This window comes from Variovorax sp. 01N429 (assembly GCF_056399425.1).
In genome coordinates this window covers 113313-168732 of sequence record NZ_JBFTRG010000008.1, presented here as the reverse complement: position 1 = coordinate 168732, position 55420 = coordinate 113313, and the positions used below count along the sequence as shown (strand labels likewise).

Sequence of the window (55420 nt, the reverse complement as noted above, 5' to 3'; positions counted from 1 at the left end):
CAGCCAGTGAGAACACGGTGCCGATGCCATAGAACAGCCACTTGCTGAACAGCGACTTCGTCTGCTCGAACAGCAAGCACACGATGAACAGCGGCCCGAAGCCCACGAACAGCGCGATCGCGATCTTGTTGAGCAGCAGGATCGAGCCGCCAACGAGGGCAGGTCCGGCAATGCCGATTCCGGAGAACCACTTCGCGCGGTCCTTGGCGCTGTCCACGGAGGGGTCGCCGCCGCTGGCGAGTGCGTCGATCGTGGAAAGCATCCCCTGCATGTAAGCGAGGTTCTTGTCGATGCTCTGGTAAGGACTCTTTGAGTCGTTCGAGACCAGCAAGGTGATGGCGCTGGAAGTGCCGTCGGTGAGCGTCCAGTACAGCGAAGACGAGAGACTCGCCGCGCTTGTGGCAATGCCGATCACGAGCGTGGCCTTGAGCGCATCCCCCACCAACGCCATCATCGGCTGCCGCGTTCGCCCCGTGACGATGCGAAAGCCCTGGAGCATGATCCACACCGTGAGCAGCACCAACCCCATCCCGCCCACGAGCCGCGCCGTGCTCGTCAGCAGATTCCACTGAAAGGTATTGATCTCGTCACGGAGGTAGTCGTTGATCAGTTGGAAGAAGACGAAATTGCTGATATCTGGAGTGGGCATGGGGTTTCGTGCTGTGCCTGGGAATTGCGTGCTTGCGTGCTACCGCTCGATGCTCAGAGTTCGCTGCCCAGGCTCGCTGGCATGCCGGGAGAGATTCAAGGCCGCCTTGAGCGCGGCGCCGCCGGCAATCCCGCTGACGATCGAGCCGATCATTCCGTCGAGGCCGCTGTTGACGGATTTACCGCTCGTGGCGGCATGTGCCTCGTTGGTGATCTGTCGATTGAGGTAATCGATGCGCGACCGATAGGCGTGATTCACGGACTCCATCTGCTGCTGGTCCAGCGCAATGAGTGTCTGCAGAGCAATCATCTGGTTGGTGTTGTCCTGCAGCCTGCCGAAGTCGGTGGCTTGAAAGGAAAGGCGTGCGTCGACCAGATCCTTCAAGCGCTGATTTCGAGTCGCGCTGTTGTCGAACATGACCTTCATGTACATGTAATGGGCGTTCCTCGTCCTGACCAGCTCGGTGCAGAAGGCCTGCTGGGAAGCCGCGATCTGGTCGCATTGCTCCGCGCCCAGATCCAGTGACAACATCACCCAGGGTTGCTTCGGATCCTCTACGCGCAGGCCCGGCGAAGCCGCTGCATTGGGTGCGCCGAGTTCAAGACGCTTGTTGAGACTGTCGAGGTTCTTGTTGATGCTCGCGCCGCCGCCTTCGGCCCGGCTGCCCAGTTGCTCGTTGGTGCTCTCGAGGTTGCGGTCGATGTCGTCAAGCTTCTTCTTTGCTTCTCCGAGCGTGCCGTTGGCCTCCCTGTCGACGACGGACCACTGCGCATTAGCACTGGGTACGAACCAGGCGAAGGAGAGGATCAGCAGCGCATGAAAGCCAGGGCATCGCGCCAGCACGCGGTTAAAGATTCGAGAGAACATGTCAGCGTTCCTTGATGGTCAGCGACCATCCTCCCGATGCAAGTCGGGCTGGGCCACGCCGCTGCCCTTGCGCCTGCGGTTGAATGTCTGCAGCCACTGCTCCGGCCTCAAGTCGTTCACGGCCACGCCTTCGGCAGCGGCACGCTCGCGCAGCACGCTGTGCATGATTTCGATGTTGTCCGTAGACGCCGAGATGACTGCCAGCGCATCGTCCATCCCGCGCAGATCGAGTTGGCACACGGAAGACGTGTGCCCCTGCTTGACCAGGAACCGGCGCGAGCGCTCGTCAAGGCTCACGACGACCTGGTATTCGGCCTCAGTGAGCTTCAACCCATCGATGTAGTCTTTGCGGCTTGCATTGGGGTTCGGGAGCAGGATCATGGTGGCCGTCTGCTCGATCAGCGAAGCCGCGATGTCGCTCGCCAGCGCGTCTTCAGGGCTTTGCGTCGCAAAGATGCCGAGACCGTTCTGCTTGCGGATGGTCTTCTGCTTGTTCTTCGCGAACTCCTTCAGACCGCCCTCGCCAGCGAGGATCTTCCAGAACTCGTCCATCACATAAATCAGCCGACGACCGTCGATCAGCGCTTCGAGCCGATGCAGCAGATAGTTGATGACGGGAACCCGGACTTCAGGGTTGTCGATGACATCGGTGTAGTCAAAGCCGATGATGTTGGCCCGATCCAGGTCGACGCTGTCCACCGGGTTGTCGAAAACCCAGCCCAGCGAATTGCCTGCGGTCCACTTGCGCAGGCGCATGAAGATGCCGTCGTCGCCCATGTTGGGAAGGCTCTTCTGGAAGTTGCTCATGTTGCGCAGGTGCAGGGGCGTGTCGAGCATGTTCTCGACCGCACGAAAGATGTCTTCTTCTTCGCGTGAGCTGTAGACCGATTTGCCAGCCAGCACCTTGATGAGGTCCGACAGGAAATGAAGGTTGGCCTCGGTGGGTTCGCAATGGAAGGGGTTGAAGCCAGTCGGCATTCCGTTTTCGAGCGCGAGGTAGTTGCCCCCGCATGCGCGAACGAAGATCTCCGCGCCCCGGTCCTTGTCGAAGAAGAAGATGGTCGGCGACGGTTTGAGCTTCTGCACCTGGCTCAGCAGGAAGTTGATCAGCGCCGTCTTGCCGGTACCTGATTTGCCGATCACCATCGTGTTGGCGATGGCCTTCTCGCCCAGCGAGTTCTCGCCGGGGTGCGTGGCATGAAAGTTGAAGTAGTAGGGCTGTCCGTTCGTCGTCTGCAATGTGGTGACGCAGTCGTCCCACGGGTTTCGGCTCTTTTTGCCGGACGAGAAGTTGTGCAGCGGCGAGAGCCCGAGAAAGTTCAACGAGCTGACGTTCGCAAGGCGGGTACGGAACTTCCAGTTGCCCGGAAACTGCGCATAGAACGCGGCCGTGACGGCGAGGTCTTCCTTCACCGAAACGAAGCCCGCATTGGAGAGTTCAGCCCGCGCGGTGGCGATGTGCTGGGTCAGCGCGGATTGGTCCCGCGCGAAGATCGCAATGGTGAAGTGGTACTCGCCAAGCACGAAGTTGCCGGATGAGAGTTGGTCCATCGCCTGGTCCATCTCCACAATCTGGCTGACAGCTTTGTCACCGGAGGAAATCATCATTCCCTTGGTTCGCTCGAGCGACTTGAGCGCGTCGTGCCGCCCCATGGGACTGAAAGAGTGCGTGATGACGTACTCGAAATCGAGATACTTCAGCCCGTTGAGGATGCCCGGGTAGGTGCCGTTCGGGTACTCCTTGATGTTGAGAATGGCCCCGAAGTGATTGGCGCTGTCCGGTGTGGTGAGAACGAAATCGCCGGTCTTGGCGGAGAAACGTTGTCGGCTGACGGCCAGATAGCGATAGACCGGCGCCTGAAGCACGGGCACAGATTCATCGATGTGGTTGAGCAAGTACCCGAAGAACTCCAGCGTTTCGGAGAACACCCCGCCGTTCGTGGCTTCGTACATGCCAAGGCGCATGGGTGCGTAGTCCTTGAGGACCGCTTCGACATTGCCGGCCAGCTCGTGCACCTTGCCGATGGCCTGCTGCTGTTCGGACTCCAGCCGCGGCAGGTCGCTCGACTTCTCCGCGAGGCGCTTTCCACCCACTATCGGGCGGTAGATCATCGTGAGGTAGAGCTCGTTCTGCATGAGCTTCTGCGCCGAGAGCGCGCCGTAGTACGCATCGGACAGCGACTGGTTGAACGTGTGCTCGAAGCGGCTCGCATCCGTGATGGCCCGGCGTCGGCGCAAGTCGTGAACCCAGAAAGCGACGTTGACGAAGTCGGGCGCGCGCAGCGTCTGCAGCATTCGGTTGAATGTGTTGTGACGGTGTTCGAGTTCCCACTCTTCGCGCCCGACGAATGGCAGCCCTTCAAGGCGCCAGGTCAGGAGGAAATCGCCGCCGGTGGTCTTGACGACTGTTGGCGAGACATGGGTGGACAGCGAAATGAACTCGCCGATGGCAGTGTCTGGGCTGAAGGGGGGCTTCGACATGGTCAGCTGTCGTCCCTTGACTGGCCGCGATAGCTGTTGGGCGTGAAGACCCACATGCCGCCGTGATGCTGGATGTTCCGCGCCCGGAGCCGAAACTGCAGCCGGAGTCCCAGCAGCCGGAAGATCATTTCGTCGCGCCTCGCCATCTGGCGCATGACGAGGATCACCGGCGGGATCAACAGCAGATAGAAGAGATTGAAGTACATGGCCAGCAACATGCACCCACCTGCGCCCAAGAAGAAGGGCACGTAGGGCACACCCAGGAACATGGGCGGCCTCGTGCAGCCGCGAAACATCGGGTTCTCAAGCATGCCGGGCCAGCAATTGCACGGCTGAGGCCAAGTGGTCCAACGCAGGCGTCCAGATGCTGGATGTGCCGGTGGAACAGGCGTTGCTCCCAGAGCTGGTCGAAAGGAACATCTTCGCGATCTGGCTCGCCGCGCCGATCAGGATCGCGCCGATCATCACCGGGGCGACATCCGAAATGCGCTTGTGCGCGAAGGCGATCTGGTAGCCCGAGAAGATGACCGCAATCGTGACGACGACGACTGACGCTGCGTTCAGCAAACTCAGAATGCTCCCGAGGAAGCCGCAGGTCGTGCTGAGTGCGTCGGTGCCGCCGACCTGTGCTGCCGCGAGCCCAGGGACAAGCAACGCTGCGACCAGCGTCGTATCGATGAGCGTACGCAGCTTGGCCCTGTAGGATGAAAGGGCAGTGCGGCCGGTGATGTGTTGAACTTGCATTTCAGGTTTCCTCTCTGGTTGAATCAAAAGGCGGTCTGCGCCGCTTGCGGGTTGTGGCTGCTGTCGGCGAGCCGATCAAAAGACAAATGCGCCATCCTTGGCGCCGGTGCCTGGGTCGGATCGTTCGTGGCGAGGCGCCGAATTCGCGGGCCCATCGCCCAGTCCGCGCACGTTCGGCACGAAGATGTCCGAGGCGCTCGCAGGGCTGTCAGGGGCTAGGCTGCGGATCGCGATTCGGTCGGACGCGACTGAAGCGCGAAGCGCCATGTCTGTTTTGCCGCTGGAAGAAGAGGGCGCTGCGGGACGAGCGGTCGGTCGCACCGGAATCGCTGCCGGCGACGTTTCGTTGTCGCGGACCGTACTGCCGCGACTGATCGAGTCATAGACCTTGCGCACGTAGCCGTGCTCGAATCCCGTCACGAAATTGCCGGAGTAGTAGCAACTGAATGCCTTGCCCCAATCGCCACCAGCGCTTGCGTGGCAGTCGGCGAGGATGCGAGCGCCGGCCGCAAGGTTGGAGCACGGATCGAGGCCTTCTCGTGCGTATCGAGTCCTTGCTTGTCGAGGTTCGCGCGATTGACTTGCGCGATGCCGACGGAGAAGTTGTACCCCTTGGCCTCCAGCATGCGCGCCGTGGCCACCGCTTCGTCAAGGTTCTTCGGTTGCCGTGCGAGCCGTCCGCCGACGACGCCGATCGCGAAAGGGTTGGCGCCCGATTCGACCTCGACGACGTGGCGCATCACGCTTGCCGGAACCGCAAGGTCCTGGCAACTCATCATTTCAATTCCGGTCAGCACAGCGCGTTCTCCCTTTTTTTGTTCGTTGCAACGCGGTGGCTAAGCTGTGTGGGGTGGTGACATTCGATCCGGGCTGAAATCGATCCCGGTGATGTACCGCCGCCCGGCGTGTGCCTTGATGTGCACGACGATGTCGATGGTCATCATGAGAAGGCGCTTGATGGTGGCGAACTCCAGGCCGGAGCCTTCGGCCGAGGCCTTGACCATCAGGGCGAGCTGGTCCCAAGTCTGGTCGGTACTGCCCGCATGGCAACTGGTGATGGAGCCGGGGTGCCCGGAAGCGCAATTGCGGATGAAGTAGAAGGATTCGTCGCCGCGCAGTTCCGCCAGGATGATGCGGTCGGGCTTCATGCGCAGGCAGGCCTCCATGCAACTCTTGGCCGTCACATTGCTGGTGCTCTGCCCGCCCTTGGCGTAGAGCAGGTGCACGGCGTTGGGCTGGTCGATGAAAAGCTCGCGGGCGTCTTCGATGGTCACCAGTCGTTCTTCTGCCGGGATATGGTGGACCAGCGATTTCATGAACGTGGTCTTGCCGCTCCCGGTCGCACCGGAGACCACGATGTTCTTCTTGCCGAGAACAGCCTGGCGGAAGAAGTCGGCGTAGCGGCGCGCCGTTCGCAGTTCGAGCAGGTCGCGGTCCTGGTCCGGGATGCCGTCCGGGTCTTCGAGGATTTGATCGAAAAATCCGTCTTCCTCGTACTGGGCCAAGGTCTTCATTTGCCTGGAAGGCAGCCGGATGGTGATCGAAATGGTGCCCGCTTCGCATGCCGGCGGGATGACGAATTGCGCACGCTGGCCGGTCGGAAATGTCAGCGACACCACCGGATTGGCGTCGGTGATTCGCTGGCCGGTATTGCTCTCGTTGACGACAGCAGTGCAGAACTGCAATGCGCGGGCCAGGGTCAGGCCGGGCACCTCCTTGCGATGCCAGCCTCCGCGGCTTTCGAGATAGAGCTCGCCTGGACGGTTGATGCAGATTTCAGTGACGTCCGACGAGACCATGTAGTCCTGAATGCCAAGGACCTCGTACTGATAGCTCAGGAATTCGTTCGAAACGGCGGCTACGCGTTCGTCGCTCATGGCTTGTGATCCGGTCATGGCGGCGTCTCAGTAGCGAGCGACCACGCCGCTGAAGTCCACGTTCTTGGCGACATAGACATTGACGACAGTGCCCTGGTGAATGGTCACTGTTGCGGGGCGATTGGCCGCACGCCGGACGGCTTGCGTCGCAATGCTTTGCAGTGTCTGCGCGGTGTTGCTTTCGAAGGGCGACTGCACTGCGACGCCGCCGCTCGCCACTGTCGTGGTCGTGGGACCGTATTGGGCGGCGGCGTACTTGAATGCGTCGCTGAAGAGGCTGATCAGCATTGCGGAGCCGATGCGCGCTCCCCAATGCTCATCCAGGTGGCCTGAATGGCCGGCGCCGCCGAGGCTGTCGACACCCGGGCTCGCCATGTTCACGTCAATGCCGGTGGGGGTCACGATGCGGTCCCAGATGACGGCTACGCGAGGACCGTTCGGCTCGGTGTCGTACTTGCCGAGCACCTTGGAGCCCTTCGGCAGCAACATCCGTTTGCCGCTGAAGGAATAGACGGGTTCGGTAACGACACATGAAGTGAAGCCAGGAATGTCGGTCACGACATGAGTCTCGAGCACGCAACGGATGTAGGTTCCGCGCAGCATCAGCGTGTCGGGACGGACGAGCGGCTCGGCGGTGGATGCCTGTGCCAATGCCTTCGCCGGGTAGGCGCTGTTGGTCGGCGCGCCTTGATCGGAGCCTGTTCCACCGAACTGGCCGGCGATCGCCTGGGCCGCAGGCGACGAACGCGGCCGCGCATGATCGCCGCCGATGTCCACCGCGCTCGAGGTCTCGGCCGACTTGATGCGCCGCTCCATCAGCGTGAGTTGATGCGGATGCATTCCTTGCGCCGGCGTGGTCATCGGTGATGGCGGAGGCAGCGCCGGAAGTGGCGGTGCCAGTGCTATGGCTTCCGCCTGGCGTCTCGCCACGGAAACCGGTGGCAGTGCTGGTTGCGGAGCCGCAGGGACGGTGACGGTTTCTTCGCGCGGTTTTTGCGGGCTGTCCTTGCGCTGGAGCACGCTGTTGAACATCCACAGCGCCACGGTCGCAAGAAGCACGACGATGCCGGCCAAAAACCCCAGCGCACGCCGGTTCATGCGACGCAGCTCGCTGCTCTTCAGTTCAGGCGCGGCAGCATCGAGGTCGGGATGGACGGGCTGCTCAAAGCGGTGGAAATAGGGATTGGCGGGGGCGGCGTTGTCGCTCGTCGGAGTCTCGTCGTGGTTCACTTGGCGGTGTTCCTTCTGAGGCCGACGACGTTCTGCTCGTGGCGAACGATCAGGAACGGATAGGTGCCGTGGACGACGATGGTGTTGCCTTCGACCGTGGTGTTCACGACGGAGTCGTCTCCGTGCTCGACCTCCCGCATGTAGATCGCAGGGAAGTTCCCGGTGGGGAACTCGGTCATGTCGCTCATCTTCACGTAGGTGAATCGACCATCGTCATGGACGCTGGCGGGGATTAGCCAGGGCGCGGCGCTGTTGCGGGTCGCGTAGTCGTAGTCGAAGTTGTAGGTGCGGTTCTTCACCAGCGAGGTATTGAGCTCCGGCGCCTTTTCGGCTTTGACGACCTCGTTCGAAAAGCTCGCATCCGACGGATAGCCGAACTTGATCTTGTACTGGACACCCGCGGCKCGCGCGGATTCCAGAGTCGTCCAATCGGTGGCGACGACCTTCAACTCGAAGATGTAGGAGTGGGTCTCCGTACGGATCATCATGTTGGTGTCGACATCGACGTTCTTGGGCTTCAGATAGAAGACGTTGTCGCGCCTCATCAATTCCCAGCCGCTGCTGAATCCAGTGCTGTAGTCGAGGACCTTCTCGCTGGGACTGAGCTCGATCTGAGTGGTGATGCCCAGACCCGCACGCACCGGATAGATGCGGTCGGCCTCGTATTGGTAAAGCTGCACGGGCTGCGCGCAGGCGTGGTGCGTGGCAAAGGCGACGATGACGCAGGCAAGAACCGGCAAGGCGGGTGACTTCGAGCGTTTCATTGGCGCTGCACTCCGTCATCAGGCGTGCCGTAGCCAGCGGGTGGGGGCGGAACCACCAGTTCCGATGGAGGACTGATTTCATCGGCACCGAATGTCACGGGCGACGAAACTCGCGCTTCTATTGGCGGTGCAGACGCGTAGTCGTTGTCGACCCGGTAGCTGGTGACCTGGAACCCAAGCGGGTTCTCGATGCGGTGCTGGTCGTCCATCTTCAAGTTGGGCTTGTAGATGAACTCCATCGTCGCGACCTTGCTGTCGAAGGGGCGGCTGGCGCCGGTCTGCTTGTCGAAAAGGCTGCGCTGGAAGCGCACTGTGGCGCCCTTGGGCACGGCATCGGCGCCCGCCTTGAGCAGCACGATGCTCAAGATCTTCACGCGTATCGCACGATCCTTGCCGTGGGTCTTGTACGGGCTGTCCGGATTGAGGGACGAATGCAAGCTGGTATACGCGGCAGCGACGCCAGGCGACGACATCGTCAGGACCGTGGTCCAGTCGCGCAGGTTCGTCAGCGCCAGATCGTAGGACTCCCGCCCCAGAACGAAGTGCGCAACATTGCTGCGATTGATGGCTTCGCTCGCCGTGATGCGCTGGTTGACGATGTCGTCGGTCAGCCGGGCGACGGTGCTGGTGCCGGTGTACGCGTCGGCCATGACGAGGAACGGCACCTTTTCCTTGAGCGGCAACATGTAGAAGTAGCCGCCGGCGAGAAGCAGGGCCATCACCATCGCGCCGATTGCGACGCCCCATGCACGCCGCTCGCTGCGCCGGGCGATATCGGCAATGGTGAGTTCGAAATCCACGGCCTTTGAAAGAGCCTTCTCGATCTTCGGCGAAACGATTTTCCTGTTGGGCATCAGCAGGCTCCTCCCTGGCACGCAGCGCCTCGGTCGTTGGTTGGATGAACCGCCGGGCGCGCCGAAGTGCTTGCCTCCGGCTGCGGATCGCTTCGGGTATCGCTAGCAGACTGGACGACGATCTGCTTGCTGTCGGCCGTGACGGAGACGCCTTGCGATGCGTAGACCGCGCTCAGTTCGGCTGCTGCCGTCTGGATCTCGGTCGTTCGGATCCCAGCGACAGGCGTGAAGAGCGTGAAATCCGAGCCGAGCCGGTAGGACAGCTTGAGCCCGGTGTCGCTTGCCCACCGCTCGAGCATGGCTTTGAGGGTGGCGTCGATCGGCGTTGCGTAGTACGTGTAGGTTGGAGACAGTGGAATCTCGGCTGGCGTCTCGCGGAACCGATTTACCGGTCTCCAATCGCCACCGAAGTCCGTTGCCGGAGGTGTCGCACAAGCAGCAATGGCAAAGACGGCGGACAGGGCTGCGCCGCCTCGCAGGGCACGCTTCATCGCAGCCGCGCTCACGGCTGGAGTGGTGAAAAGCGGAGAGAACGAGGCCGCTGTGGGCCGCGAAGTACGAAGTTCGCCGGCGACGTCCCGTCAATAGACAGGCGCGCCAAAGGCCGCTGGCCGATAGCGTTGCTATGAATCACTGAAACTCCCTGAACCGATTTTTATGCGCGCATTCTAGCCACGGGTGTATCGCGGGGTAACAGCACAGGGAAGTCGTATAGGGTCTTTGACCTCCGCTTCGCGGGTCTGCCTCTTCAAAGGATGTGGCATTGGTAGGGCTCTCTGCCCGCTCGGCTTCGTTTTCGAGAATAATTCTCATTTTGTGAATTCGGAACTAGCGGGTGACCACAATGACCGGCGCGGCTTCGGCCGCAATCAGCCTCCATCAGCTTCCCAGCCGCCAATGGGCCACGGTGCTCGACGTGCTTCGTCCTGACTCGCCTGAAGACCGCGAACTGGTTTTGCGGCTCACCGAGATCGGGTTCGTTCCCGGCGAGGCGGTGTGCATCGTTGCCAACGGCGTGCCTGGGCGCGAACCGCTGGCGGTGCGACTCGGGCACACCACCTTCGCCTTGCGCCGCCATGAGGCTTCGCTTATCCGTGTGACACCTGGAGCCATCGGCCATGGTTGAGGCGACTCTGACATTCCAGCCCGGTGCTGCCGTTTCGACCAGCCCGCCGGAGCGCATCGCGCTTCTGGGCAATCCGAACTGCGGCAAGACGGCGTTGTTCAACCTGCTCACGGGAAGCCGCCAGAAAGTTGCCAATTACGCCGGCGTGACCGTCGAGCGCAAGGAAGGAACTCTGCGGACGGCGGCGGGCCGACGCGTTTTCGTGCTTGATTTGCCGGGGGCCTACAGCCTGAACGCGCTGTCAGCGGACGAAGCGGTCACTCGGGACGTCGTCACCGGCAAAAGCAAAGAGGCGCCTCCCGAGTTGCTGGTGTGCGTGACGGACGCAACGAACCTGCGCCTCAACCTGCGCCTCGTGCTCGAGGCCAAACGGCTGGGGCTGCCGATGGTCGTGGCGCTCAACATGACCGACATGGCCAGGAAGCAGGGCATCGTGATCGACAGCGCCGCTCTCGCTCGCGAACTCGGTGTGCCGGTGGTCGAGACGGTGGGCGTGCATAGCAAAGGCGCGCAGTACCTCATTGAAGCGCTCGACCGGCCGGTGGCCTTTGCGGCGCCGCGGCCCTGGCAGGCTCCGGGACTGGACGACGTGCTCGCGACGCAGCGCGAAGTGAGGCGCATCCTCTCCGTCGCCGTGCGCGAACCCGTCGGCAGCTTGGCGACCAGCGACCGCATCGATCGCATCGTGATGCATCCCCTGTGGGGCATGCTGGTGCTGGCCGTCACGATGTTCCTGATGTTCCAGGCCGTGTTCAGCTGGGCAGAGGTGCCGATGGACGCCATCAAGGATGGCACCACCGCATTGGGCGAATTCATCAAGCACTACGTGCCTGAAGGGATGCTCCAGAGTTTGCTGGTCGACGGCATCATCGCCGGCGTTGGCGGCGTGATCGTGTTCCTGCCGCAGATCCTGATCCTGTTCCTCTTCATCCTCGCGCTGGAAGATTCCGGCTATTTGCCGCGTGCTGCGTTCCTGCTCGACCGGGTGATGGGCACCGTCGGCTTGTCCGGTCGCTCTTTCATCCCGCTGCTGTCGAGCTTTGCCTGCGCCATCCCCGGTGTGATGGCCACGCGCACCATCACCAACTGGCGCGATCGAATCACCACGATCATGATCGCGCCGCTGATGACCTGTTCAGCGCGTTTGCCGGTCTATGCGTTGCTGATTGCTGCTTTCATTCCGGCGCGCACGGTCGGAGGCGTATTCAACCTCCAGGGCGTCGTGCTGTTTGCGCTGTACCTCTTCGGCATCGTTTCGGCGATGGCCGTGGCCTGGGTCATGAAGCGTTTTCGGGAGAACAAGCAGCATTCGCCGCTCATGATGGAGCTTCCGGCCTACCGCTGGCCCAATCTGCGGAATCTGGCGCTTGGGCTTTACGAACGCGCTTGGATCTTCGTCCAGCGCGTCGGGACGATTATCCTGACGCTCACGATCCTGCTGTGGTTCCTGTCGACCTTTCCGTCACCGCCAGATGGCGCAACGGGCCCGGCCATTCAGTACAGCCTGGCAGGGATGATCGGCCGCGCGCTCGAGCACATCTTCGCGCCGATCGGCTTCAACTGGCAGATCTCGATTGCGCTCGTGCCGGGCATGGCAGCGCGCGAAGTGGCCGTGGGTGCGCTGGGCACGGTCTATGCGCTTTCAGCGACCGGCGACGATGTGGCGGGCCAACTGGCTCCGCTGATCGCGGGGACTTGGTCGCTTGCGACGGCACTGTCGCTGCTGGTCTGGTATGTCTTTGCGCCCCAATGCATTTCGACGCTGGCGGCGGTCAAGCGGGAGACGGGTTCCTGGCGGTACGTATGGATCATGGCCGGCTACCTTTTCGGGCTCGCCTACATCGCGTGCTGGATCACCTATCGGGTCGCTTTGGCGCTCACAGGAGGATGAGATGACACAGCAAATCATCGTCGCGCTGATCGTCGCGCTCGCCGCGGTCTACGCCGTATGGCGCTGGATGCCCGCCAACTGGCGTCGGGCAGCCGCCGCCAAAGTGGCTGCCGGTTCACACCGGGCGGGGCTCGTCGATGCCGATCGTGCGCAGCAATTGGCGGCTTCGCTTGGCAAGACTTCCGGCTGCGGCTCCTGCGAGACCTGCGGCAGTTGTTCGGCAGCGGGCGCCAAGCCGCCCGAAGGAAGCGAATCGCACCTGGCCCGCTCCCGCTGAGAGCGCATGTCCGCTCACATCCTCATCGCGGGAGGAGGCATCGCGGGACTCGCGAGCGCGCTTGCGCTCGGGAGGCGGCGCCATCGGATCGATTTGCTCGAGCAAGCCGTGGCGTTCGGCGAAATCGGTGCCGGGATCCAACTCAGTCCCAACGTGACGCGCCGCCTTCAGGCGCTCGGCGTGTCCGAGGGTCTGATGCGTATCGCAGCGCGGCCCGACGCTCTCGTCGTCCGGAGCGCCGTCGCGGGCAAGGAGATCGCCCGACTGCCACTCGGCAATGCCATGCTGCACAACTATGCGGCGCCCTATCTCTGTGCCCACCGGGCCGATCTCCACGCGGTGCTGCTGGCCGCGGTGCGTGGAAGTGGCGCCGTTACGCTGACGACCGGCGCACGGGTCACGGAAGTGATCGCGCGCGGCGATACCGTTTGTATGGTGAGCGCTGACGCTCGGGTTTGGGAAGGCGATGGGGTGATCGGCGCCGATGGCCTCTGGAGCACCGTGCGCCCTTGTCTCTTCGAGGACGCCATGCCACCGCGTGCGACCGGTCACACCGCTTGGCGCGCAATGGTCACGCAGTCGGCATTGCCCGCGGCGCTGCGCAGCACGCACGTCAGTGTGTGGCTCGGACCTCGTCTGCACGCGGTGGCTTACCCGGTCAGACGGGGCGAGGCGCTCAACGTGGTCGTGCTCGCCGAAGCGGCCCCGGTCGGTGATGCACGCGATTGGGATCAAGCCACGAGCCTTTCTGCCCTGCAACATGCGACCGGACGGACCTGCAGTGAGCTGCAGGCCTTGCTCGAAGCTGTACCTTCATGGCGGGCATGGACGCTCAACGATCGGCCTCCGCTCACCAGTCCTCAGCAGATGGCCGCTGAGCGTATCGCCTTGGCCGGAGATGCCGCGCACCCGATGCTGCCCTATCTGGCGCAGGGCGCTGGCATGGCGATCGAAGATGCGGTCGCGCTCGCTGATGCCCTCGACGGCGGCACCGCTGCTGAAGTGCCCGCGGCCTTCGCACGCTACGCCAGCGCGCGTTGGGAACGCAACGCCAACGTCCAGGCACGGGCTCGGCGCAATGGAGAGATCTTTCATGCGACGGGCCTCATGCGCGTCGGACGGGATGCGGCATTGCGTCTGCTCGGCGCAAAGCTGCTCGATGTGCCCTGGCTCTACGACGCTTGATTCAGAGGCTGAAGCTCTGCAGATGGTCGACTCGTTTGGCGAGACCGATCGGACCAAGATAGTGAGTCAATCTGCCTGCTTGTACCTCGACCAGAGAGGATTCGAGTTCGGCCAGCATGCCGTCCCGGACCGTGGCGTACGCGGCAGGAAGATCGTCATGCTGGCGTCCGTACGCCTCGGCGATCAGACGCGCGGCCGCAGGTGCTCCGCAGGCCACGCATTCGGCGATGGCCGTGGGGGTGGGCTCGGCGCCATGTGACAGTAGCAGTTCGACGAGCTCAGGGGAGACGGCGCTGTCGATGTAGTCCAGTGCATCGTGTGCCACCGGTGCGCCTGCGCGCACCAGGGCCGCGGCCGCTGCGTGGGCGCCGTGACTGAGCGCCAGGTCCGTGGCGATCGCGCTGCCCGCCAGTGGTCCGTCGAGCGCCACACCGTTGGCGACCAGTTTCTCGACGAGAGATGCGTCATCGGTGGCAACTGCATGGCGCAACGCGATGCGGGAGAGGGCGCCATTCCGGGCCAGCGAACCGTCTGCGAGCGCGCCTTGCCAGTCGACCATCGCCTGCCGATAGAAATCAATCAGCTTGTCCATCAATTCGATCGACAGGGCGTGGTCCTCGTGCCTTTCGTCGAGGTATTCGATGAGTGTCTGCCCGGTGAAATATTCGCCTGCGGGTTTGAGCGGATCTTCGTCGAGATGCAATGCTTCGAAGGCCGCGGACAGATCATGGGCGACGGTGGTCATTCCGTCTTCATGCATCTCGTGCGCCCAGGCTGAAGGCAGCCCTTGCTTCCAGGCAAGGACGTGGCCATAGTCCGGTCCGGACTCCACGACCGCATAGACCCGGTCACAGTATTCGAAGCCGCCGAAAGGCAGCAGGGTCAGCTTTCCGTCCCACGTGTCGTCGCTTTCAGCGGCGGCTTGCTTTGCGCCCTCGAGTTCGTGGTCGATCCACCCCTGCAGGTCATGGTAGGTGTCGCTGCCATTCCAGAAGAGTTCGCTCCAGTTGAAGGACTCCTCGTTGCCGTTCATGCGCAGGTGCAAGTCGTAGTCGAGGCGCCCGCCGGCCGTTGCTCGCCAGAGCGAAAGAAGTTCTGGAGGAAGCGGGCCGGCGCAGACCGCCTGCACCGCAGCGATCTGCTCGGCCGACATCGGCGGCTGCGCGTCGAAGATCACGCGCTTCGCGAAGAGAACAATTCCATGCGATCGCAACTGGGCGAGTTCGTCGTCATTGAACATGGGCAGCCTCCATTTTCTTGTGTCACAGGTCCGTTCGCAGCTTCCAGATTTCGGGGAAGAGCACCACGTCGAGCATCTTGCGCAGATAGCTTACGCCGCCGGTGCCGCCCGTGCCACGTTTGAATCCGATCACGCGCTCGACCGTGGTCACATGCCTGAAGCGCCAAAGCCGGAAGGCGTCTTCGAGGTCCGTGAGTTCTTCTCCGAGCTGGTAGAGATCCCAGTGATCCTTCGGATCGCGGTAGATGGTGAGCCAGGCCTGTTCGACACCGTCGCTGGTTTCGTAGGGACGCGACCAGTCACGTTCGAGATGATCAGCCGGTACCTCGATGCCGCGGCGGGCCAATAGGCGCAGCGCCTCATCGTAGAGAGACGGCGAACGCCAGGCGTGCTCCACTTCCGCCAGGAGGTCCGCGCGATGCTCGTGCGGCTTGAGCATGGCGGCATTCTTGTTGCCGAGCGCAAATTCAATACATCGATACTGCCAGCTCTGGAAGCCGCTGGAGTTCCCGAGGTAAGGGCGCATCGCGCTGTACTCGGGCGGCGTCATCGTCGCCAGCACGTCCCAGGCATGCACCAGTTGCTCCATGATGCGTGACACGCGCGCCAGCATCTTGAAGGCACTCGACAGATCGTCCTCCGCGATCCGGCGAATGGCGGCGCGCAATTCGTGCAGCATGAGCTTCATCCATAGCTCGCTGGTCTGATGCTGCACGATGAAAAGCAGCTCGTCGTGAGCCGGCGATCGCGGATGCTGCGCAGTCAGAATCGCGTCAAGGCTCAGATAGTCGGTGTAGCTCATCGACGCACTGAAGTCGAGCTGCGCCTTTTCATCATGGACGATTTTTTCGGTGCTCATTGGCAGGTCCTCAGGTCACTGCGAGCTTCTGGTTGAACTCGGGTCGTTTCCATTCCTCGCGCTCGACCACCTGAACGATGTGTTCCACCGCATTCCACACGTCTTCAAAGCCCAGGTAAAGCGGCGTGAACCCAAAGCGGAGGATGTCCGGCATCTGCGAATCTCCTGCCCGGAAGTCACCGATGACGCCGCGCGCAATCAGCGCCTGGACGATCGCGTAGGCGCCGGGACCGCCGTCGCTGAGCGCGAGGCACACCTGCGAGCCGCGCAACAGGTGATCGCGCGGCGTGATGAGTGAGAAGCGGCCTGGGCAGCGTGCTTCGACCAGCGCAATGAAGGCGTCGGTGAGAGCCAGCGATTTTCGGCGCAGCACGGCCATGCTTCCCAAACCGCCCGAGAAAGAGTCTGCGGCGAGGACCGTGTCGAGGCCGCATTCCAGAGCCACCAGCGCAATGATCGGCTGCGTGCCGCAAAGATAGCGCGCCACCCCTGCAGCGGGCCGGTAGTGCGGCGTGAACTCGAATGGCGCAGCGTGTCCCCACCAGCCCGACAGCGGCTGCTGAAACTGGCTGGCATGCCGGGCATGAACCCATACGAACGCGGGCGCGCCAGGGCCCCCGTTCAGGTACTTGTAGCCGCAGCCGATCGCGTAGTCCGCATTGCTGTCGTTCAATGCCACTGGCACTGCCCCGGCGCTGTGCGCGAGGTCCCAGACGGTGAGTGCCCCGACCGCATGAGCCGCGGTCGTGACAGCCTCCATGTCATGCATGGCGCCGGTGCGGTAGTTGACGTGGGTGAGCATCAGCACCGCGACCTCGTCGGTGAGTGCCGTGGACAGTTCGCTCACATCGACCAGCCGAAGCGAGAAGCCGCGCTCGCGGCAAAGCGACTCGGCGATGTACAGATCGGTCGGGAAATTGCTGCGTTCGCTGAGCACCACGCGTCGCTTGTCGTTCCCGCCAGTTGCCGCCTCGCGAGCCTGAAGCACTTGGCTGAGCGCGGCGAAAAGCACTTTGTAGAGGTTGATCGATGTGCTGTCGGTGCAGACGACTTCGCCTGGCGAGGCGCCAATCAGCCGTGCCACCTTGTCGCCGAGCCGCTGCGGCAGATCGAACCAGCCGGCGCTGTTCCATGACCGGATGAGCCCCTCGCCCCATTCCTGGGCGATCACGGCCGCAATGCGCTCAGGCACGGCCTTGGGCAGCACGCCCAGTGAATTGCCGTCCAGGTAGATCACGCCTTCGGGGAGGATGAACTGGTTGCGCAAAGGCGCGAGCGTGTCCTGCGCATCGAGTCGGCGGCAGTCGTCGAGTGTCATGGTTGTTTTCGTTGAAGTTCGCGCAACACGGCGCGAACGGGAGAAGCATCTGCGCTCACGAGCTTGAGCGGCAGGGCGATGAGTTCATAGTCCCCTTCGGGGACATGGTCGAGCACCAGGTTCTCGAGCACGCGAAGGCCGAGCCGGCGGATGACCTGATGGCTTTCAAGTGTCTTGCTGGCTGCAGGATCGATGCTGGCCGTGTCGATCCCGATCAGTTTCACGCCCATGGCGGCCAGGCGTTCGATCGCGGCGGGGTCGTACGCTGCAAGACCCTCGTCCCACTCGGCGGGTGAACGTTCGTAGGTGCGCACCAGCACGCGCGGGGGCAGTCCTTCGACCGAATGAACGAGGTGCCGCCATTCGATCAGTGGCCCGCAGTTGATTGCATGAATGACGCGGCAGGGACCCAGGTACGTGGAGAGGTCCACGTTGCCGATGGTCTCCCCGGCAGGGTCGTAGTGAAGCGGCGCGTCGGCATGCGCACCCACGTGCGGAGACAGCGTGATCTCGCTGACGTTGACCGGGCAGCCCGGCGAAATGGTCGCCGCCCAGCGTTGACGATAGGGCGTGTCGCCGGGAAACACCGGCGCCGCGTCGTGCACCGGCGGCGAGATATCCCAGAGTCTTTGGTTCATGGCGCGAAGTTAGCGCCGTGGGCGAAGTCGTGGTGTCGGTTATTTGCAACACCAGGCAACCTGGGAAGCTACACCCGGCCGAGCAGGAGGTATTCCATCAAGGCCTTCTGCACGTGCATGCGGTTCTCAGCCTCTTCCCAGACGACGGATTGCGGACCGTCGATCACATCGGCTTCGACTTCTTCGCCGCGGTGTGCCGGCAGGCAGTGCATGAACAGGGCGTCCGCTTGTGCCACGCGCATCATTTCCGAGTCCACGCACCAGTCGGCAAAGGCGGCGCGACGTGCCTCGTTTTCGGCCTCGTAGCCCATGCTGGTCCACACGTCGGTGGTCACCAAGTCCGCGCCGCGGCAGGCTTCCATCGGATCCGTGAAAACCTTGTAGCTGTCGGAGGACCGAATGCCCGCGATCGATTGGTCGACTTCATAGCCGCTCGGCGTGCTCACGTGGACCGTGAAGCCCAGGATTTCACTGGCCTGCAGCCACGTATTGGCCATGTTGTTGCCGTCGCCCACCCACGCCACCGTTTTGCCCGCAATGGAGCCGCGATGCTCGATGAAAGTGAAAATGTCGGCCAGGATCTGGCACGGATGGAACTCGTTGGTCAGGCCATTGATCACCGGCACGCGCGAGTGCGCGGCGAAAGCTTCGAGCTTGGTTTGCTCGAAGGTTCGGATCATCACCAGGTCGACCATGCGGCTGATGACCTTGGCGCTGTCCTCGATGGGTTCGGCGCGGCCCAACTGGCTGTCGCCCGTGGTGAGGTGCACCACGCTGCCGCCCAACTGGTACATGCCCGCTTCGAAGCTGACCCGCGTGCGGGTCGACGCCTTCTCGAAGATCATGGCCATCGTCCGATCGACGAGCGGCTGATGCTTTTCGTAGGCCTTGAACTTCTTCTTGATCAGCGCGGCACGCGCAAGCACGTACTCGTAGTCTTGCGCAGTGAAATCCGAAAACTGCAGGTAATGCTTGATGATGGCCTGGTCGCTCATGGGTGAGGCTCCCCGAGAAAGGTTTTGACCAGCGGCGCCAGAATCGCAACGATCTCGTCCGCTTCGGCCACGCTGAGAATCAGCGGCGGCACGAGACGAATCACGTTGTCAGCCGTGACGCTCAAAAGCAGACCGGCTTCGCACGCGCGGTTGAGAATGACGCCACAGGGCCTGTCGAGCTCGATGCCCAGCATCAGCCCTTGACCGCGGATCTCCGTCACGCCAGGTACAGCGCCCAATTCCCGTTCAAGCGCCGCCTTCAGGTGCGCGCCGACTTTGGCAGCGTTTTCCAGAAGTTTGTGCTCTTCCATGATGCGGATCGTCTCGACCCCGGCACGCATCGCAAGCGGGTTGCCACCGAACGTCGTGCCGTGGTTGCCAGGACCGAAGATGTGAGCGGCGCGCGGGCCCGCGACGACGGCGCCGATCGGCACCCCTGAGCCCAGCCCTTTGGCTAGCGGCATCACGTCAGGCTTGATGCCAGCCCATTGGTGGGCGAACCACTTGCCCGTGCGCCCCATTCCGCACTGCACTTCGTCGATCATCATTAGCCAGTCGCGCTCATCGCAAAGCTGGCGAACCTGGCGCAGGTATTCCCAACGCATGGGATGAATACCGCCTTCGCCCTGGATGGTTTCGAAAAACACCGCCACGACGTTCGGATTGCCCTCCGTGGCCTTCTTGAGCGCATCGATGTCATTGAGCGGAACACGAATGAAGCCCTCGACCAGTGGCCCGAAGCCTTTTTGCACCTTCGGATTGCCGGTGGCGGACAGCGTCGCGATGCTGCGGCCATGGAAGGCGGCCTCGTAAACGACGATTTCAGGACGTTCGATGCCTTTGTCGTGCCCGAACTTGCGCGCCAGCTTGAGCGCGGCCTCGTTGGCCTCGAGGCCGGTCGAGCAAAAAAACGCGTTGGTGAGCCCCGAGAGCTCCGTCAGCTTGGCCGCAAGTTGTTCCTGGCCGGGGACGTAGTAATAGTTGGAACTGTGGATCAGCTTCGAGATCTGGTCCTGAAGTGCTGGCACCAGCTCAGGATGGTTGTGACCCAGCGTGTTGACCGCAATGCCCCCAAGGCCGTCGAGATACGCACGCCCTTCGGTGTCCCACACTCGGCATCCTTGGCCGTGCGACAAAGCGATCGGCAGGCGGCCATAGGTGTTCATGACATGGGGCGAGGAGGGGGCGGCGGTGGCGCTCATGCGTATCTCCGGAAAAGGGAACGCGAATTCTAGGCGTGCGGTTTGATGGCTTCAGTGAGGATTGCGCATCACAGCAATTCCCTTGCGCGTGTCACTCGGGGGACCCCCGGATAGAATCGTTGTGCGGCGCAGCAGAGCCTGTGCATTCACTCCCGCCAACCCGATGGTTTCTCCCAACGCCAAAGAAGTTTTCATCCAGGGCATCACTCAAGATGGCCGGACGTTTCGCCCGAGTGACTGGGCGGAACGCCTGGCGGGCGTGATGTGCTCGTTTCGGCCGGGCGGTCCGCAACCTGGAAGCCATCTCACCTATTCGCCGTGGTGCGTGCCGACCGTCATCAATGGTGTGAAGTGCGTCGTGGTCAATCGCGCACTGCGTGACGCTGAACCCATGGCTTGGGACTTCTGCCTGAATTTCGCACGGGACAACAACCTTCAGGTTGCCGAAGCGTGCCTCGTGCCGGATGCTTTGCCTGAGGCCATTGCAAGGCCAGCGCCAGCCGAGAAGAAGTAGACGTTCGAGAATGAACCGCCCATGAAAAAACCGCCCGAAGGCGGTTTTTTTACTTTGCTGCAGCGCACCCCGATCAAACGGCGGACCAGCGAACCAGTCCGGGCTGTTTGCCTGAAAACGTCAGGCGGCGGCCTTTTCAGGGGCGAGAGCCAGGTTCTTGACCTTGGCCGCGAGGCGGCTCTTGTCGCGAGCGGCCTTGTTCTTGTGGAAGATGCCCTTGTCGGCGACGGTGTCGACAACGCTCTGGGCCTTCGCGAAGAGTTCCGCTGCCTTGGTCTTGTCGCCGGCCAGGACGGCCTTTTCGACATTCTTCACAGCGGTGCGGTATTTGGAACGCAGCGAAGTGTTCGCAGCGTTGAGCTTGACGTCCTGGCGGACGCGTTTACGGCCCGACGCAAGGCGCGGGTTCTTTTTCTTGGGCTTGGTAGATGCCACGGTGATATTCCTTGAGTGTCTGGGGATGATGCAGCAAAGCCTTCCATTATAGGCGAGCGGCTGAGACTCGTCCTATTCCATTCAGAGAACGCGCGTGGGCACATACACTTCCGCCTCGTGTCCCTTTTCAAATCCGCCTCCACCGTCTCGCTGCTGACCCTCGCTTCCCGAGTGACAGGCCTCATCCGAGACGTCCTGATGACCTCGGTATTCGGCGTCAGCGCCATGACCGACGCCTTCTACGTCGCTTTCCGCATCCCCAATCTGTTTCGCAGGGTATTTGGGGAGGGGGCCTTCAGCCAAGCCTTCGTGCCGGTTCTTGCGGCGTGCAAGACCGAGCACGGCGACGAGGGCGCCAAAAATCTGATCGACCACGTGGCGACGCTGCTGGCCTGGACCCTTGTCATTGTGTGCCTGCTCGGCGTGGTCGCGGCACCCGTGATGGTGTGGGCGATGGCCAGCGGGCTCAAACAAACTGCAAACGGCTTCGATGCCGCAGTCGTCATGACGCGGTGGATGTTCCCGTACATCGGCTTCATGTCGCTGGTCGCATTGGCCGGTGGCGTACTCAACACTTGGCGGAAGTTCGCCGTGCCAGCGGCCTCGCCCGTCCTGTTGAACGTGGCGCTGATACTGTCGATCGTGGTCGGCGCGCCGTGGTTCAGGCGGATCGGCATAGAGCCGATCTACGCGCAATGCATCGGCGTGATGGTCGGAGGCGCGCTGCAACTGGCACTCCAGGTGCCCGCCTTGCGCGGGCTCGGCATGATGCCGCGAATCGGCGCTAGCGCCAGTGCGGTCCGTGCTGCATGGAATGACCCGACCACACGCAAAATCACTAAGCTGATGCTGCCCGCGCTGATCGGCGTGAGCGTCGCGCAGATCTCATTGCTCATCAATACCCAGATCGCCTCCCACCTCGCGACCGGTAGCGTCACTTGGGTCACCAACGCCGATCGGCTGATGGAGTTTCCCACTGCCATGCTGGGCGTCGCTTTGGGCGTCGTGCTCATGCCGCAACTCGCCGGCGCTCGCGCTGCCAAGGACGACGCGCGCTATTCGTCCATGCTGGACTGGGGCCTTCGCCTCGTGGTTTTGCTTTCGGCCCCCTGTGCGCTGGCGCTGCTGGTTTTTTCGCAGCCGCTGGTTGCCGTCCTCTTTCACAACGGCGCTTTCAGCGAAACCGACGTGCAGCGCACCACGGCCGCGCTCATGGGCTATGGCGTCGGGCTGATCGGCTTGGTGGCGATCAAGGTTCTCGCGCCCGGCTATTACGCCAAGCACGACATGCGCACGCCCATGTTGATCGCAGTCGGTGTGCTGGTGCTGACTCAGGCGCTGAACTTCGTACTGGTGCCGCTCCTGCAGCACGCGGCGCTCACACTCACGATCGGCATCGGCGCACTCGTCAACGCGATGTGGCTGCTGATCGGATTAATCCGGCGGGGCAGCTACAAGCCTGAGCCCGGCTGGGGCAAGTTCCTGCTGCAGGTGGTCATCGGCACCGCTGTGCTCTCGGTCCTCCTGATCTGGGGTGCGCAGCACTTCGACTGGATCGCCATGCGGGCGGAGCGTCTGCAGCGAATCGGGCTTCTCGCGGCGTTGATCGCGGGCGCTGCCGCTCTTTATTTCGCAGTTTTAGCAGCGGTCGGTCTCAAGCTGCGGAGTTTTATCCGCCATTGAACGGCACGCCTTGACGGTCCCCCCGCGCTCCTCTACAAAGACACATGACGTTCAGCTTCTCGGCGCCCACGGCGCTCGAATATTTCGATTCGCTCGTCCGGAGCGATGAGGAATTTCCACTGCTCGAGGCAGCGGCGAGCCTTGCGCAGGACGAATACCCAGAACTCGACGTTCAGCAAGTCCTCGGCGACGTCGATCAACTCCTGGCGCGTCTCAAGCGGCGCCTGCCAGCCGATGCGGCGCCGCTGCACCGATTGCGGGCGCTCAACCAGTTCTTTTTTCACGACCTGAATTTCGGCGGCAACGTCAACGACTACTACGACCCTGACAACAGCTATCTCAATGCTGTCTTGCGGACTCGGCGCGGTATTCCGATATCGCTGGCGGTCCTCTGGATGGAATTGGCGCACGGCCTTGGCCTCCAGGCGCGGGGAGTCGGCTTTCCCGGCCATTTCATGCTGAAGGTCACCTTGCCCAAAGGTCAGGTCGTCATCGATCCCTTCACGGGAAAATCACTTTCCCGCGAAGAACTGAGCGAGCGCCTCGAGCCTTACAAGCGGAGCAACGGCCTCGTCGGCGACTTCGACGTGCCGCTGGGCCTTTATCTCCAGCCGGCAACGCCGCGAGAAATCATCGGACGCATGCTGCGGAACCTTAAGGAGATCCATCATGCCCAGGAAGACTGGCAGCGCGCGATTGCCGTGCAGGATCGGCTGATCGCGCTGCTTCCGGAGGCGTGGGCCGAGCATCGCGACCGCGGCCTCGCGCATGCCGAACAAGGCAATCACGCGCTGGCAGTGCGCGATCTGGAGACGTATCTCGCGCACGCCGAAGATGCGCTCGATATCGATGCCATCGCCGAACGTGTCGCTGCACTGCGTCGCGCGGAGAACTGATGGAATCGACACCGCCCGTGGCCGCCGACCTCGGCACGCTGCATGAATTCCATGGCGTTCAACCGGTGCTTCCGGTGGCGGACGCCGCGCGGGCGGCGCGCTATTTTCGAGACGTGCTTGGCTTCGAACTTGATTTCATTGCCGGCGAGCCGCCAAGCTACGCCCGAGTGAAGAAGGGTGATCGAACTTACGGCGATCCGGTGTACATCCGCCTTTGGCAATGCAGCGGACGCGATGTCATGCCATGGCGTGGCGAAATCGTGATTCACGTGGGGCGCGACATCGATGGACTGCACGCCGCGTATGTGCGGCGCGGTGTGGTCGTGCTGGAGCCGCCGACATCCCAGCCCTGGGGTTTGCGCGAATTTGCGATCCGCGAGCCTGACGGGCATGTCTTGCGGTTCTGCGGCTATCTCTGATCCGCTGAAATGCAAGGGGGCAAAGGTTCGCGTCAGGCTATACCAGCCCCGCCACCTTCAGCTCTTTCTTCAGATAGGCATAGAAGAGCGGCGCAGCCACCAGACCGGCGGGGCCAAATACCGCTTCCGCCACGAACATGACGGCGAGCAATTCCCAGACTGCCATCTGCGTGCGGCTTCCAACCACCTTCGCATTGATCAGGTATTCAGCCTTGTGGATGAGGATCAGAAATGCGAGGCATGCCAGCGCCACGATGGGTGAAACCGAAAGCCCCACCAGCGTGATGACGGTATTGCAGATGAGATTGCCGACGATAGGCACCAGGCCTGCAACAAAGGTCAAGGTGACGAGTGCGGGCGTGTAGGGCAGCTGCATTTCCCAAAGCGGCAGCAGGAACAGCAAAAAAATGGCCGTCAGGAAGGTGTTGAAGGCCGCGATCCAGAACTGCGCGGCCACGATTTGCCCAAAGGCCTCGCCGAACAGAATGATGCGGAGTCTGAGCTGGCGCGCCAGCGGCCGCTTCGACGGAGTCTGATTGGCGATGGCGGCCAATGCGCCAACGATCAGGCCAACATACGCGAACAGCAAACCGCCCAGCCAGGCACGGCCGGTCAGCGCGAGCGATCCGGCCTGGGTACGCAGATAGCCGGCAATGATGCGCTGCACCTCCACGGCGCCTTCGGGCAGATAGACGGCCATTTCGGGGGGAAGCTTGAGCCGGAGTTCCAGCACGGTGCGGGCAACGAAGTCGAGCAACTCTTGATACTGCTGTGGCGCATTCAGCACGAACTCGCGAGCTTCGGCGAACCCGAGCGTGAGCAGGCCGATCGGCGCAAGCATCACCGCTGTCGCTGCGGCAATCCTCGGAAACGGCGGCGTCACGGCCCAGGCGGGATCGTTCGCGCTCAATTTTCGCGATCTCCGAAGGCTCGCGTACAGCACACGCGCGATCCATCGCGTGGCAAGGAACCCGATGCAGACGCACAGCAGACCAGGCAGGAGTCCCTGCCACATGACGAGCAGCAAAGCCCCGGCGATCAGCAGGTAGCTGGCCGCGATCAGCGCACGCGACGGGGCGGCAGTGGGCTCGATCACGCGTCGCAGGCTGCTCAGCCGACGACGACGGCCGCGCCGGAACCGCGCTCGGCGATCACGCCGATTTCGTGCACGGTCTCGCCTTCCGCGCGCAGCGTCGCCGCGCAGGCGGCAGCGTTGGCAGCGTCGATCACGACCACCATGCCGATCCCGTTGTTGAAGGTGCGGTTCATTTCAACGTCGTCGATGCCTGCGATCTTCTGCAACCAGGCAAAGAGTTCGGTCTGCGGCCAGCTCCCCTTGCGGAGGTGAGCGGCTGTGCCATCGGGCAGCACGCGCGGAATGTTCTCCAGCAGGCCTCCACCCGTGATGTGCGCCAGCGCCTTAATTGGGTGTTTCGCGAGTGCCGCCAGCACAGGCTTCACGTAGAGGTGGGTAGGCGCCATCACAGCCTCGCGGAACGGCCTTCCATCGAGCGTGGCGGGCAGAGCGTCGCCAGCGCGTTCGATGACCTTGCGCACCAGGCTGAAGCCATTGGAATGCACGCCTGCCGAGGCGAGCCCCAGTACCACGTCACCAAGCTTCACGTTTTGGCCGGTGAGGATCAGCGACTTCTCGACCGCGCCGACGGCAAATCCGGCCAGATCGTACTCGCCAGCCGGGTACATGCCGGGCATTTCAGCCGTCTCTCCCCCGATGAGGGCGCAGCCGCTGAGTTCACAGCCGCGTGCAATCCCTCCGACAACTGCCGCCGCCGTGTCGACGTCCAGCTTGCCGCAGGCGAAATAATCGAGAAAGAAAAGGGGCTCGGCACCTTGCACCAGCACGTCATTGACGCTCATGGCCACGAGGTCGATGCCGACCGTGTCATGCATGTTCCATTCGAAGGCGAGCTTGAGCTTGGTGCCCACACCGTCGGTGCCGCTCACGAGCACGGGTTCCTTGTAGCGCTTGGGCACTTCGAAGAGGGCGCCAAAACCCCCGATTCCTGCCAGCACGCCCTCGCGCATCGTCTTCCTGGCGAGCGGCTTGATGCGGTCGACCAACGCGTCGCCAGCGTCGATGTCGACGCCTGCATCCTTGTAGCTGAGCGGGGTGGAGGAGTTGGGATTCATGGGCGGAGGCCGGGCTGAGGAAGGGAAGGCGGAAGGAAGAGGAGGACAATGACGCCGGCAAGCGATGCGGGCGGGCCGATAGAATTCGCGACGATTTTAAGGGTGCTCATTGGCCATCTTCCGGGCTGGTCATTCCGTCTCTCCGTGTATTTGCGCCGTCCCTATCGGAAAAGGGCAAAACGTCTCCCGGCAGTCGCGCGGCGCGCTGCCCTGACTTATGAATCTTTTTTTCGTGTCCTTCGCGTCACCTCAACCGCTCGCTGCAGTCGCGGCATGAAGCAACTCGCGCTCGACATCGGCATTGCAACCGGCCCGACACTGGACGGTTTCTTCGCTGGACCGAACGAACCGGCGTTGCGGCACTTGAAGCTGTGGGTGGGTGACGCGCAAGTGCCGACGGTCCATTCGCCTGTGCCGACCTATCTCTGGGGCGACAGTGGAAGCGGCAAGACGCACTTGCTCGAAGCCGTCCGGGCAGCCCTCAAGAACCAGGGTGCAAGCGCCGGTTGGCTGCATCCCGGCGTGACCGATCCTCCTGAGTTCGACGAGCGCTGGGGTGCGGTGGTGTTGGACGACGTGCATCTCTATACCGCTGTGCAACAGCATGTGGCCTTCAACTGGTTCGTCAATGCTCAGAGCCTGCAGCGCGGGGTGGTGGCCGCAGGTGCGGTGCCGCCGGCCGACCTCCCGTTGCGCGAGGATCTGCGTACGCGACTCGGCTGGGGCCATGTGTTCCACTTGCAGGTCCTGAGCGAGACCGAGCGTCGCGCGGTGCTGCGGCAGGCCGCTGACAGCCGTGGCGTGATGCTTTCCGACGAAGTCCTCGACTACATGCTGCATCGCTTCAGTCGTGACCTCGGGAGCCTGATGGAACTGCTCACACAGCTCGACGGCTACGCCCTGCAAACGCAGCGCGCGATCACGATCCCGCTGATTCGGTCGATGCTCGAAAATGAATGAGGCGCATCGCGCGCCGAAACCTTCCTTCCAATGATCAAGAAATTCATCGACAAACTCCTCGGCAAGTCCGGCGGCGGCTCATCCAACGGCAAGGCTCGTTTCGGCAAGCGCCAGGAGGTTGCCGCCTCGGTGCACGGCATCGATCCGGCCTTGGTCGATGAGCGGGCCAAGAACGTCGTCACCACACTCCAGGGCGCAGGCTTCGAGGCTTACGTGGTGGGCGGGGCGGTTCGCGACCTGCTGCTTGGTTTGCGGCCGAAGGACTTCGACGTTGCAACCAACGCAACGCCGGAGCAGGTCAAGAGCCTGTTCCGTCGCGCCTTCATCATCGGGCGGCGGTTTCGCATCGTCCACGTGGTGTACGGACGCGGACGCGAGCACGAGGTGATCGAAGTCTCCACATTCCGCGCATACATGGACAGCACGGGCGCCGAGCAGGTCGCCGGCAACGAGCGCACCAGCAAGGGCGAACTCGCCGGAATGAAGCACGCTGTCGACGCCAGCGGCCGCGTCTTGCGCGACAACGTGTGGGGCCCGCAGGAAGAAGACGCTGCGCGACGCGACTTCACCGTCAACGCGATGTATTACGACCCGGCCAGCCAGATCGTCGTCGACTATCACAACGGCATCCGCGACGCCAAGAAGCTCACGCTGCGCATGATCGGCGATCCGATCACGCGCTACCGCGAAGACCCGGTGCGCATCATTCGTGCAATCCGGTTCTCGGCCAAGCTGGCTGCTCTCGGTTTCAAGCTCGAACCCAAGACCGCCGCGCCCCTGATCGAGTCGAGCCGCCTTCTCGCGGACGTGCCGCAAAGCCGGCTGTTCGACGAAATGCTCAAGCTGCTGCAGACGGGCCATGCGGTCGCGACCATCGCGCAACTGCGTGCGCTCGGCCTCTCGACAGGCATCTACCCTTTGCTCGACATCGTCGTCGAACGCGCCGACCAGCCGTTCGTCAAAGCCGCCTTGCAGGACACGGATCGCCGCGTGGGCGAAGGCAAACCCGTGGCGCCGAGTTTCCTGCTCGCGTGCGTGCTGTGGGCCGATGTGCGTGACGGATGGGCGCAGCGCCAGCAGGGCCAACACGGTCAGCGGCCGCAAGCGCCGTTTCCTGCCTTGCAGGACGCGATCGACGACGTCTTCAATGCACGCATCGGCGACGTCTCCGGCCGCGGCAAACTCGCGGCCGACATGCGCGAGATCTGGATGATGCAGCCTCGGTTCGACAAGCGCATCGGCGCCACGCCATACAGCTTGGTGGAACAAGCGCGATTCCGAGCAGCCTTCGATTTCATGCGACTGCGCGCGGACGTCGGCGAAGTGGGGGAGGCGATCGCCGAATGGTGGCAGGAATTCAGCACCGCCGACGACGTGCGGCGGCAGGACTTGATGGATCAGGTCCGAGACGAACAGCAGAAGAAGGCCCGACAGCGCATCCCGGCGCGCACTCCCGCCAGTGGCTCCTCCGGGCATCAGGCGGCATTGCCGGCTGCCGAAGCCGACTCCGCGCTCCCGCCCGATGGCGAAATTGCTACGGAGCCGCGAAAGCGCCGGCGTCGGCGCAAGCCGCGCAGCGGCGGCGAAGCAGCGAGCGCAGCCGCCGAATGACCGTCCGCGCCTACGTCGCGATCGGCGCCAATCTCGGCGATGCGCGGGCCGCCGTGTTGCGCGCAGCGTCAGACCTGGACGAATTGCCCGAAACGCGGGTGACTGCGCGCTCGTCGCTCTACCGGAGCGAACCCGTCGACGCAGGCGGCCCAGACTTCATCAATGCAGTCGTTGAACTGGATACAGGCCTGGAACCGCACGCCCTGTTGGACGAACTCCATCGGCTCGAAACCCGTGCCGGACGCGAACGCCCCTACCAGAACGCGCCGCGGACCCTCGACCTCGATCTCTTGCGTCACGGTGAGACCGTCATGAACACCGCAACGCTCACCCTTCCTCATCCGCGCATGGCAGAGCGTGCATTCGTCCTCCTGCCCCTGGCGGAAATCGCGCCGGACCAAGTCACAAGAGCCCAGATCCAGCGGGTGGCTGATCAGCGGATAGAACGCCTCTGACCGTCGGCGTCAGCCCTGCCCATTACACTTGCGCGGATTTTTCACGATGGCGTCACGCGCATATGCTGTGACGGCGCGAACCCAGGAGACCGCCATGTTCGGCAAGCTGCTGCCCCGCGAGGGGAATTTCTTCGAGATGTTCAACCAACACGCCGATCGCATCGTCGAAGCGGCGCGTGCCTTCGAGCAGCTGGTAGCAAACTACAACGATCTGCACCTGCGCGAGCAGTACAACCGTGACGTCGACAACGCTGAGCGCGCCGCCGACCGCGTGACCCACGACGTCAACCGGCTGATTCACAAGACCTTCATCACGCCGATCGACCGCGAGCAGATCCATAAGCTGATCAACACGATGGACGATGTGGCGGACCTGATACAGGATTCCGCTGAGACCATGGCGCTCTACGACGTGCGCCACATGACGGAAGAGATTACCCGTCTCACCGCATTGAGCGTCAAATGCTGCGAAAGGGTGAAGGACGCAGTCAAGTTCCTGGGCAAGATCACCGACCCAGCCACAGCCGAAGCCACACTCAAGACCTGCGAGGAAATCGATCGGCTGGAATCGGATGCGGATCGGGTGATGCGCAGCGCAATGAGCAAACTCTTCCGCGAAGAACCGGATGTGCGCGAGGTCATCAAGCTGAAGGCCATCTACGAATTGCTCGAGACGATCACAGACAAGTGCGAAGACGTCGCCAACGTGATCGAGGGCATCGTCCTCGAGAATTCCTGAGATCGCGGGATTCGAATGGCAACGGTTCAGGTCGCCCTTTGGGTGGTAGTTGTGCTGGTCGTTCTGGCCATCGCTTTCGATTTCATGAACGGGTTCCACGACGCGGCGAATTCCATTGCCACCGTCGTGTCGACCGGCGTGCTCAAGCCGGGTCAGGCGGTCGTGTTTGCGGCGTTTTTCAACCTCGTCGCTATTTTTGTGTTCCACCTCAGCGTGGCGGCAACCATTGGCAAGGGGATCGTGCAGCCGGGTGTTGTGGATGTGCACGTGGTCTTCGGCGCACTGGTCGGCGCGATCAGCTGGAATCTCGTCACCTGGTACTACGGTATTCCGAGTAGCTCTTCGCATGCACTCATTGGTGGCATCGTGGGCGCAGTCATCGCCAAGGCAGGCTCGGGCGCGCTGATCGCCGCTGGCATCTGGAAGACAGTGGCGTTCATCTTCGTTTCGCCACTGCTTGGGTTTCTGCTCGGGTCATTGATGATGATCGTCGTGGCGTGGGCCTTCAGGCGATCGACGCCGTCTCGGGTCGACCGCTGGTTCCGAAGGCTGCAACTCGTCTCGGCAGGTGCCTACAGCCTCGGCCACGGTGGTAACGATGCACAAAAGACGATTGGCATCATCTGGATGCTACTGATTGCGACCGGCTATGCAGCCGCGGACGCCGAGTTGCCGCCGACATGGACGATCGTGTCCTGCTATGCAGCTATTTCGCTAGGCACGATGTTCGGCGGCTGGCGCATCGTCAAGACCATGGGCCAGAAGATCACCAAACTCAAGCCGGTAGGCGGATTTTGCGCCGAGACCGGGGGAGCGCTGACGCTGTTCCTGGCAACGGCGCTCGGGATTCCGGTGTCGACAACGCACACCATCACCGGTGCGATCGTCGGTGTGGGATCAGCGCAGCGCGCCAGCGCTGTGCGCTGGGGCGTGGCAGGCAATATCGTCTGGGCTTGGATCTTCACGATCCCCGCGTCGGCATTCGTCGCGGCAATTGCTTATTGGATCGGCATCCAGATTTTTTGAGGCCCAGCGCTCGACTTGACCTACCCGGACTATTGGGAAATTCTTCGACCTGCTTCGACCTCGTGCTCGAAGTAGCGCTGAAAACTGAATGCCAAGCTTGCCATGAGTATGGTGCTGCCGAAGAGCAGTGCCATCACGACTGCCCCGATCGTGAGCCAGTTCGTACTTCCTGCCGCTGGGACATTGGTTGCAGAAAACTTCGGGTTGTAGCGGGCATTCCACTTTTCGGGCGTCATCAGCCCATACACGATGGCGGTCAGGGCGCAACCCGAAATCGTGAATCCCAGTAACGGGATCAAGACCCAGCTCCAGGCGTCGTCAAGGCCGTAGGTTTGCACGCGTTCGATACCGTACAGGCCCAGCACCGTGGGAATGGGCAGGAGCCAACCCAGAGTGCTCGATGCGCCCCGAAGATAGAAGCAATGCAAACCAAACGGGCCGCCGAGAAACGCCAGCCACGCCGCCAAGGTTTTGTTTTTCATTGCTCAGGACTCGTCGAACTACCTTCGCCCAATACTTTTTCCATGAGCACGACGTCCCGCCATTGGCCAAATTTCCAGCCGCAGTCCTTCAACACTCCAACATGGCTGAACCCGTGCCTTCGGTGCACGCCGATGGAACCGGCGTTTGCCGAATCGCCGATCACCGCGATCAGCTTGCGAACGCCGACCAATTCGGTGGCTTCGCAAAGCGCCGCCAGCAGTTTTGTACCGAGGCCCTGGCCGCGTGCGTTCTCGGCGAGGTAAATGGAGTCTTCGGCGGAAAAACGATAGGCGGGTCGGGGCTTGAACCAATTGCAATATGCGAAGCCGAGGATTTCGCCATCCTTTTCGGCGACAAGGTAGGGAAGATTTTTCGACAGGACGTCCGCTCGTCGTGCGGCCATGTCGGCATCGGTAGGAGGCTCGGTTTCGAAGGTGCCCGTCCCGTGCAGGACGTGATGGGCATAAATGGCTGTGATTGCGACGATGTCTTGGTCGCGGCTGGGGCGGATGATGGTCATGCAGCAATTCCCGGTAGGACGGGTCTAGAAAAAATAGCTCCCGGGCTATAATCGTCGGCTTTTCAGCGTGTCGCTGGCCGGGTGGCCATGTCGCGTGTCTCGACGCTGAAAGAACACTGTGGGCGGGCCTTTCGGGTTCGCCGCACCACCCAAGGATAAATCATGGTCGTCATTCGACTCTCCCGCGGCGGCTCCAAAGGTCGTCCGTTTTTCAACATCGTCGTGTCGGACAAGCGTGTTCGCCGCGATGGACGTTTCATCGAGCGCCTGGGTTTTTACAACCCGATCGCCAAGGAAAACGAAGAAAGCATCCGCATCGCCCAGGATCGCCTGACCTATTGGCAGAGCGTTGGCGCACAGGCTTCCCCGACGGTCACCCGTCTGATCAAGCAAGCGGCCGCAGCCGCTCCCAAGGCAGCCGCCTAACCCGCCGTAAGCGATGCTACCCACCCTCGAGACCGCCGACCTTCCGGTGGATGCGATCGAAGTGGGGCGCATCGTCGATGCTTGGGGCATCAAGGGTTGGTTCAAGGTCCAACCCCACAGCGCCCAACCTGAGGCACTTTTTTCATCCAAGCGCTGGTTCCTGCAGCTCCCCGGCGCAGCGGCCGGCCAAACTTTCCGACTCGCGATCCGCGAGGCCAAGGAACATTCCGACTACGTCGTCGCTTCGTCCACAGGAGTGCCCGACCGCAATGCGGCCGAAGCACTTCGAGGCGCGCGTGTGTTGGTCCCGCGTTCAAGCTTTCCCACAGCTGGCGATGACGAGTACTACTGGGTTGATCTCATCGGGCTCGCTGTCGTGAATCGCGAAGGCATCACGTTGGGCCACGTGCGTGAACTGCTTGCCACCGGTCCGCAGACCACACTCGTCCTCGCTTCAGAAGAAGACGGCAAGCCAGTCGAACGAATGGTTCCTTTTGTGTCGGCTTTTGTCGAAAGCGTCGACCTTTCGAGTCGGCTGATCAAAGTCGACTGGCAGCCCGACTACTGAGCGGTCTGAGATGAGGCCGTCATGCGCTTCGACATCATCACCCTGTTCCCCGAACTGTTTTCGCCACTTCTTTCGAATGGCGTGACGCGTCGCGCCTACGAGTCCAAGCAGGTCGAGGTTGTGTTTTGGAATCCGCGCGATTTTGCCGAAGGAAACTATCGGCGCGTCGATGATCGGCCGTTCGGCGGCGGCCCTGGGATGGTGATGCTGGCGCAGCCCCTGTCGGACTGCCTTGACGCCGCGCTGGCATCGCGCCAGGCTGCAGCCCCAGTTGTCTTGTTTTCACCGGTGGGCGAAACATTGCGCCACGACGACGTCGAGCGTTGGTCGGCTGGTGATGGGGCGATTCTGATCTGCGGGCGGTACGAGGGCATCGATCAGCGTTTTATCGATGCAAGGGTCTCGCACCAAATCAGCCTCGGTGACTTTGTGTTGTCCGGTGGCGAAATTGCCGCCATGGCGCTCTTGGATGCCGTGGCGCGGCTGCAGCCCGGTGTCTTGGGGGATCAGGACAGCCACGTTCAGGACAGCTTCAATCCTGCCCTCGACGGCTTGCTTGATTGCCCGCACTACACGCGACCTGAAATCTGGAATAGCGAGGGCGTCCCTGCTGTCTTGATGTCGGGCCATCACCTCCAGATCGATCGCTGGCGCCGCGATCAAAGGTTGGCAATTACCTCCGAGAAGCGCCCCGACCTGATCGATGCTGCCCGGCGCGCGGGTCGCCTTAGCGCGGCAGACGAAAAAGCTCTCCAGAAAAAGCTATAATGTTCGGTTCCCGATCCTCTGCCCGGCCGCGCCTTCACCCGAAGGCGCCATTTGTGTAGCGCGGACATGATCGATATCAGGAAATCATGAATCTCATCCAGACCCTCGAGCAGGAAGAAATCGCCCGCCTCGGCAAGAAAATCCCCGACTTCATGCCCGGTGACACGGTCATCGTCAGCGTGAACGTCGTCGAAGGAAGTCGCAAGCGCGTTCAGGCTTACGAAGGCGTCGTGATCGCCAAACGTAATCGCGGCCTCAACAGCGGCTTTACGGTTCGCAAGATCTCCAGCGGCGAAGGCGTCGAGCGTACGTTCCAGACCTACAGTCCTTTGATCGCCAATATCGAGGTCAAGCGTCGTGGCGATGTCCGTCGTGCCAAGCTGTACTATCTTCGCGAACGCAGCGGCCGCTCGGCTCGCATCAAGGAAAAATTGCCGGGCAAGTCGGCAGCAACGGCAGCTCAGTAAAAAGCTGCATGGCACGCGAAAAGCCGCCGTTCAAGGCGGCTTTTTGCATTGGCATCTCCGATTTTTGTGGTGCCGTGCCCTCGCTGCCATTGTTTTCGCGTTTAACTCATCAAGTCCATCTACTTGACCCATCTTCCATCGGCCATGCGCGCTTCCCCTGTCGAAACGATCAATGCCGTTCTTCCCGTGGCCCTGCGGTCGTTCGATCCTCGCGAAGTGCCCGTCACCTTTGTTGATTCCAATATGCCGGCGGTTTCGCCCGAGCGACTCAGCGCCCATGGCTTGCGCGATCGCTTTGCGGCGCCGCCCGAATGGGTCCCCGAACTTCGTCGCGAGCCCCAGATGACGGACCGAGCACCCGCTCAAGCCGCGGTGCTGGTGCCGGTGATCATGCGGGACAAGCCCACGGTCTTGCTGACTGAACGCTCCGCCCAACTGACCAATCATTCCGGCCAGGTGGCTTTCCCCGGCGGCCGGGTCGATCCGGAGGATGCCAACATCGCCGCGGCTGCGCTTCGAGAAGCTTGGGAAGAGGTTGGGCTTTCGGCCGAATACATTGAAGTCTTGGGAAGTCTGCCGACGTACACGACGATCACCTCATTCGTCGTCACACCGGTCGTTGCACTCGTTCGCCCCGATTTTCAATTGACGATCAATCCCTATGAAGTCGCCGAGGCCTTCGAAGTGCCCTTCGCCTTTCTGATGGACCCTGCAAATCACCGTCACCACACCATGGTCGGCGACGACCTCAAGTCTCGCGAGTGGATTTCGATGCCATACCACGACGGCTCTCAGGAGCGTTTCGTCTGGGGCGCCACGGCGGGTATGTTGCGCAATCTCTACCGCTTTCTCTCCGCCTGAGCGGCCATCCAGCTGCCCTGAAGCCTCTCGTATCATCACCGCATGAGCTTCTTTGCGATCCTGTGCGCGTTGCTGATCGAGCAGGTGCGGCCCTTGGCCTACCACAATCCCGTCTATGGCGGCGTGCTTGCGTGGACGCGCTGGACCAGCCGCAACTTCGATGCGGGCAAGCCCAATCATGGTTGGGTAGCCTGGTGCCTTGCCGTGTTCGTACCGACCGTGCTTTCGCTCGCCGTGCACTGGCTTCTGGTTCTGAGTCTGGGACTTCCGTTTGCGGTTCTGTGGAGCGTTGCGGTTCTGTACGTCACATTGGGATTTCGACAGTTCAGTCATCATTTCACCGGCATTCGAGACGCATTGGACGAAGGCGACGAGCCCTTGGCACGGTCGCTACTTGCGCATTGGCAACGAGTGGATGCCGTCAACCTGCCGCGCAGCGAAATTGTTCGGCACGTGATCGAGCATTCGGTGATCGCTGCGCATCGGCACGTCTTTGGGGTGCTGGCCTGGTTTTCGATCCTTGCGGCGATTGGCCTCGGCCCTGCTGGCGCTGTGTTCTATCGGATGAGCGAATTCGTCGCGCGCTATTGGACGCACAAGAGTGGCGCATCCACTCAACCATCCAGCATTTGGGTTCAGCGGGCCGCCGAGCGCGCTTGGGCATTGATCGACTGGCTGCCAGCCAGGATTACCGCCCTCGGCTTTGCAGTTGTGGGCAGCTTCGAGGAGGCGATCGATTGCTGGCGCAATGATGCTCGCCGATTTCCCAATCAGAACGATGGCGTAATCCTCGCGGCGACTTCGGGTGCAGTCAACGTGCGCCTCGGCGGCGGTACGCTGAGCCCCTTTCCGGTGACAGACCCATTGCCACGTGCACAAGCGGGAGATTCGTTCGCCGACGGAAGTGTGCCGGACAGCGGAAGCACACCAGGACGCGAGCCGGAGCCCGCGCATCTGCGCAGCGTTGTGGGACTTGTCTGGCGCTCCGTGGTGATGTGGATGGTTTTGTTGGCGTTGCTCACACTGGCCCGCCTGCTGGGCTGAGGCTGGGAACCGAGCGTGTCCAATGCCTCGACCTTCTGGAGCCCACGCATTGCCGCGCTCGAACCCTATGTGCCCGGTGAGCAACCGCGAATCCCGAACCTCATCAAGCTCAACACCAACGAAAATCCCTATCCGCCCTCACCGCGCGTGGTCGGCGCGATCAAAAGGGCGGCTGAAAGCGGACTCGAGCGCTATCCCGATCCTGAATCGGCAGTGTTGCGTGAAGCACTCGCTGAGCAGCACGGTCTGGACGCTTCTCAAGTGTTTGTCGGCAACGGTTCAGACGAGGTTCTGGCCCACGCCTTCTTCGCGTTCTTTCAGCAGTCTCAACCCCTGCTGATTCCAGACGTCACATACAGCTTCTACCGCGTCTACGCACAGCTCTACGGAATCGCATGCGAACTCGAAGCAGTGGACGAAGGTCTCCGCATCGATGCTGAGGCGCTGGCCGCGCGAGCTGCGAGCGGTTGTGGCGGCATCGTCGTCTCTAATCCAAACGCGCCGACTGGCATCGGATTGCCGCTTGCCCAGATCGAGCTGTTGCTGCTCGCGTGTCCGAATCGCGTGGTGCTGGTGGACGAGGCATACGTCGACTTTGGCGGGGAAAGCGCGCTGCCACTGATCGGCCACTATCCGAATCTGCTGGTTGTGCAGACCTTGTCCAAGTCGCGCTCGCTCGCAGGTTTGCGGGTCGGCTTTGCTTTCGGCCAGGCGCATCTCGTCGATGGGCTGCAGCGTGTCAAGAACAGCTTCAATTCGTATCCAGTGGATCGGCTCGCGCTGGCAGGTGCCCTGGCTGCCATCGAAGACGAAGACTGGTTCGAAAGAACACGCAAGGACGTGATCGACACGCGTGAAGGGCTTTTGCTGCAACTGGAAGACTTGGGCTTCGAAGTCCTGCCGTCCCAGGCCAATTTTCTATTTGCACGGCACCCCGCGCATGACGCCCGCCGACTTGCTGCGTCACTCCGTGAAAAGGCAGTGCTCGTGCGCCATTTTCAGCAGCCGCGCATCGCGGAGTACTTGCGGATCAGCGTCGGCACGCGAGATCAGTGTTCTGCATTCGTCGATGCACTGGCGGAAATCCTCGGCGCTCAGTAACGCGATTGGCTCAGTTCGGCGAACAACTCGCCATAGATGCGGTAGCGGGATGCACTGATGGCGCCTGGATGCGAAGACGACTCCACCTGCGCAATCACGCTGCAGCCTGGTTCGTGCAGGTGCGTGCAGTTGTAGAACCTGCAGCCCGTCGCGTGCTCGGCGATATCGGGCATGAGCTGCGCAAGCTGCATGGCTTCGATGTGATGCAGCCCGAATTCCTGGAACCCCGGCGAATCAATGAGGGCGGTGTTGGTCGCCTTGTCCATCCAATACCAGGTCGTGCTCGTCGTAGTGTGCTTGCCCGAATTGAGCGCCTGCGAAATTTCGCCTGTCAGGACGGTGGCGCCGGGCACCAGCAAGTTGATCATCGTGCTCTTGCCCGCGCCCGAAGGACCCAGCACCAGCGTGGTCCTGCCGGTGAGCAGCGCCGTCAGCGCCGCGCGATCAGCTTCGCCAGAGGCCGTGAGTGCCAATGGCAGCACCTCATAGCCCATGTGCCTGTAAGGGGCCAACCTGTTCCAGGCACGATCGAATGGAATCTTCAAGTCACGCTTGTTGAGCGCGACGAGTGCGGTGATGTGTTCAGCCGCGGCCGCGATCAAGGCGCGTGTCAGCTGGGTCTCTGAAAACTCGGGCTCCGCGGCGATGAGGATCAACACCTGGTCGAGATTGGCGGCGAAAGATTTGGTCCGGATTTCATCCTGTCGATAGAACAGGTTCTTGCGCGGAAGCACCTCTTCGATGGTGCCCTCGTCCTGGCTCACCTGCCACTGCACCCGGTCGCCGACGACGGCCTGGCTCTTCTTGCCGCGCGGATGACAAATCACGCGCTCGCCTTCGAGTGTTTCGACAATGCAGTGGCGGCCGTGCCCAGCGACAACCAACCCGTCGCGCAGCGCCGTGCCGTCGGTGCCGGCGCGCTGCTTAGCCAAGAGTGCGTTCCATGCGTCGGCCCAAGCGTTGGTTCAAGTGTCGAGCAGCGCGTCGGCCTGCGCCGCGCAGTCGAAATCGGTCGCCGAGATGCCACCCAGGTCGTGGGTATTGAATCGCACCACGCAACGGCTGTAGTGGACCGTGAGATCCGGATGGTGATCGTGTTTGTGAGCCACCATCGCAAGCGCGTTCACGAAGGCGATCGTCTCGAAGTAGTTCGCGAAGGTGAACGTCTTTTCAATCGCGACGTTCGCCCCGTCGCCTGCCAATTTCCAGCCATCCAGATGCGCGAGGCTTGCCACGATCTCCGTGGCGCTCAGGGCCCGGCGGGGCTGGGACTTCCAGTCCTTGAATTTCATCATGCTGTTCATCGTCGGCATTCCGGTTCAGGTGACGGCTGCCATTCGCGCAAGGCGTTCGGACGCCGGTGGGTGCGAATAGTAGAACTTGACGAATATCGGGTCCGGCGTCAGTGTTGAGGCGTTGTCTTTATAGAGCTTGAGGAGCGCCGCGGAAAGACTGGAGCCACTCGTCTGGGCGACTGCATAGGCATCGGCCTCGAATTCATGCCGTCTTGATATCAACACTGACAGCGGCGCCACGAAGAAGCCGAAGACAGGCACCACCAGCATAAAGAGGAGGATGGCAAGCGCGTCGTTGGGCGCTGACATGTTCGGTTGCACACCCAGCCCGGCGTAGAACCACGTGTGTACCGACAGCCAGCCCAGCAGAGCGAAACCAGCCAGGCTGAGCGCGAACATCGCAGCCATTCGTTTCATGACGTGCCGATGCTTGAAATGGCCCAACTCGTGGGCGAGCACGGCTTCGACCTCGCCGGCATTCAGTTGTCGCAGCAGCGTGTCGTAGAAGACGACGCGCTTGCTGGCACCGAACCCGGTGAAATATGCGTTGGCATGGGCGCTGCGCGTGCTGCCGTCCATCACGAAGAGGCCCTTTGCCGAAAAACCGCAGCGCTGCATCAATGCGTTCACACGGTCCTTGAGAGCAGCGTCGTCCAGCGGCTGGAACTTGTTGAAGAGTGGGGCAATGAAGGTGGGATAGACCAGCATCAAGAGCAGATTGAACGCTGTCCACGCACCCCAGGCCCAGAGCCACCAAAAGACCCCGGCTGCGCTCATGAGCCACAGAATGAGCGCCGCGAGCGGCAAGCCGATCATGGCACCCACCAGCATGCCCTTGACTGCATCCGCAATCCATAGGCGCCACGTCATCTTGTTGAACCCGAAACGCTCCTCCAGCCGAAAGGTCTGCCAGAGCGTGAAGGGCAACTCCAGAACCGCGCCAATCACCGCGAAGGCGCCGAGAAGAGCCAATTGCTGCAATAGTCCGCCGTCCATCCAGCCCAGCAGTGTCTTGTTGAGCAGGTCGAGGCCGCCGAGCAGGGTCCAACCCAACAGCACGGCGCCGCTCCACGCCATCTCGAGCACGCCAAGCCGCGTTTTCGCCATCGTGTAGTCGGCCGCCTTTTGGTGCGCCTCGAGCGTGATCGCCTGCGCGAAGGCCTGCGGGACGATGTTGCGATGACGTGCCACGTGGCGCACTTGCCGCGTCGCGAGCCAGAACTTCACGACCAGCCCCGCGACCAGCGCAAGGGCGAAAGCCAAGGTGAAGGCGAGGGGCGCTGACGACGTGGTGGACATGGCGGCCGAGTTTAGCCCGCCGACCTGCCGCCCGTCGGCGGCGGACGCGTTGCGTACGCTCTCCATGTGGGCGAGGCCGATCTTCGAAAGGGGGTATGGACGACAATCGCCGAATGCCCGAATCCACCGAAACGGTCGCACCTGCGGCCACGCTCAAGAAGACCGATCAGAACCTCGTCTGGCTCGACTGCGAAATGAGTGGTCTGGACCCCGAAAAGGAACGGCTGCTGGAAATCGCAGTGGTCGTCACGGGTCCTGATCTCTCGCCGCGCATCGAAGGCCCGGTCCTTGTCATCCACCAGAGCGACGAACTGCTGGACGGCATGGATTCCTGGAACAAGGGAACGCATGGGCGCAGCGGGTTGATCGACAAGGTCAAGGCGTCCACCTTGGATGAAGCCGCGGCAGAGCAACAGCTGATTCAGTTCATCTCGCGGTACATCCCCAAAAGCGGCTCGCCGATGTGCGGCAACACCATCGGCCAGGATCGCCGCTTCCTGGTCAAGTACATGCCCAAGCTGGAGGCGTATTTCCATTACCGCAACCTGGATGTCAGCACGCTCAAGGAGCTTGCCAAACGCTGGAAGCCGGCCGCCTATAACGCTTTCAAGAAGCAACAAGCTCATACGGCACTCGCCGACGTCCACGAGTCCATCGACGAACTGGCGCATTACCGCGAGACCTTTCTGCGCATCCAGGATTAGGTGAAAACCCGGGTTCGTGCAATAATCGCTGGCTTCGCTATTGGCAACTAGACATGTCTGATAGCGTTTTCCTGCATCTCCCTATCTTGCACATCGCGCCCGAATAAGAGGGCCGCAGCTTCGGCGAAAGTCGCAGCTGAACGTCGTTGGATGGTTGATGTTTTTCACCACCCGACGGAGCGCCGTTTACGGCTGCGCTCGCGTATGAGACTTTTTTAATGACCGACGCTTTTGAAGCGCAGGGCGATTTCGCGCCTGTGCAATCCGACAACTTCGCCATCGCTGGTGAAGCCGAATTCATCTCCATCACCACCCCTGCAGTCGAAGGCATCCAAGCCGCCGAGCAGCCCAAGGCGCCGAATGGCTTCGTGAAGCTGGGCCTCGCGCCTGAACTGATCGCCGCCGTCGAAGACCTGGGCTTTGCCCAGCCGACCGTCGTGCAGGAACAGGTGATCCCTCGTGCCATGACAGCCACCGGCGACGTCGGCGGCCCCGCTCGCTTCGTCGACCTGATGGTTTCCAGCCAGACCGGCAGCGGCAAGACGGCGGCGTTCCTGCTGCCTGTGCTTCACACCCTGCTGCAGCGCCAAGCCGAAGCGGAAGCCGCCGCGAAGGCTGAGTTCCAGCGTCTCGCTGCAGAGGCCGCCGCCCGCGGCGAAGCGCCGCCCAAGAGGCCGAAGCGCAAGGATCCCACCAACACGCGCAACTTCAAGGCCGCCACGCCCGGTGCGCTGGTGCTCTGCCCCACGCGCGAACTGGCGCAGCAGGTCGCGCATGACGCGATCGATCTGGTCAACCATTGCCGTGGCCTGCGTATCGCCAGCGTGGTTGGCGGCATGCCTTACCAGTTGCAGATCGCCAAGTTGCAGAACGCCGACCTCGTCGTCGCTACGCCGGGCCGCCTGCTCGATCTGCAGCGTTCGATGCAGATCAAGCTCGACCAAGTCAAGTTCCTCGTCGTCGATGAGGCTGACCGCATGCTCGACCTCGGCTTCTCGGACGATCTCGCCGAAGTGAACCAACTGACGATCGAACGCCAGCAGACCATGATGTTCAGCGCGACGTTTGCGCCGCGCATCCAGCAACTCGCGCAGCGCGTGATGCGCGAACCGCAGCGTCTGACCATCGACAGTCCTCAGGAAAAACACGCCAACATCAAGCAGATGCTTTTCTGGGCTGACAACACCCAGCACAAGCGCAAGTTGCTCGACCATTGGCTCCGCGACACCAGCATCAACCAGGCCATCGTGTTTGCGAGCACCCAGGTCGAGTGCGATGGCCTTGCCAACGACCTCCAGCAGGACGGCTTCAGCGCCGTTGCGCTGCACGGCGCATTGAGCCAGGGACTGCGCAACCGTCGCCTGATGGCACTCCGCCAGGGACAGGTGCAGATCCTCGTCGCGACCGACGTTGCCGCGCGCGGCATCGACGTGCCGACCATCACGCACGTCTTCAACTTCGGCCTGCCGATGAAGGCGGAGGATTACACGCACCGCATCGGCCGCACCGGTCGGGCAGGGCGCGATGGCCTCGCCATTACCTTCGCCGAGTTGCGTGATCGCCGCCGGATCTTCGACATCGAGGCATACACCCGCCAGCAATTCAAGTCGGAAGTCGTTCCGGGCCTCGAGCCCCAGCAACGCGCACCGCAGTCGCGTCCGCAAGGCGATTTCGGCGGCCGCGGCCGTGACAGCCGTGACCATCATTCGCGCGATCGCAAATTCGGCGGTGGTGGCAACGGGCATCGCGGCGGCGCTGGCGCAGGCTATGCCGGCGCCAGCGGCTTCAACGATCGCAATTCGCGCGGCCCCGGCGCTCCGGCGCCCCGTGGCTTCCAGAACCAGGGCAATGCCGGTTTTGGCGGTGATCGCAATGAAGGCGGATACGGCCGCAAGCCGGGTTGGGGCGACAGCGCACCGCGCGGCGGTACCGGCGGAACTCGCAGTGATGGATTCGCGCCCCGTGGCCATGCCGGCGGCGGCAAGGTCTTCGTACCGCGCGATGCGCAGAAACGTGGGTTCAAGCCTACTCGCTGATATCGGTCAATAGCAGCGGACCATAAGGCCGCTGCCAACCTTCAAAAAGCCCGCACTTTCACGAGTGCGGGCTTTTTGCCTTTCGGGCGATCGAAAAGTCGAGCCGTTGAGCCGACCTATCGGAAACGCGTAGATGCCCTCAATTTAGTTGACTCATGAACAGTTGAAAAGTAATGTATTGAGGTTCCAAATCCCCCGGAAGCACTCCTGCAGCCGGTTCTGCCACCTCGTTCTTCTCCTGTTGCTCTATGAAAATCGCGATTCTCGGCGGCGGCCACGGCGCCTACGCGGCTGCCGCAGACCTGTCTGAAGCCGACCATGAAGTGCATCTCTGGCGCCGTGACGCCGCCGCGCTGGAACCGCTTCGCAGAGCCGGTTCGATCACGCTCAAGGACGCCGCCGGCACGCGGGACGTACAGGTGGCACTCGCCACGGCCGACATCGCGGCAGCCATGCGCGGCGCCGAGTTGATCGTCATTCCGACGCCGGCCATAGCGCAGGAAGACATCGCCCGTGCGATGGCGCCGCACCTGGTCGATGGCCAAGTCGTTTTCCTTCCGCCCGGCACCTTCGGCAGCTATGTCATGGCGCGTGTCGCGGCCGAAGCCGGCAGTCGTGCCGATGTGGCTTGGGCTGAAACCGGCACGCTGCCCTATCTCGCTCGCAAGCACGGAGAGCGCGAAGTGAATGTGACGATCCGCGCCATTCGCCTGCCGACCGGTGTGTATCCGGCGCGCAAGTCGCAGGAAGCGATCGAGGTGATCCGCAGGGCCTATCCGAGCGTGCATGGCTGCGGCGACGCGCTCTCCGGCGCATTGATGAACGCAGGCCCGATCATCCATCCGCCCCTGATGGTGATGAACGCCGCGCCGCTCCAGCACTTCGAGCGCTGGGACATCCACAACGAAGGCACGCAACGCGCCGTGCGCGACGTCACCGATCGCCTCGACCAGGAGCGCATCGCGGTCCGCGACGCTTTCGGCCATGGCGCGCCGCACTATCCATTGGCGGACCACTACAACAACGATCAGTGGATGTATGGCGACGCGCACAAGCAGTTGGTGAAGTCGGGCGATTGGCGCGAAAACATCGACCTCTATGCACACCGCTACATCACCGAAGACACCGAACTCGGACTGGCCTTCCTGGCCTCCGCGGCGCGCTACGCGGATGTTGACGCGCCGATCGCGCATGGTTTGCTGGCGATCGTCGGGGGATTTCTGGGTCGCGATCTGCGCAAGGGCCCGCGTACTCTCGAAGCCCTCGGCCTGTCCGGAATGACCCCAGCGCAACTCAAGCAGAGATTGCACGATGGCGAATGAGTCGCCGCGATTTGCCGCCGTCGGTGCGGGGCGGATGGGGCGTGGCATCGCGATAGCGTTCGCATATGCTGGCCATCGCATTTCTCTCATCGACCTGCGTCCGCGTGGCGACGAAGCCTGGCACAAGCTCCGCAGCGAAGCGCAAGCCGAGATTGAATCGAGCCTGTCAGGACTCGCGCAACTGGGCATGATCGATGCCGCGCAGGTCCGGACGATCGCCGCCCGCGTCGACTTCGTGAATGCAGCCGAGGCACCTGCCGCCCTGGCAGCGGCCGAGCTCGTGTTCGAGGGAGTGCCCGAGACGCTGGACGCCAAGCGCGAGGCCTTCGAACACATCAACCGGCATTGCGACGACAATGCGATCCTCACTTCGACGACCAGCAGCATCCTCGTGACGCAGCTCGCGGCGTTGGTGCGCCGGCCGGAGCGCTTTCTCAACATGCATTGGCTGAATCCGGCCTATGTGATCCCCGTCGTCGAACTCAGCTGCCATGCGGATACCGACCCTGCGGTCGTCGCCCGCACCAAGGCGCTGATGGAGGGCATCGGCAAGCTGCCCGTCGTGTGCGGCGCCGCGCCGGGCTACATCGTGCCGCGGCTGCAGGCGCTCGTCATGAACGAAGCCGCCCGCATGATCGAGGAGGGCGCCGCCACTGCCGAAGAAATCGACAAGGCCACCCGCTATGGCCTCGGCCTGCGTTTTGCCGCGCTCGGCGTGGTCGAATTCATCGACTTCGGCGGCTGCGACATCCTGCACCACGCAAGCCGGGAGATGTCCTCGTCGATCGATCGCGGCCGGTACACCGCACCGGCCATCGTCGATCGAATGGTCGAGGAAGGGCGGCTCGGCCTCAAGAGCGGAAGCGGTTTCTATGACTACGAAGGCCGCGACGTTGCGGCCTACCGCCGGGACGTGCTGTCGCGAACTCTCGGCATGCTCAAGCACGCGGGCCTCTGGCAACCGCCTGCCTCGAAGACGCTCTCATGAAAATACGGCGCGCTTTCGCGGATCTGTCACCAGGGCAGATTCACTACGCCGAATGCGGCGATCGCGAGGCGCCCGCCATGTTGCTGCTGCATCAGTCACCGCGCAGCTGGACCGAATACCAGGCCGTGCTTCCGTTGATCGGCAGGCGCCATCGCGCTATCGCCATGGACACCGTCGGCTTTGGCGATTCCGCCCCAGGCAATGCACCGGCGAGCATCGAGCAATGGGCACGAGTCGCGTGCGAGCTGCTCGATGAGCTAAAGATCCAAAGCGCCGCCGTGGTCGGCCATCACACGGGCGGCGTGATTGCGATCGAGCTTGCGGCGGCTTTTCCGGAGCGCGTGCGCGCACTCGTTTTGTCGTCGACGCCTTTCACCGGCGATGCATTCCGTCGCGCGCGCGCCGAGCGTCCGCCGATCGACGAGGTTGAACCGAGCGACGACGGGACGCACCTCACTGCGCTGTGGCAACGACGGCAAGGTTTCTATCCTGCGGGCCGGCCGGCATTGCTCAAGGCCTTCGTGCTTGATGCATTGAAGGCGAGCGGCAGCCCCGAGGACGGCCATCGTGCCGTGGCTGCCTATCGGATGGAGGATCGCATCGATCGCGTGAGGCAACCGACGCTGATCATCCGCGCGACCGACGATCCCTTCGCGGCTCCCCACGCCGCCGAACTGCATCAGCATCTTGCGAACTCGCGCATCGTCGATATCGACGGCGGCATGGTCCCCTTGCCGGACCAGTTGCCCGAAGCGTTTGCGCAAGCGGTGCTTTCCTTCTTGGAGACGCAGCAATGAAAGCCGTTCGCGTACATGCATTCGATGCGTCTCCCGTGCTGGAAGACATTCCGGAGCCAGTCGCGCGTGCGGGCCGAACGATCGTACGCATGGAAGCTGCCACCGTGGGCCACATTGACCGCACCGTTTGGCGCGGCAGCTTCCTCAAGCATCCGCCATTCCCCTATACGCCGGGTGTCGAGGCCGCCGGCGTGGTGGTCGAAAGCGCGCGATACGCAAAGGGCCAGCGGGTATGGCTGCGCGGGAGTGGGCTGGGCACGCTTTTCGACGGCACCTGGTGCGAGCTGATCGATGCACCCGATGAAGCACTCGGGTTTCTGCCGCATGGCGTGCCAGCGGTCATCGGCTCTGCCTTCTTCTCGCCCAGCACATCGGCATGGGTCGCGCTGAACGACATCGCACATCTTGCGGCCGGCGAGAGCGTGCTCGTGACCGGAGCGACGGGCGCGGTCGGCTCGATGTCGGTGCAGCTGGCGCTCAACGCCGGAGCGCAAGTGACGGCTGTCGTCGGCAGGGAGGCACAGGCGCAGTCGATGCCGTCCGGCGCGAAGGTGGTGGTCCTGGGGGATGACTTGGCGCAAGCCTTGCAGGACGTGTCGCCCGATTTCGATCTGCTGGTCGACACCGTCGGCGGGCAGGTGTTGAGCGCAGCATTGCCCCGTGTTCGGCCCGGCGGCCGCGCAGTGCTCGTCGGATATACCGCCGGCAACACGCTGTCGCTGGATATCGCGCACTTTCTGCAGCGAGACGTGTCGCTGTTGCCGCTCAACATGTTCCGCCGCGAAGCCGCCGGGCGCGCGGCCGCACCTGAGCTGCTGGCAAGGCTGGCAGACGGTCGGTTGCGGCTGGATGTGCAAGCCTTTGCGCTCGAAGAAGCCGCCAAAGCCATGGACTGGATCGGTCAACGCGGTCATCGCGGGCGCGCAGTCCTGGTACCCGGCGGCTGACCGGCTTCAGTCCTCTTCGGCTACGTCGCCCGTATCGCCGGAATCGCCCGCTTGAACCGCCTCACCTGGTGAACGCGCATGCAACTCGATGATGTGGCGCAGCGTGTCCTTGAGTTCTTCCGCCCGCTGAAGGCCGAACGGCTCGAGAACGCGCCGCTCATGTTCGCGCGCCAGTTCCATCAAATGCTCGACCGCCTTCGTGCCCTTGCGCGTGATCCGCACCAGAGTGATTCGCCGGTCACTGTCGTGGGGCAGCCGCTCTACCTGCTCGYGCGCTTCCATCCGGTCGAGCAGCCGCGTAACCGTGGGCTGTTTGGTCACTGTGACCTGCGCGAGTTGCCCGATGCTGATCGGCTCACCGCCCGCCAGCGATGCCATGACACGCCATTCGGAGACCGAAAAGCCATGCTTGCGGGCGACTTGGTGGAATTCGGAAGAGATCAGCTGACTCGCCTGCGCCAGCAACGCGGGCAGATAGTCATCGACAAAGCGGAGCTTCTCGCCCGACGTGTCGACCCCGAATGGCCCCGGATCTGCGGCGGGCACGCTGCTTGCATGTCTAGGGTTATTCATGATTGTGAATACATTCAGTTGTCAACATTATAGAGACCGTGGTTCCACCGGGAACCCAGCAAACCCTAATCAGGAAGTGCGCCATGGCAGAGCGATCATTCGTGGAAGAGGTCAAGAAGTTGCGGCTCTCGGGCGGCGACGTATTTCGCGGTGAAGGGATTCTGGCAGTCACCAAAGCCTTGCTCGAATCCGGCGTTTCGTACGTTGCTGGCTATCAGGGCGCACCGATCTCGCACTTGATGGACGTTTTGGCCGACGCCCAGGACATCCTCGCGGAGCACGGGATTCGCTTCGAGAACAGCGCCAGCGAGGCGACTGCCGCCGCCACCCTGGCGGCATCCGTCAACTATCCGCTTCGGGGCGCCGTGACCTTCAAGGCGACGGTGGGCACCAACGTCGCCTCCGATGCGCTGGCCAATCTGGCCTCGGGCGGCGTGACCGGTGGCGCACTGATCATCGTCGGCGAGGACTACGGTGAAGGCTCGTCGATCATGCAGGAGCGCAGCCACGCATTCGCGATGAAGTCGCAGATGTGGCTGCTCGATCCGCGCCCGAACTTGCCGAGCATCGTCGATGCCGTGAAGCAGGGCTTCGATCTCTCCGAAGCCAGCAACACGCCGGTGATGCTGCAGTTGCGCATCCGCGCCTGCCATGTGCATGGGCAATTCATCGCGGGCGACAACCGCCGCCCAAAGTTCACCATCAAGGAAGCGATGGAGAGTCCCCAGCGCGATGTCAGCCGCATCGTGCTGCCGCCCGCCAGCTTCCTGCACGAGCAGGAAAAGGTGAAGGACCGCTGGCCCGCCGCGGTGCGCTTCATCGAAGAGCGCCAATTGAACGAGTTCTTCTCGGAAGATGCCGACGACATCGGCATCATCGTGCAGGGCGGAAGCTACAACACCTTCATCCGGGCGCTCGAACGGCTGGATCTGGCCGACGTCTATGGCAACACCAAGGTGCCGCTGTACGTGATGAACGTCGCCTACCCGGTGATCGAGAGCGAAGTGCTTCGCTTCTGCGAAGGCAAGCGCGCCGTGCTGATGGTGGAAGAAGGCCAGCCCAACTTCATCGAGCAGAACCTCGCGACCATCCTGCGCCAAGCCGGCTCCACGACCGCGCTGCACGGCAAGGACATGCTTCCGGTCGCCGGCGAATACACGGCGGCCGAACTGCTCAAAGGCGCGCGCACCTTCTGCGAGCGCTACGGCCGCCTGCAGCCGCTGCCCGCTCGTGCCGCGGTGCGCAAGGTGATCCCGCTCACTGAAGTGGCGGAGATCGGCGTCGACGCCGCGCACGAACCCGCCAAGCCGCTCGGCGACAGCGTGCACGCTCGCCCGCCGGGCTTTTGCACCGGCTGCCCGGAGCGTCCGATCTTCAGCGCAATGAAGCTGGTCGAGCGCGAACTCGGTCCGCACCATGTGAGCGCGGACATCGGCTGCCATCTGTTCTCCATCCTGCCGCCGTTCAACATCGGCAACACGACGATGGGCTACGGACTGGGTGGCGCGGGCGCCGCGGCGCTCAACGCGCCCGCAGGCAAGCGCGCGATTTCGATGATGGGCGACGGCGGCTTCTGGCACAACGGCCTGACGAGCGGCGTCGCCAATGCGGTCTTCAACCAGAGCGACAACCTCACGATCGTCGTCGACAACAACTACACGTCCGCGACTGGCGGCCAGGACATCCTTTCGTCGAAGGCGGTGAACGCGACGCGCAGCACCGGCCATGAGATCGAGCGCGCGGTGCGCGGCGTGGGTGTCAAGTGGGTCCGGACCCTGCGCCGCACCTACGACGTCGCAGGCATGCGCGACACGCTCAAGGAAGCGCTGACCACCAAGGAGAAGGGGCCGAAGGTCCTGATCGCGCAGTCCGAATGCATGCTGAACAAGCAGCGCCGCGAAAAGCCCGCGGTGCGCAAAGCCATCGCCGACGGCAAGCGCATGGTGCGCGAGAAGTTCGGCGTCGATTCCGACACGTGCACCGGCGACCACTCGTGCATCCGGCTGTCGGGTTGCCCATCGCTGTCGATCAAGCCCAACCCCGATCCGCTGCGCACCGACCCTGTTGCGACGGTGCTCGACACCTGCGTTGGCTGCGGCGTGTGCGGCGAAGTCTCGCATGCCGCAGTGCTGTGCCCCTCGTTCTACAAGGCGCAGATCGTGAGCAATCCGACGGGTTGGGACCGCTTTCGCGACGGGCTGCGGCAGCGCGTGATCGGCTGGCTGCAGAAGAGCGAGGCCAAGCGCCGCGCCGCCTACACGTTCTGAAGATCTGAAGACATCCGATGCGACACCAACCTATCAAAATTGCCATCCTCGCCATGGGCGGCGAGGGCGGCGGCGTGCTTGCCGACTGGATCGTCGACATGGGCGAAGCCAACGGCTACATCGCGCAGACCACATCCGTGCCCGGCGTGGCCCAGCGCACCGGCGCGACCATTTACTACGTCGAGCTCTACCCGCAAGCGCAGGCCGAGGCCGATCGCGGCCGGCCCGTACTGGCGCTGATGCCTCTGCCGGGCGATGTCGACGTTGTCCTCGCATCGGAGCTCATGGAAGCTGGCCGTGCGGTGCAGCGCGGCCTGGTCACAGCCGACCGCACGACCCTCATCGCATCGACTCACCGGGTCTATTCGATTGCCGAGAAAAGTGCGCTGGGAGATGGCCGCGTCGATAGCGCCGAACTTCTGTCGCATGCCCAACGTGCGGCGAAGCGTTTCATTCGCTTCGACATGGCGAAGGCCGCGGAGGAGTCGGGCAGCGTGATCAGTGCGGTGCTCTTTGGTGCGCTGGCGGGATCCGGCGTGCTTCCTTTCAGTCGCGCGCAGTTCGAAGCGACCATCGAACGCGGTGGCGTCGGCGTCAAGCCCAGCCTCAAGGCCTTCGGCGGTGCGTTCGCGCGCGCACAGGGTGAGGCTGAGCCGGAAGCAGCAGCGGAAGCGGTACAGACGCCCGTGCCGCAGCCGAGCCATCCGGCTGTGCGCGCGCTGGTGGAGCGCGTACAGCGCGACTTTCCGGCGGCGACACATCAGTTCCTGCTCGAAGGCGTGCGCCGACTGATCGACTACCAGGACATCGACTATGCCGGCCTCTACCTCGATCGCACGGCCGCTATCGCCGCCGTGCCTGTCAACGATGACGGCAAACTCCTGCGCGAAACGGCACGTCATCTGGCGCTGTGGATGTCGTATGAAGACACGGCACGAGTTGCTGCTCTGAAGACGCGGTCTTCGCGATTCGAGCGCGTGCGCGGCGAAGCCAGCGTGCAGGACGGCCAGGTGCTCGCGATCAACGAGTACATGCATCCGCGCCTGCAGGAGATCTGCGAGACGCTGCCGGGTGGCATCGGCCGCTGGTTGATGAATTCATCACTGCCGCGCCATCTTGTGGAGCGTCTCACGCAGCGCGGTCGCGTGATCCAGACCAGCTCCCTGCGCGGCTATCTCATGCTCAGCACCGTCGCGTGGATGAAGCGCTGGCGCCGTTCGACGCTGCGCTATGCGGAGGAGAACCGCCGCATCGAAGAATGGCTGCAACGCATTGCCGAGACGGCCGCGCGCCACCCCGAACTCGCCGTCGAGATTGCCCAGTGCCAGCGCCTCGTCAAAGGCTATAGCGACACCCACGAGCGCGGCCTGCGCAACTATGACGCGGTGATGAGCGCCCTGCAGCGCGCCGGCACCAACATCGCTCCCGCCACAGTGCGCGAGTTGCGCGACGCCGCGCTGTCCGACGAGCACGGCCACAAGCTGCGCGCCGCGCTCGTTCAACACGCGCTCGCCTGACCTGAGATCTGCCCATGACCGCCCAGCCCGCCACATTGCAGCTTCGCGTCGTTGAAGCGCGCGAACTGAATTCGTTGATCAAGACCTTCCGCCTGCGCGCGCCCGATGGTGGTGTGCTGCCCGGCTACGCCGCTGGTGCGCACATCCGCGTGCGCGTCGACCTTCCCGACGGCACTCAGGATTGGCGTCATTACTCTCTGATCAACTTCGCGGTGCAGCCTGACGCCACTGAATCACCAACGGACTACGTGATTGCCGTTCGCAAGGAAACCGATGGCCGAGGCGGATCGCTTTTCATGCATGAGCGACTGCGTGAAGGCGATACCGTCACCATCGAGCTGCCGAAGAACGACTTCCCCTTGCACACCGGCCCCGGCGGTACGGTGCTGCTGGCCGGCGGCATCGGCGTGACGCCTCTCGCGAGCATGGCCGCGCGACGCCGCGCCGAGGGTTTGCCCGTGCGCATGCACTACGCCGGCCGCAGTCGTGAGCTGATGGCCTTCCTGCCTGAACTGCAATCGGTGCTGGCTGATGACCTGGTCGTGCATTCGGATGAAGAGCGCGGTGCTCCGTTCGACATCGGCGCATTGCTCGACGCGTTCCCCGCGGGTGATCGGCTCTACGTGTGTGGCCCCAAGGTCATGCTCGACGCCGTGCTCGCTCAAACCCAGGCGCGCGGATGGACGCACGACCGCGTGCATTTCGAGCTCTTCACCACGCCGGCCGTCGAAGAGGGCGACCACGCGTTCGAGGTCGAGTTGCTTCAGTCCGGCCAGCGCTTCACGGTGCCGGCGGACCAGAGCATCCTCGATTGCCTGATCGAGCACGGTTGCGACCCGATGTTCGACTGCAAGCGCGGCGAATGCGGTGTCTGCGCGACGCCCGTGATAGAGGGCGACATCGACCACCGCGACTACGTGCTCACCGCGCGCGAGAAGGCGGAAGGCAACGTCATGCAGATCTGCATTTCGCGCATCAAGGGACAGCGGCTGGTGCTGGACATCTGAAGGAGAACGACCTTGACTTCGTACCGAGGCAACCCCGAAGCCGTGCGCGCGCTGGTGCAGGCCGATCGCGTGCATCGAGATCTCTACACCAGCGCCGAACTTTTCGAGCTGGAGCAGGAGCACTTCTTCGCGAACACCTGGAACTACGCGGGCCACGAAAGCCAGATACCGAAGCCCGGCGACTACCTCAACACCGAGATCGCAGGCCGGCCGCTGATCATCGTTCGCCACACCGATGGTTCGGTGCGCGCCATGATGAACCGGTGTGCACACAAGGGCTCGCGTCTTGTGTCGGCGCCGTGTGGCAACACCGGCAAGTTCTTTCGCTGTCCGTATCACGCATGGACCTTCAAGACGGATGGATCGCTCCTGTCGATCCCTCTGAAGAATGGTTACGAAGGCACGCAACTGCACGAGTGCGAGTCCGCCAAGGGCCTCACCACGTTGAAGAACGTGCGCAGCTATCGAGGCTTCATCTTCATCAAGATCAATGATGTCGGACCGGACTTCGAAACGTATTTCGGCGATTCGCTGAGCTCTATCGACAACATGGCCGACCGCTCCCCCGAAGGCGAACTCGAAATCGCCGGCGGTTGTCTGCGCTTCGTGCACCAGTGCAACTGGAAGATGTTTGTCGAGAACCTCAACGACACCATGCACCCGATGGTGGCGCATGAGTCCTCCGCGGGCACCGCCAAGTCCATGTGGGCCGACAAGCCCGCCGACGAACCCAAGCCGATGGCCATCGAGCAGTTCGTGCCCTTCATGTCCGACTACAAGTTCTTCGAGGACATGGGCGTTCGCACCTACGACAACGGCCACAGCTTCACGGGCGTGAACTTCAGCATCCACAGCAAGTACAAGGCTATCCCCGAGTACGACAACGCGATGAAGGCCCGCTACGGGGAGGAGCGCACTGCGCAGATCCTCGGCATGGCGCGCCACAACACCGTGTACTACCCCAATCTCACCATCAAGGGTGCGATCCAGGCGATTCGCGTCGTGCGGCCGATCTCGGTCGACAAGACCTTGATCGAGAGCTGGACCTTCCGCCTCAAGGGCGCGCCGCCCGAACTGCTGCAGCGCACCACGATGTACAACCGGCTCATCAACTCGCCGTTCTCTGTGGTCGGACACGACGACCTCCAGGCCTATCGGGGCATCCAGGCGGGCTTGCATGCGAGCGGCAACGAATGGGTCAGCCTGCACCGCAACTACGATCCGGCTGAAACAGCGGGCGGCGAGATCACGACCGTCGGCACCAGCGAGCTGCCGATGCGCAACCAGTACCGCAGTTGGGCCCGCTACATGACGAGAACGATGTGAATTTGAACTACCCCCAGTCTTTGCGCACTTCGTGTCGCTTCGCCAACCCCCTTGGAGGGGGCAACACCAGCGGCCCGGCAAAGCCGGTTCCGCGGTGTTTCTTGAATGGGCCAGGGACGGAGAGGATGAGATGAAAGAAGTTACCCGCCAGGATCTCATTGATTTCGTGGTCAACGAGTCGCGGCTGCTGGATGCCAAACGATATGAGGAGTGGAATGCACTCTTCACGGATGACGGTTTCTACTGGGTTCCGCTGGTGCCTGATCAGGAAGACGGCATCAACCACACGTCGCATCTTTACGAAGACAAGCTGTTGCGCGATTTGCGTATCGAGCGTCTCAAGAGCCCGCGTGCGTTTTCGCAGCAGCCGCCGAGCCGTTGCCACCATTTGCTGCAAACACCGACTGTCGAAGAATTCGACATGACGGCGAACCGCTTTGTCGTGCGGTCGGAGTTTCACTACACCGAATCGCAAGGCGACGAGCTCCAGTTTTACGTCGGCACCTTCTTTCACCATCTGACAGTGCAAGACGGCGCGCTGCGCATGACGCTCAAGCGAGTCAACCTGCTCAACTGCGACGCGGCTCTTCCGGCTGTGCAGCTCTTCATCTAGGCCCGACATGGAAGCAACTGTTCACGGGGCTTTCGCAGCGAGCGCGCGGCGCACGCCACAGGGCGAGTTTCTGTTCACCGAGTCGGTCACGGCGGATGCCTATGGCATCCCGGCCGGCCCGATCCTCTGGGGAGCCGCTGCTGCCGAGGTCGAGCGACTCCAGACCGCGTACGCGAAGGCAGGTTACGGCCACGGGCATCGCGTCGGCCTCCTGCTTGAAAACCGGCCGGCGTTTCTATTCCACTGGTTCGCTCTGAGCGCACTGGGAGTGAGCGTGGTGCCGATCAACGCTGAAATGCGATCGGCGGAATTGAGCTATCTGATCGGCCACAGCGAGATCGCGCTTGCCGTGACCTTGCCGCACCGCGCCGGCGATCTTCGCGCTGCTGCCGAGATCGCCGGCCGGCCCTTTGAAACCATGGGGCCGGACGATGCCGTCCCGCCATCGAAGACAGCGCCACCGCGCGCCGCCGAGCCGATCGGACTCGCGACGGAATGCGCGCTGCTCTACACCTCGGGCACGACCGGGCGGCCCAAGGGCTGCATGCTGTCGAACGAGTACTTCCTCCGCGCAGGTGAGTGGTACGCGGAATTGGGCGATCTTTGTCCTGTGCGGCCGGACGCCGAACGCATCATCACGCCGCTGCCGCTCAACCATGTCAACGCGATGGCGTTCTCGACCATGGTGGTGTTGGTCGCGGGCGGCTGTCTGGTGCAGCTCGACCGCTTCCACCCGAAGTCCTGGCTCCAGAGTGCCCGCGAAAGCCGGGCCACCATCGCGCACTACCTGGGCGTGATGCCGGCGATGCTTCTGTCGGCGCCCGCATCGGCCTTGGACCGCGAGCACGACATTCGCTGGGGGTTCGGCGCTGGCGTGGACCGCAAGAACCATGCGCCTTTCGAAGCGCGCTTCGGGTTTCCCTTGGTCGAGGCTTGGGCCATGACCGAAACCGGTGCCGCTGCTTGCGTGATGGCGAACCACGAGCCGCGCCAGGTCGGCACGAGCTGTTTCGGCCGCCGCGAAGATTTCGTGGAGATTCGCCTCGTCGACGATGAAGGCCAGGATGTCACGGATGGCACTCCGGGCGAACTCCTGGTGCGATCTTCCGGCGCCGACCCGAAGCGCTATTTCTTCTCCGGCTACCTCAAGGACGAGGAAGCGACGCGCGAAGCCTGGGCCGGCGGCTGGTTTCACACCGGCGACATGGTGCGGCGCGATGCGGAAGGCAACTACTACTTCGTCGATCGCAAGAAGAACGTCATCCGTCGCAGCGGCGAGAACATCTCGGCGGTCGAAGTCGAAAGCGTGCTGAACCAACACCCGGCCGTGAAGACCTCCGCAGTCGCGGCCACCCCCGATGTGGTGCGCGGCGATGAGGTGCTTGCATGCATCGTCGTGCGCGAC

At 62.7% G+C, this 55420-nt stretch carries 58 protein-coding genes (2 of these 58 only partly in view); 32 read left to right on the top strand and 26 right to left on the bottom strand.

Features of this window, described 5'->3' with window-relative positions:
* The 11 genes from AC1DSF_RS16395 to AC1DSF_RS16345 all read right to left on the bottom strand — a co-directional run.
* Positions 1 to 649: the 5' portion of a TrbL/VirB6 family protein gene (locus AC1DSF_RS16395; protein WP_478127262.1), read on the bottom strand. 479 nt of this gene lie to the left of the window's left edge; only the first 649 of its 1128 coding nucleotides appear in the window; it begins with the start codon at positions 647 to 649; its stop codon lies off the left edge, out of view.
* 39 nt (positions 650 to 688) lie between these two features.
* A complete protein-coding gene (locus AC1DSF_RS16390; RefSeq protein WP_478127261.1) occupies positions 689 to 1516 on the bottom strand; it encodes a hypothetical protein in 828 nt (275 codons plus the stop codon).
* Positions 1517 to 1534: 18 nt separating this feature from the next.
* Positions 1535 to 3997 carry a VirB4 family type IV secretion/conjugal transfer ATPase gene (locus AC1DSF_RS16385; RefSeq protein ID WP_478127260.1) on the bottom strand — a complete coding sequence of 821 codons (2463 nt, stop codon included), beginning with the start codon at positions 3995 to 3997 and terminating at the stop codon, positions 1535 to 1537.
* 2 nt (positions 3998 to 3999) lie between these two features.
* The gene (locus AC1DSF_RS16380) at positions 4000 to 4293 is read right to left on the bottom strand and encodes a VirB3 family type IV secretion system protein (RefSeq protein WP_478127368.1); all 294 of its coding nucleotides are present in this window, start codon (positions 4291 to 4293) and stop codon (positions 4000 to 4002) included.
* 7 nt (positions 4294 to 4300) lie between these two features.
* The gene (locus AC1DSF_RS16375) at positions 4301 to 4741 is read right to left on the bottom strand and encodes a TrbC/VirB2 family protein (protein WP_478127259.1); all 441 of its coding nucleotides are present in this window, start codon (positions 4739 to 4741) and stop codon (positions 4301 to 4303) included.
* Positions 4742 to 4816: 75 nt separating this feature from the next.
* Positions 4817 to 5161, bottom strand: a complete 345-nt coding sequence (locus tag AC1DSF_RS16370; protein ID WP_478183136.1) for a hypothetical protein — start codon at positions 5159 to 5161, stop codon at positions 4817 to 4819.
* Between the two features lie 416 nt (positions 5162 to 5577).
* On the bottom strand, positions 5578 to 6636 hold the full coding sequence (gene virB11 / locus AC1DSF_RS16365) for a P-type DNA transfer ATPase VirB11 (RefSeq protein WP_478183135.1): 1059 nt from the start codon (positions 6634 to 6636) through the stop codon (positions 5578 to 5580).
* A 9-nt stretch (positions 6637 to 6645) separates the two neighbouring features.
* Entirely contained in the window at positions 6646 to 7848 is a 1203-nt protein-coding gene (locus AC1DSF_RS16360; protein WP_478127256.1) for a TrbI/VirB10 family protein, read from the bottom strand.
* Positions 7845 to 8612 carry a TrbG/VirB9 family P-type conjugative transfer protein gene (locus AC1DSF_RS16355; protein WP_478127255.1) on the bottom strand — a complete coding sequence of 256 codons (768 nt, stop codon included), beginning with the start codon at positions 8610 to 8612 and terminating at the stop codon, positions 7845 to 7847. Before AC1DSF_RS16355 ends, AC1DSF_RS16360 begins: the two co-directional genes overlap by 4 nt.
* Positions 8609 to 9466, bottom strand: coding sequence for a VirB8 family type IV secretion system protein (locus tag AC1DSF_RS16350; RefSeq protein ID WP_478127254.1), 858 nt, complete (start codon positions 9464 to 9466; stop codon positions 8609 to 8611). The genes AC1DSF_RS16355 and AC1DSF_RS16350 overlap by 4 nt, the downstream gene beginning before the upstream one ends.
* The gene (locus AC1DSF_RS16345; protein WP_478127253.1) at positions 9466 to 9957 is read right to left on the bottom strand and encodes a hypothetical protein; all 492 of its coding nucleotides are present in this window, start codon (positions 9955 to 9957) and stop codon (positions 9466 to 9468) included. Before AC1DSF_RS16345 ends, AC1DSF_RS16350 begins: the two co-directional genes overlap by 1 nt.
* Before the next feature lie 353 nt (positions 9958 to 10310).
* Here AC1DSF_RS16345 and AC1DSF_RS16340 point away from each other — a divergent pair, with 353 nt between their 5' ends.
* From AC1DSF_RS16340 to AC1DSF_RS16325, 4 genes are read left to right on the top strand one after another with little or no spacing between them, the layout of a single operon-like run.
* Positions 10311 to 10592, top strand: a complete 282-nt coding sequence (locus AC1DSF_RS16340; RefSeq protein WP_478127367.1) for a FeoA family protein — start codon at positions 10311 to 10313, stop codon at positions 10590 to 10592.
* On the top strand, positions 10585 to 12483 hold the full coding sequence (gene feoB / locus AC1DSF_RS16335; RefSeq protein WP_478127252.1) for a ferrous iron transport protein B: 1899 nt from the start codon (positions 10585 to 10587) through the stop codon (positions 12481 to 12483). The genes AC1DSF_RS16340 and feoB overlap by 8 nt, the downstream gene beginning before the upstream one ends.
* Before the next feature lies 1 nt (position 12484).
* Complete coding sequence (locus tag AC1DSF_RS16330) at positions 12485 to 12760, top strand: DUF6587 family protein (protein WP_478127251.1); 276 nt, start codon at positions 12485 to 12487, stop codon at positions 12758 to 12760.
* A 6-nt stretch (positions 12761 to 12766) separates the two neighbouring features.
* Positions 12767 to 13945 (top strand): FAD-dependent monooxygenase, encoded by a 1179-nt coding sequence (locus tag AC1DSF_RS16325; RefSeq protein ID WP_478127250.1) that lies wholly within the window; start codon positions 12767 to 12769, stop codon positions 13943 to 13945.
* 1 nt (position 13946) lies between these two features.
* On the opposite strand, the gene AC1DSF_RS16320 is transcribed toward AC1DSF_RS16325, so the two are convergent.
* The 6 genes from AC1DSF_RS16320 to AC1DSF_RS16295 form a co-directional block, all read right to left on the bottom strand.
* Positions 13947 to 15185: an SMI1/KNR4 family protein gene (locus tag AC1DSF_RS16320; protein ID WP_478127249.1), complete on the bottom strand. Its 1239-nt coding sequence runs from the start codon at positions 15183 to 15185 to the stop codon at positions 13947 to 13949.
* 22 nt (positions 15186 to 15207) lie between these two features.
* Positions 15208 to 16044 (bottom strand): tryptophan 2,3-dioxygenase, encoded by an 837-nt coding sequence (kynA, locus tag AC1DSF_RS16315; protein ID WP_478127248.1) that lies wholly within the window; start codon positions 16042 to 16044, stop codon positions 15208 to 15210.
* 10 nt (positions 16045 to 16054) lie between these two features.
* Positions 16055 to 17362 carry a kynureninase gene (gene kynU, locus AC1DSF_RS16310; protein ID WP_478127247.1) on the bottom strand — a complete coding sequence of 436 codons (1308 nt, stop codon included), beginning with the start codon at positions 17360 to 17362 and terminating at the stop codon, positions 16055 to 16057.
* Positions 17359 to 18000: an arylformamidase gene (gene kynB / locus AC1DSF_RS16305; protein WP_478127246.1), complete on the bottom strand. Its 642-nt coding sequence runs from the start codon at positions 17998 to 18000 to the stop codon at positions 17359 to 17361. The genes kynU and kynB overlap by 4 nt, the downstream gene beginning before the upstream one ends.
* 68 nt (positions 18001 to 18068) lie before the next feature.
* A complete protein-coding gene (argF, locus tag AC1DSF_RS16300; protein WP_478145832.1) occupies positions 18069 to 18995 on the bottom strand; it encodes an ornithine carbamoyltransferase in 927 nt (308 codons plus the stop codon).
* Positions 18992 to 20197 (bottom strand): acetylornithine/succinylornithine family transaminase, encoded by a 1206-nt coding sequence (locus AC1DSF_RS16295; protein ID WP_478127244.1) that lies wholly within the window; start codon positions 20195 to 20197, stop codon positions 18992 to 18994. Before AC1DSF_RS16295 ends, argF begins: the two co-directional genes overlap by 4 nt.
* Positions 20198 to 20360: 163 nt before the next feature.
* Between AC1DSF_RS16295 and AC1DSF_RS16290 the strand changes: the two genes are divergently transcribed.
* Positions 20361 to 20711 carry a DUF3579 domain-containing protein gene (locus tag AC1DSF_RS16290; protein WP_478127243.1) on the top strand — a complete coding sequence of 117 codons (351 nt, stop codon included), beginning with the start codon at positions 20361 to 20363 and terminating at the stop codon, positions 20709 to 20711.
* 120 nt (positions 20712 to 20831) lie between these two features.
* Here AC1DSF_RS16290 and rpsT read toward each other — a convergent pair whose 3' ends face one another.
* A complete protein-coding gene (rpsT, locus tag AC1DSF_RS16285; RefSeq protein WP_478100514.1) occupies positions 20832 to 21146 on the bottom strand; it encodes a 30S ribosomal protein S20 in 315 nt (104 codons plus the stop codon).
* 117 nt (positions 21147 to 21263) lie between these two features.
* On the opposite strand from rpsT, the gene murJ reads away from it, so the two are divergent.
* From murJ to AC1DSF_RS16270, 3 genes are read left to right on the top strand one after another with little or no spacing between them, the layout of a single operon-like run.
* Positions 21264 to 22829 (top strand): murein biosynthesis integral membrane protein MurJ, encoded by a 1566-nt coding sequence (murJ, locus tag AC1DSF_RS16280; RefSeq protein WP_478127242.1) that lies wholly within the window; start codon positions 21264 to 21266, stop codon positions 22827 to 22829.
* Between the two features lie 44 nt (positions 22830 to 22873).
* Positions 22874 to 23725, top strand: a complete 852-nt coding sequence (locus tag AC1DSF_RS16275; RefSeq protein WP_478127241.1) for a SirB1 family protein — start codon at positions 22874 to 22876, stop codon at positions 23723 to 23725.
* On the top strand, positions 23725 to 24144 hold the full coding sequence (locus AC1DSF_RS16270) for a bleomycin resistance protein (protein WP_478127240.1): 420 nt from the start codon (positions 23725 to 23727) through the stop codon (positions 24142 to 24144). Before AC1DSF_RS16275 ends, AC1DSF_RS16270 begins: the two co-directional genes overlap by 1 nt.
* Positions 24145 to 24181: 37 nt before the next feature.
* Here AC1DSF_RS16270 and AC1DSF_RS16265 read toward each other — a convergent pair whose 3' ends face one another.
* Both AC1DSF_RS16265 and purM read right to left on the bottom strand, forming a co-directional pair.
* A complete protein-coding gene (locus tag AC1DSF_RS16265; RefSeq protein WP_478127239.1) occupies positions 24182 to 25240 on the bottom strand; it encodes an AI-2E family transporter in 1059 nt (352 codons plus the stop codon).
* A 14-nt stretch (positions 25241 to 25254) separates the two neighbouring features.
* On the bottom strand, positions 25255 to 26295 hold the full coding sequence (gene purM / locus AC1DSF_RS16260) for a phosphoribosylformylglycinamidine cyclo-ligase (protein ID WP_478127238.1): 1041 nt from the start codon (positions 26293 to 26295) through the stop codon (positions 25255 to 25257).
* Between the two features lie 273 nt (positions 26296 to 26568).
* On the opposite strand from purM, the gene hda reads away from it, so the two are divergent.
* The 5 genes from hda (at position 26569) to AC1DSF_RS16235 (ending at position 31086) form a co-directional block, all read left to right on the top strand.
* Positions 26569 to 27255: a DnaA regulatory inactivator Hda gene (hda, locus tag AC1DSF_RS16255; RefSeq protein ID WP_478127237.1), complete on the top strand. Its 687-nt coding sequence runs from the start codon at positions 26569 to 26571 to the stop codon at positions 27253 to 27255.
* A 30-nt stretch (positions 27256 to 27285) separates the two neighbouring features.
* Complete coding sequence (gene pcnB / locus AC1DSF_RS16250; protein WP_478127236.1) at positions 27286 to 28866, top strand: polynucleotide adenylyltransferase PcnB; 1581 nt, start codon at positions 27286 to 27288, stop codon at positions 28864 to 28866.
* Positions 28863 to 29321 (top strand): 2-amino-4-hydroxy-6-hydroxymethyldihydropteridine diphosphokinase, encoded by a 459-nt coding sequence (gene folK, locus AC1DSF_RS16245; protein ID WP_478127235.1) that lies wholly within the window; start codon positions 28863 to 28865, stop codon positions 29319 to 29321. The genes pcnB and folK overlap by 4 nt, the downstream gene beginning before the upstream one ends.
* A 94-nt stretch (positions 29322 to 29415) precedes the next feature.
* Positions 29416 to 30060, top strand: a complete 645-nt coding sequence (locus AC1DSF_RS16240) for a DUF47 domain-containing protein (protein WP_478127234.1) — start codon at positions 29416 to 29418, stop codon at positions 30058 to 30060.
* Positions 30061 to 30075: 15 nt separating this feature from the next.
* The gene (locus AC1DSF_RS16235; protein ID WP_478127233.1) at positions 30076 to 31086 is read left to right on the top strand and encodes an inorganic phosphate transporter; all 1011 of its coding nucleotides are present in this window, start codon (positions 30076 to 30078) and stop codon (positions 31084 to 31086) included.
* 29 nt (positions 31087 to 31115) lie between these two features.
* On the opposite strand, the gene AC1DSF_RS16230 is transcribed toward AC1DSF_RS16235, so the two are convergent.
* Together AC1DSF_RS16230 and AC1DSF_RS16225 are read right to left on the bottom strand one after the other, a co-directional pair.
* The gene (locus AC1DSF_RS16230; RefSeq protein WP_478127232.1) at positions 31116 to 31568 is read right to left on the bottom strand and encodes a TM2 domain-containing protein; all 453 of its coding nucleotides are present in this window, start codon (positions 31566 to 31568) and stop codon (positions 31116 to 31118) included.
* Complete coding sequence (locus AC1DSF_RS16225; protein ID WP_478127231.1) at positions 31565 to 32089, bottom strand: N-acetyltransferase family protein; 525 nt, start codon at positions 32087 to 32089, stop codon at positions 31565 to 31567. The genes AC1DSF_RS16230 and AC1DSF_RS16225 overlap by 4 nt, the downstream gene beginning before the upstream one ends.
* Positions 32090 to 32251: 162 nt before the next feature.
* Between AC1DSF_RS16225 and rpsP the strand changes: the two genes are divergently transcribed.
* From rpsP to hisC, 7 genes are all read left to right on the top strand, one after another.
* Positions 32252 to 32515, top strand: coding sequence for a 30S ribosomal protein S16 (gene rpsP / locus AC1DSF_RS16220; RefSeq protein WP_478127230.1), 264 nt, complete (start codon positions 32252 to 32254; stop codon positions 32513 to 32515).
* 13 nt (positions 32516 to 32528) lie between these two features.
* On the top strand, positions 32529 to 33083 hold the full coding sequence (gene rimM, locus AC1DSF_RS16215) for a ribosome maturation factor RimM (RefSeq protein ID WP_478127229.1): 555 nt from the start codon (positions 32529 to 32531) through the stop codon (positions 33081 to 33083).
* A 21-nt stretch (positions 33084 to 33104) separates the two neighbouring features.
* Positions 33105 to 33851, top strand: a complete 747-nt coding sequence (gene trmD, locus AC1DSF_RS16210; RefSeq protein ID WP_478127228.1) for a tRNA (guanosine(37)-N1)-methyltransferase TrmD — start codon at positions 33105 to 33107, stop codon at positions 33849 to 33851.
* Between the two features lie 86 nt (positions 33852 to 33937).
* Entirely contained in the window at positions 33938 to 34318 is a 381-nt protein-coding gene (rplS, locus tag AC1DSF_RS16205; protein WP_478145826.1) for a 50S ribosomal protein L19, read from the top strand.
* Positions 34319 to 34462: 144 nt separating this feature from the next.
* The gene (locus AC1DSF_RS16200; RefSeq protein ID WP_478183134.1) at positions 34463 to 35179 is read left to right on the top strand and encodes a CoA pyrophosphatase; all 717 of its coding nucleotides are present in this window, start codon (positions 34463 to 34465) and stop codon (positions 35177 to 35179) included.
* Positions 35180 to 35221: 42 nt separating this feature from the next.
* Positions 35222 to 36223 carry a CobD/CbiB family protein gene (locus tag AC1DSF_RS16195; protein ID WP_478127225.1) on the top strand — a complete coding sequence of 334 codons (1002 nt, stop codon included), beginning with the start codon at positions 35222 to 35224 and terminating at the stop codon, positions 36221 to 36223.
* Positions 36224 to 36238: 15 nt separating this feature from the next.
* Complete coding sequence (gene hisC, locus AC1DSF_RS16190; protein WP_478127224.1) at positions 36239 to 37324, top strand: histidinol-phosphate transaminase; 1086 nt, start codon at positions 36239 to 36241, stop codon at positions 37322 to 37324.
* On the opposite strand, the gene rsgA is transcribed toward hisC, so the two are convergent.
* The 3 genes from rsgA to AC1DSF_RS16175 are packed head-to-tail and all read right to left on the bottom strand — an operon-like array spanning position 37318 to position 39918.
* Positions 37318 to 38256, bottom strand: a complete 939-nt coding sequence (gene rsgA, locus AC1DSF_RS16185) for a ribosome small subunit-dependent GTPase A (RefSeq protein ID WP_478127223.1) — start codon at positions 38254 to 38256, stop codon at positions 37318 to 37320. The two genes, hisC and rsgA, sit on opposite strands and share 7 nt — an antisense overlap.
* A 33-nt stretch (positions 38257 to 38289) precedes the next feature.
* Positions 38290 to 38628 (bottom strand): 4a-hydroxytetrahydrobiopterin dehydratase, encoded by a 339-nt coding sequence (locus AC1DSF_RS16180; protein ID WP_478127222.1) that lies wholly within the window; start codon positions 38626 to 38628, stop codon positions 38290 to 38292.
* 15 nt (positions 38629 to 38643) lie between these two features.
* Entirely contained in the window at positions 38644 to 39918 is a 1275-nt protein-coding gene (locus AC1DSF_RS16175) for a M48 family metallopeptidase (RefSeq protein ID WP_478127366.1), read from the bottom strand.
* Between the two features lie 95 nt (positions 39919 to 40013).
* Between AC1DSF_RS16175 and orn the strand changes: the two genes are divergently transcribed.
* From orn to AC1DSF_RS16145, 6 genes are all read left to right on the top strand, one after another.
* Positions 40014 to 40622 (top strand): oligoribonuclease, encoded by a 609-nt coding sequence (gene orn, locus AC1DSF_RS16170; protein WP_478127221.1) that lies wholly within the window; start codon positions 40014 to 40016, stop codon positions 40620 to 40622.
* A 218-nt stretch (positions 40623 to 40840) separates the two neighbouring features.
* Positions 40841 to 42658, top strand: coding sequence for a DEAD/DEAH box helicase (locus tag AC1DSF_RS16165; RefSeq protein ID WP_478127220.1), 1818 nt, complete (start codon positions 40841 to 40843; stop codon positions 42656 to 42658).
* A 248-nt stretch (positions 42659 to 42906) separates the two neighbouring features.
* A complete protein-coding gene (locus AC1DSF_RS16160) occupies positions 42907 to 43980 on the top strand; it encodes an NAD/NADP octopine/nopaline dehydrogenase family protein (RefSeq protein WP_478127219.1) in 1074 nt (357 codons plus the stop codon).
* Complete coding sequence (locus tag AC1DSF_RS16155; protein WP_478127218.1) at positions 43970 to 44968, top strand: 3-hydroxybutyryl-CoA dehydrogenase; 999 nt, start codon at positions 43970 to 43972, stop codon at positions 44966 to 44968. The genes AC1DSF_RS16160 and AC1DSF_RS16155 overlap by 11 nt, the downstream gene beginning before the upstream one ends.
* Positions 44965 to 45765: an alpha/beta fold hydrolase gene (locus AC1DSF_RS16150; protein ID WP_478127217.1), complete on the top strand. Its 801-nt coding sequence runs from the start codon at positions 44965 to 44967 to the stop codon at positions 45763 to 45765. The genes AC1DSF_RS16155 and AC1DSF_RS16150 overlap by 4 nt, the downstream gene beginning before the upstream one ends.
* Positions 45762 to 46712, top strand: a complete 951-nt coding sequence (locus AC1DSF_RS16145; RefSeq protein WP_478127216.1) for a quinone oxidoreductase family protein — start codon at positions 45762 to 45764, stop codon at positions 46710 to 46712. The genes AC1DSF_RS16150 and AC1DSF_RS16145 overlap by 4 nt, the downstream gene beginning before the upstream one ends.
* Before the next feature lie 6 nt (positions 46713 to 46718).
* Here AC1DSF_RS16145 and AC1DSF_RS16140 read toward each other — a convergent pair whose 3' ends face one another.
* Entirely contained in the window at positions 46719 to 47285 is a 567-nt protein-coding gene (locus AC1DSF_RS16140; RefSeq protein ID WP_478183133.1) for a MarR family winged helix-turn-helix transcriptional regulator, read from the bottom strand.
* 83 nt (positions 47286 to 47368) lie between these two features.
* On the opposite strand from AC1DSF_RS16140, the gene AC1DSF_RS16135 reads away from it, so the two are divergent.
* The 6 genes from AC1DSF_RS16135 to AC1DSF_RS16110 form a co-directional block, all read left to right on the top strand.
* Positions 47369 to 49552, top strand: coding sequence for a thiamine pyrophosphate-dependent enzyme (locus AC1DSF_RS16135; RefSeq protein ID WP_478127214.1), 2184 nt, complete (start codon positions 47369 to 47371; stop codon positions 49550 to 49552).
* A gap of 17 nt (positions 49553 to 49569) precedes the next feature.
* Positions 49570 to 51069, top strand: a complete 1500-nt coding sequence (locus AC1DSF_RS16130) for an indolepyruvate oxidoreductase subunit beta family protein (protein WP_478183132.1) — start codon at positions 49570 to 49572, stop codon at positions 51067 to 51069.
* Between the two features lie 14 nt (positions 51070 to 51083).
* On the top strand, positions 51084 to 52076 hold the full coding sequence (locus tag AC1DSF_RS16125; RefSeq protein WP_478145821.1) for a PDR/VanB family oxidoreductase: 993 nt from the start codon (positions 51084 to 51086) through the stop codon (positions 52074 to 52076).
* Positions 52077 to 52088: 12 nt separating this feature from the next.
* Positions 52089 to 53402 carry an aromatic ring-hydroxylating dioxygenase subunit alpha gene (locus tag AC1DSF_RS16120; RefSeq protein ID WP_478183131.1) on the top strand — a complete coding sequence of 438 codons (1314 nt, stop codon included), beginning with the start codon at positions 52089 to 52091 and terminating at the stop codon, positions 53400 to 53402.
* 130 nt (positions 53403 to 53532) lie between these two features.
* Positions 53533 to 54015 carry an aromatic-ring-hydroxylating dioxygenase subunit beta gene (locus tag AC1DSF_RS16115; RefSeq protein WP_478183130.1) on the top strand — a complete coding sequence of 161 codons (483 nt, stop codon included), beginning with the start codon at positions 53533 to 53535 and terminating at the stop codon, positions 54013 to 54015.
* A gap of 7 nt (positions 54016 to 54022) precedes the next feature.
* Positions 54023 to 55420, top strand: the 5' portion of a protein-coding gene (locus AC1DSF_RS16110) for an AMP-binding protein (protein WP_478183129.1). Its footprint extends 225 nt past the window's final position; the window shows 1398 of its 1623 coding nt (coding positions 1–1398); it begins with the start codon at positions 54023 to 54025; the stop codon falls past the right edge of the window.

Coding starts and splice junctions, on each gene's coding strand:
- AC1DSF_RS16390 (WP_478127261.1), bottom strand. CDS start 1,516: ATGTTCTCTCGAATCTTTAACCGCGTGCTGGCGCGATGCCCTGGCTTT.
- AC1DSF_RS16385 (WP_478127260.1), bottom strand. CDS start 3,997: ATGTCGAAGCCCCCCTTCAGCCCAGACACTGCCATCGGCGAGTTCATT.
- AC1DSF_RS16380 (WP_478127368.1), bottom strand. CDS start 4,293: ATGTTTCGCGGCTGCACGAGGCCGCCCATGTTCCTGGGTGTGCCCTAC.
- AC1DSF_RS16375 (WP_478127259.1), bottom strand. CDS start 4,741: ATGCAAGTTCAACACATCACCGGCCGCACTGCCCTTTCATCCTACAGG.
- virB11 (WP_478183135.1), bottom strand. CDS start 6,636: ATGACCGGATCACAAGCCATGAGCGACGAACGCGTAGCCGCCGTTTCG.
- AC1DSF_RS16350 (WP_478127254.1), bottom strand. CDS start 9,466: ATGCCCAACAGGAAAATCGTTTCGCCGAAGATCGAGAAGGCTCTTTCA.
- AC1DSF_RS16345 (WP_478127253.1), bottom strand. CDS start 9,957: ATGAAGCGTGCCCTGCGAGGCGGCGCAGCCCTGTCCGCCGTCTTTGCC.
- AC1DSF_RS16340 (WP_478127367.1), top strand. CDS start 10,311: ATGACCGGCGCGGCTTCGGCCGCAATCAGCCTCCATCAGCTTCCCAGC.
- feoB (WP_478127252.1), top strand. CDS start 10,585: ATGGTTGAGGCGACTCTGACATTCCAGCCCGGTGCTGCCGTTTCGACC.
- AC1DSF_RS16330 (WP_478127251.1), top strand. CDS start 12,485: ATGACACAGCAAATCATCGTCGCGCTGATCGTCGCGCTCGCCGCGGTC.
- AC1DSF_RS16325 (WP_478127250.1), top strand. CDS start 12,767: ATGTCCGCTCACATCCTCATCGCGGGAGGAGGCATCGCGGGACTCGCG.
- AC1DSF_RS16320 (WP_478127249.1), bottom strand. CDS start 15,185: ATGTTCAATGACGACGAACTCGCCCAGTTGCGATCGCATGGAATTGTT.
- kynA (WP_478127248.1), bottom strand. CDS start 16,044: ATGAGCACCGAAAAAATCGTCCATGATGAAAAGGCGCAGCTCGACTTC.
- kynU (WP_478127247.1), bottom strand. CDS start 17,362: ATGACACTCGACGACTGCCGCCGACTCGATGCGCAGGACACGCTCGCG.
- kynB (WP_478127246.1), bottom strand. CDS start 18,000: ATGAACCAAAGACTCTGGGATATCTCGCCGCCGGTGCACGACGCGGCG.
- argF (WP_478145832.1), bottom strand. CDS start 18,995: ATGAGCGACCAGGCCATCATCAAGCATTACCTGCAGTTTTCGGATTTC.
- AC1DSF_RS16295 (WP_478127244.1), bottom strand. CDS start 20,197: ATGAGCGCCACCGCCGCCCCCTCCTCGCCCCATGTCATGAACACCTAT.
- AC1DSF_RS16290 (WP_478127243.1), top strand. CDS start 20,361: ATGGTTTCTCCCAACGCCAAAGAAGTTTTCATCCAGGGCATCACTCAA.
- AC1DSF_RS16275 (WP_478127241.1), top strand. CDS start 22,874: ATGACGTTCAGCTTCTCGGCGCCCACGGCGCTCGAATATTTCGATTCG.
- AC1DSF_RS16270 (WP_478127240.1), top strand. CDS start 23,725: ATGGAATCGACACCGCCCGTGGCCGCCGACCTCGGCACGCTGCATGAA.
- purM (WP_478127238.1), bottom strand. CDS start 26,295: ATGAATCCCAACTCCTCCACCCCGCTCAGCTACAAGGATGCAGGCGTC.
- hda (WP_478127237.1), top strand. CDS start 26,569: ATGAAGCAACTCGCGCTCGACATCGGCATTGCAACCGGCCCGACACTG.
- pcnB (WP_478127236.1), top strand. CDS start 27,286: ATGATCAAGAAATTCATCGACAAACTCCTCGGCAAGTCCGGCGGCGGC.
- folK (WP_478127235.1), top strand. CDS start 28,863: ATGACCGTCCGCGCCTACGTCGCGATCGGCGCCAATCTCGGCGATGCG.
- AC1DSF_RS16240 (WP_478127234.1), top strand. CDS start 29,416: ATGTTCGGCAAGCTGCTGCCCCGCGAGGGGAATTTCTTCGAGATGTTC.
- AC1DSF_RS16235 (WP_478127233.1), top strand. CDS start 30,076: ATGGCAACGGTTCAGGTCGCCCTTTGGGTGGTAGTTGTGCTGGTCGTT.
- AC1DSF_RS16230 (WP_478127232.1), bottom strand. CDS start 31,568: ATGAAAAACAAAACCTTGGCGGCGTGGCTGGCGTTTCTCGGCGGCCCG.
- AC1DSF_RS16225 (WP_478127231.1), bottom strand. CDS start 32,089: ATGACCATCATCCGCCCCAGCCGCGACCAAGACATCGTCGCAATCACA.
- rpsP (WP_478127230.1), top strand. CDS start 32,252: ATGGTCGTCATTCGACTCTCCCGCGGCGGCTCCAAAGGTCGTCCGTTT.
- rimM (WP_478127229.1), top strand. CDS start 32,529: ATGCTACCCACCCTCGAGACCGCCGACCTTCCGGTGGATGCGATCGAA.
- trmD (WP_478127228.1), top strand. CDS start 33,105: ATGCGCTTCGACATCATCACCCTGTTCCCCGAACTGTTTTCGCCACTT.
- rplS (WP_478145826.1), top strand. CDS start 33,938: ATGAATCTCATCCAGACCCTCGAGCAGGAAGAAATCGCCCGCCTCGGC.
- AC1DSF_RS16200 (WP_478183134.1), top strand. CDS start 34,463: ATGCGCGCTTCCCCTGTCGAAACGATCAATGCCGTTCTTCCCGTGGCC.
- AC1DSF_RS16195 (WP_478127225.1), top strand. CDS start 35,222: ATGAGCTTCTTTGCGATCCTGTGCGCGTTGCTGATCGAGCAGGTGCGG.
- AC1DSF_RS16180 (WP_478127222.1), bottom strand. CDS start 38,628: ATGAACAGCATGATGAAATTCAAGGACTGGAAGTCCCAGCCCCGCCGG.
- AC1DSF_RS16175 (WP_478127366.1), bottom strand. CDS start 39,918: ATGTCCACCACGTCGTCAGCGCCCCTCGCCTTCACCTTGGCTTTCGCC.
- orn (WP_478127221.1), top strand. CDS start 40,014: ATGGACGACAATCGCCGAATGCCCGAATCCACCGAAACGGTCGCACCT.
- AC1DSF_RS16165 (WP_478127220.1), top strand. CDS start 40,841: ATGACCGACGCTTTTGAAGCGCAGGGCGATTTCGCGCCTGTGCAATCC.
- AC1DSF_RS16160 (WP_478127219.1), top strand. CDS start 42,907: ATGAAAATCGCGATTCTCGGCGGCGGCCACGGCGCCTACGCGGCTGCC.
- AC1DSF_RS16155 (WP_478127218.1), top strand. CDS start 43,970: ATGGCGAATGAGTCGCCGCGATTTGCCGCCGTCGGTGCGGGGCGGATG.
- AC1DSF_RS16150 (WP_478127217.1), top strand. CDS start 44,965: ATGAAAATACGGCGCGCTTTCGCGGATCTGTCACCAGGGCAGATTCAC.
- AC1DSF_RS16145 (WP_478127216.1), top strand. CDS start 45,762: ATGAAAGCCGTTCGCGTACATGCATTCGATGCGTCTCCCGTGCTGGAA.
- AC1DSF_RS16135 (WP_478127214.1), top strand. CDS start 47,369: ATGGCAGAGCGATCATTCGTGGAAGAGGTCAAGAAGTTGCGGCTCTCG.
- AC1DSF_RS16130 (WP_478183132.1), top strand. CDS start 49,570: ATGCGACACCAACCTATCAAAATTGCCATCCTCGCCATGGGCGGCGAG.
- AC1DSF_RS16125 (WP_478145821.1), top strand. CDS start 51,084: ATGACCGCCCAGCCCGCCACATTGCAGCTTCGCGTCGTTGAAGCGCGC.
- AC1DSF_RS16115 (WP_478183130.1), top strand. CDS start 53,533: ATGAAAGAAGTTACCCGCCAGGATCTCATTGATTTCGTGGTCAACGAG.